39 protein-coding genes and 1 tRNA gene (1 of these 40 only partly in view) are annotated in these 43051 nt (G+C 46.1%); 17 read left to right on the forward strand and 23 right to left on the reverse strand.

The features are described from left to right. Both waaC and O3A65_06135 read left to right on the forward strand, forming a co-directional pair. Window positions 1–508, forward strand: the final stretch of a protein-coding gene (gene waaC, locus O3A65_06130) for a lipopolysaccharide heptosyltransferase I (protein MDA1332048.1). The gene continues 512 nt to the left of window position 1, outside the view; 508 of the gene's 1020 nt are visible here — the last part of the coding sequence; the start codon falls outside the window, past its left edge; its stop codon occupies window positions 506–508. Window positions 509–582: 74 nt separating this feature from the next. Continuing rightward, window positions 583–1773 (forward strand): 3-deoxy-D-manno-octulosonic acid transferase, encoded by a 1191-nt coding sequence (locus O3A65_06135; protein ID MDA1332049.1) that lies wholly within the window; start codon window positions 583–585, stop codon window positions 1771–1773. Between the two features lie 10 nt (window positions 1774–1783). Here the strand turns inward: O3A65_06135 and O3A65_06140 are convergent, their stop codons facing one another. Beyond that, entirely contained in the window at window positions 1784–2380 is a 597-nt protein-coding gene (locus tag O3A65_06140; protein MDA1332050.1) for a 5-formyltetrahydrofolate cyclo-ligase, read from the reverse strand. Window positions 2381–2557: 177 nt separating this feature from the next. Here O3A65_06140 and thiC point away from each other — a divergent pair, with 177 nt between their 5' ends. Together thiC and O3A65_06150 are read left to right on the forward strand one after the other, a co-directional pair. After that, window positions 2558–4432 carry a phosphomethylpyrimidine synthase ThiC gene (gene thiC / locus O3A65_06145; protein MDA1332051.1) on the forward strand — a complete coding sequence of 625 codons (1875 nt, stop codon included), beginning with the start codon at window positions 2558–2560 and terminating at the stop codon, window positions 4430–4432. Between the two features lie 86 nt (window positions 4433–4518). After that, window positions 4519–5334, forward strand: a complete 816-nt coding sequence (locus O3A65_06150; GenBank protein MDA1332052.1) for an undecaprenyl-diphosphate phosphatase — start codon at window positions 4519–4521, stop codon at window positions 5332–5334. Window positions 5335–5360: 26 nt separating this feature from the next. Here O3A65_06150 and O3A65_06155 read toward each other — a convergent pair whose 3' ends face one another. Beyond that, window positions 5361–5810 (reverse strand): rhodanese-like domain-containing protein, encoded by a 450-nt coding sequence (locus tag O3A65_06155; protein ID MDA1332053.1) that lies wholly within the window; start codon window positions 5808–5810, stop codon window positions 5361–5363. A 232-nt stretch (window positions 5811–6042) separates the two neighbouring features. On the opposite strand from O3A65_06155, the gene glnA reads away from it, so the two are divergent. From glnA to ntrC, 3 genes are all read left to right on the forward strand, one after another. Next, complete coding sequence (glnA, locus tag O3A65_06160) at window positions 6043–7455, forward strand: type I glutamate--ammonia ligase (protein MDA1332054.1); 1413 nt, start codon at window positions 6043–6045, stop codon at window positions 7453–7455. A 112-nt stretch (window positions 7456–7567) separates the two neighbouring features. Further along, window positions 7568–8656, forward strand: coding sequence for a nitrogen regulation protein NR(II) (glnL, locus tag O3A65_06165; protein ID MDA1332055.1), 1089 nt, complete (start codon window positions 7568–7570; stop codon window positions 8654–8656). Beyond that, entirely contained in the window at window positions 8649–10049 is a 1401-nt protein-coding gene (gene ntrC / locus O3A65_06170) for a nitrogen regulation protein NR(I) (protein ID MDA1332056.1), read from the forward strand. The genes glnL and ntrC overlap by 8 nt, the downstream gene beginning before the upstream one ends. A gap of 45 nt (window positions 10050–10094) precedes the next feature. On the opposite strand, the gene xth is transcribed toward ntrC, so the two are convergent. From xth to O3A65_06200, 6 genes are all read right to left on the reverse strand, one after another. Beyond that, entirely contained in the window at window positions 10095–10862 is a 768-nt protein-coding gene (gene xth, locus O3A65_06175; protein MDA1332057.1) for an exodeoxyribonuclease III, read from the reverse strand. Between the two features lie 45 nt (window positions 10863–10907). Continuing rightward, window positions 10908–12965 carry a M3 family metallopeptidase gene (locus O3A65_06180; GenBank protein ID MDA1332058.1) on the reverse strand — a complete coding sequence of 686 codons (2058 nt, stop codon included), beginning with the start codon at window positions 12963–12965 and terminating at the stop codon, window positions 10908–10910. A 246-nt stretch (window positions 12966–13211) separates the two neighbouring features. Further along, window positions 13212–14141 (reverse strand): aspartate carbamoyltransferase catalytic subunit, encoded by a 930-nt coding sequence (locus tag O3A65_06185; protein MDA1332059.1) that lies wholly within the window; start codon window positions 14139–14141, stop codon window positions 13212–13214. Window positions 14142–14265: 124 nt separating this feature from the next. Beyond that, window positions 14266–14559, reverse strand: coding sequence for a hypothetical protein (locus O3A65_06190; GenBank protein ID MDA1332060.1), 294 nt, complete (start codon window positions 14557–14559; stop codon window positions 14266–14268). Between the two features lie 95 nt (window positions 14560–14654). Further along, window positions 14655–15083: a Holliday junction resolvase RuvX gene (gene ruvX / locus O3A65_06195; GenBank protein ID MDA1332061.1), complete on the reverse strand. Its 429-nt coding sequence runs from the start codon at window positions 15081–15083 to the stop codon at window positions 14655–14657. Window positions 15084–15136: 53 nt separating this feature from the next. Continuing rightward, entirely contained in the window at window positions 15137–15703 is a 567-nt protein-coding gene (locus O3A65_06200) for a YqgE/AlgH family protein (protein MDA1332062.1), read from the reverse strand. 106 nt (window positions 15704–15809) lie between these two features. On the opposite strand from O3A65_06200, the gene O3A65_06205 reads away from it, so the two are divergent. Beyond that, the gene (locus O3A65_06205) at window positions 15810–16268 is read left to right on the forward strand and encodes an RDD family protein (protein ID MDA1332063.1); all 459 of its coding nucleotides are present in this window, start codon (window positions 15810–15812) and stop codon (window positions 16266–16268) included. 6 nt (window positions 16269–16274) lie between these two features. Here O3A65_06205 and lptG read toward each other — a convergent pair whose 3' ends face one another. Both lptG and lptF read right to left on the reverse strand, forming a co-directional pair. Continuing rightward, window positions 16275–17387: an LPS export ABC transporter permease LptG gene (gene lptG / locus O3A65_06210; protein MDA1332064.1), complete on the reverse strand. Its 1113-nt coding sequence runs from the start codon at window positions 17385–17387 to the stop codon at window positions 16275–16277. Then, window positions 17351–18442: an LPS export ABC transporter permease LptF gene (gene lptF, locus O3A65_06215; GenBank protein ID MDA1332065.1), complete on the reverse strand. Its 1092-nt coding sequence runs from the start codon at window positions 18440–18442 to the stop codon at window positions 17351–17353. The genes lptG and lptF overlap by 37 nt, the downstream gene beginning before the upstream one ends. A gap of 79 nt (window positions 18443–18521) precedes the next feature. Here lptF and O3A65_06220 point away from each other — a divergent pair, with 79 nt between their 5' ends. The 3 genes from O3A65_06220 to O3A65_06230 all read left to right on the forward strand — a co-directional run bounded on the left by O3A65_06220 (window position 18522) and on the right by O3A65_06230 (window position 23468). Beyond that, on the forward strand, window positions 18522–20006 hold the full coding sequence (locus O3A65_06220) for a leucyl aminopeptidase (protein MDA1332066.1): 1485 nt from the start codon (window positions 18522–18524) through the stop codon (window positions 20004–20006). Window positions 20007–20028: 22 nt separating this feature from the next. Beyond that, window positions 20029–20442, forward strand: coding sequence for a DNA polymerase III subunit chi (locus tag O3A65_06225; GenBank protein MDA1332067.1), 414 nt, complete (start codon window positions 20029–20031; stop codon window positions 20440–20442). A gap of 185 nt (window positions 20443–20627) precedes the next feature. Next, window positions 20628–23468, forward strand: a complete 2841-nt coding sequence (locus O3A65_06230; GenBank protein MDA1332068.1) for a valine--tRNA ligase — start codon at window positions 20628–20630, stop codon at window positions 23466–23468. A 114-nt stretch (window positions 23469–23582) separates the two neighbouring features. On the opposite strand, the gene O3A65_06235 is transcribed toward O3A65_06230, so the two are convergent. The 5 genes from O3A65_06235 to O3A65_06255 all read right to left on the reverse strand — a co-directional run bounded on the left by O3A65_06235 (window position 23583) and on the right by O3A65_06255 (window position 28030). Next, window positions 23583–24752, reverse strand: a complete 1170-nt coding sequence (locus tag O3A65_06235) for a porin (protein MDA1332069.1) — start codon at window positions 24750–24752, stop codon at window positions 23583–23585. Between the two features lie 343 nt (window positions 24753–25095). Continuing rightward, window positions 25096–25896, reverse strand: coding sequence for an indole-3-glycerol phosphate synthase TrpC (gene trpC / locus O3A65_06240; GenBank protein MDA1332070.1), 801 nt, complete (start codon window positions 25894–25896; stop codon window positions 25096–25098). A gap of 32 nt (window positions 25897–25928) precedes the next feature. Further along, entirely contained in the window at window positions 25929–26948 is a 1020-nt protein-coding gene (gene trpD / locus O3A65_06245) for an anthranilate phosphoribosyltransferase (protein ID MDA1332071.1), read from the reverse strand. Next, window positions 26945–27517 carry an aminodeoxychorismate/anthranilate synthase component II gene (locus tag O3A65_06250; protein MDA1332072.1) on the reverse strand — a complete coding sequence of 191 codons (573 nt, stop codon included), beginning with the start codon at window positions 27515–27517 and terminating at the stop codon, window positions 26945–26947. Before O3A65_06250 ends, trpD begins: the two co-directional genes overlap by 4 nt. A gap of 273 nt (window positions 27518–27790) precedes the next feature. Continuing rightward, on the reverse strand, window positions 27791–28030 hold the full coding sequence (locus O3A65_06255; GenBank protein ID MDA1332073.1) for a hypothetical protein: 240 nt from the start codon (window positions 28028–28030) through the stop codon (window positions 27791–27793). Window positions 28031–28759: 729 nt separating this feature from the next. Here O3A65_06255 and O3A65_06260 point away from each other — a divergent pair. From O3A65_06260 to metH, 3 genes are read left to right on the forward strand one after another with little or no spacing between them, the layout of a single operon-like run. Further along, on the forward strand, window positions 28760–29092 hold the full coding sequence (locus tag O3A65_06260; GenBank protein ID MDA1332074.1) for a PLP-dependent transferase: 333 nt from the start codon (window positions 28760–28762) through the stop codon (window positions 29090–29092). Then, entirely contained in the window at window positions 29085–29963 is an 879-nt protein-coding gene (gene metF, locus O3A65_06265) for a methylenetetrahydrofolate reductase [NAD(P)H] (GenBank protein ID MDA1332075.1), read from the forward strand. The genes O3A65_06260 and metF overlap by 8 nt, the downstream gene beginning before the upstream one ends. After that, window positions 29960–33631 carry a methionine synthase gene (metH, locus tag O3A65_06270; protein MDA1332076.1) on the forward strand — a complete coding sequence of 1224 codons (3672 nt, stop codon included), beginning with the start codon at window positions 29960–29962 and terminating at the stop codon, window positions 33629–33631. Before metF ends, metH begins: the two co-directional genes overlap by 4 nt. A gap of 127 nt (window positions 33632–33758) precedes the next feature. On the opposite strand, the gene O3A65_06275 is transcribed toward metH, so the two are convergent. From O3A65_06275 to rpe, 5 genes are all read right to left on the reverse strand, one after another. Further along, on the reverse strand, window positions 33759–34373 hold the full coding sequence (locus O3A65_06275; protein ID MDA1332077.1) for a glutathione S-transferase N-terminal domain-containing protein: 615 nt from the start codon (window positions 34371–34373) through the stop codon (window positions 33759–33761). A gap of 168 nt (window positions 34374–34541) precedes the next feature. Next, a complete protein-coding gene (locus tag O3A65_06280; GenBank protein MDA1332078.1) occupies window positions 34542–34937 on the reverse strand; it encodes a PAS domain-containing protein in 396 nt (131 codons plus the stop codon). Window positions 34938–35088: 151 nt separating this feature from the next. Further along, window positions 35089–36558 (reverse strand): anthranilate synthase component I, encoded by a 1470-nt coding sequence (trpE, locus tag O3A65_06285; GenBank protein ID MDA1332079.1) that lies wholly within the window; start codon window positions 36556–36558, stop codon window positions 35089–35091. Window positions 36559–36648: 90 nt separating this feature from the next. Continuing rightward, the gene (locus tag O3A65_06290) at window positions 36649–37347 is read right to left on the reverse strand and encodes a phosphoglycolate phosphatase (protein ID MDA1332080.1); all 699 of its coding nucleotides are present in this window, start codon (window positions 37345–37347) and stop codon (window positions 36649–36651) included. A 47-nt stretch (window positions 37348–37394) separates the two neighbouring features. Beyond that, window positions 37395–38054 (reverse strand): ribulose-phosphate 3-epimerase, encoded by a 660-nt coding sequence (gene rpe / locus O3A65_06295; protein MDA1332081.1) that lies wholly within the window; start codon window positions 38052–38054, stop codon window positions 37395–37397. A gap of 120 nt (window positions 38055–38174) precedes the next feature. On the opposite strand from rpe, the gene apaG reads away from it, so the two are divergent. Together apaG and O3A65_06305 are read left to right on the forward strand one after the other, a co-directional pair. Beyond that, window positions 38175–38558, forward strand: a complete 384-nt coding sequence (gene apaG / locus O3A65_06300; GenBank protein MDA1332082.1) for a Co2+/Mg2+ efflux protein ApaG — start codon at window positions 38175–38177, stop codon at window positions 38556–38558. Window positions 38559–38700: 142 nt separating this feature from the next. Beyond that, window positions 38701–39990, forward strand: a complete 1290-nt coding sequence (locus tag O3A65_06305) for an MltA domain-containing protein (GenBank protein MDA1332083.1) — start codon at window positions 38701–38703, stop codon at window positions 39988–39990. Between the two features lie 27 nt (window positions 39991–40017). Here O3A65_06305 and O3A65_06310 read toward each other — a convergent pair whose 3' ends face one another. The 3 genes from O3A65_06310 to O3A65_06320 form a co-directional block, all read right to left on the reverse strand. Then, entirely contained in the window at window positions 40018–40737 is a 720-nt protein-coding gene (locus tag O3A65_06310) for a DsbC family protein (protein ID MDA1332084.1), read from the reverse strand. A gap of 25 nt (window positions 40738–40762) precedes the next feature. After that, window positions 40763–41923 carry an FAD-dependent monooxygenase gene (locus O3A65_06315; GenBank protein ID MDA1332085.1) on the reverse strand — a complete coding sequence of 387 codons (1161 nt, stop codon included), beginning with the start codon at window positions 41921–41923 and terminating at the stop codon, window positions 40763–40765. Between the two features lie 260 nt (window positions 41924–42183). Then, window positions 42184–42708, reverse strand: coding sequence for a DUF2939 domain-containing protein (locus tag O3A65_06320; GenBank protein ID MDA1332086.1), 525 nt, complete (start codon window positions 42706–42708; stop codon window positions 42184–42186). Window positions 42709–42893: 185 nt separating this feature from the next. On the opposite strand from O3A65_06320, the gene O3A65_06325 reads away from it, so the two are divergent. Further along, window positions 42894–42970: transfer RNA gene (locus O3A65_06325), tRNA-Met, on the forward strand. Window positions 42971–43051 lie beyond the last annotated feature (81 nt).

Genomic DNA, 43051 nt, shown 5'->3' on the forward strand with positions numbered 1-43051 from the left:
TCAAGTCCCAGACAAACTGAACTATGGCTTGATCAAAAGCAATACACCATCTATGCAAAGCAATAAGGTCCTCATCCTATGCTCATCAGCTCAAACCAAGAAACTATGGCCTACGAATCGGTGGGTCGAAATCTGTCGCTACCTGAGTGCTATTGGATTTGAATGTCAATATACATGGGGGGATCAGACAGGCCGCGCTATTTGTGAGCAGATTGCATCATCGGCTGGTGGTGAAATAATGCCTAAAATGCACTTGGGTGACGTTGCCACCCTACTGAATCAATCTCGCTTAGTCGTTGGGCTCGATACCGGGTTATTGCATCTCGCCGCAGCACTTGAAGTTCCTTTGGTTTCTATCCATGGCGCATCTGACCCGTTAAAAACAGGACCTAAAGGAAACGGGATCATGGAAAGATGTGGCTCAAAGAACTGCTTCCCCGATGCGGACGAAGTCAAATCAGCACTAACAGCCATAACGACGATTATCCGTGATGGCGCTCTGAATTGATGTATTTTCTCTACCAAATATTAGGTTGGGCAAGTCTACCAATCGCTATTCTACGAGTCTTTCTTCGGAGTCGTATGGAGGCCAGTTACCGTAAAAATTTATCTGAACGTTTTGGCCTGCTAAAATTAAAACAAGATAAACCCGTGATTTGGCTACACGCAGTATCAGTCGGCGAAGTACTCTCATGCCAGCAACTCGTCGAACACCTTGAGAGCAAATATAACGAATATAACGTACTCATCACATGCACTACACCAAGCGGACGCGAAACGGCTAAGAAATTTAGCTCTACTAGAGTAAGCGTTTCTTACTTACCCTTTGATATCAATCCTTTTATTTCGACCTTTATTCGACGCATCAAACCGATATTTCTTTTGGTCATGGAAACTGAGATATGGCCAACGCTCTACAAAGAATGTTCGAAACACGGCATACCCATTTTTATGTTGAATGCACGATTATCCGAAAAATCCATGCGGGGTTATCTAAAATTCAAGACCCTCAGCCGACAGACGATTGAGTGCGTGACGGGTATTTTGGCGCAAACGGAAAGTGATGCATCACGACTAAGCCGCATTGGCGGAAAAGAGATACTCGTCACAGGTAACCTCAAATTCGACAGGAGAGCCACTTCTGAACAAATCAAACTGGGTCAGCGTTTTCGCGAGTTATTCGGAGAGAAAAGACACATCGTGGTTGCAGCGAGCACCCGAGACGCAGAAGAGACACTGATCATCGATAGTTTTATAGCTCAATGCCCGGCAGACTGCTTATTGGTTTTAGTTCCTAGACACGCCCGACGATTCCCCTTAGTGATGGAGCTCATTCAGAGTCGAGGTCTCAAGGCAGTCAAACGTAGCCTGGAAGAGCCTGTCCCGGCGGATTGCCGCATCGTTCTGGGTGATTCAATGGGAGAAATGTACAGTTATTATGCTTGCTCTGATGTAGTCATTATGGGAGGTAGCTTCGTTTCATTAGGTGGACAAAACCCTCTCGAAGCCTTGTCGATTGGAAAATATGTCATTATGGGACCCCATACCTTCAACTTCAGCGATATCGTAGCAAAAGGAATAACGGCAGGCGTCATTTGCGCTACGCAAAACATCAACGCGGCCATGTCGTCAGTCAACGACATACTCTCAGATTCGGATAGTACCCGCATAAGAAGAGAAGTAGCCATACAGTTTGTCGACGAAAATGTCGGAGCACTGCAAAAAACGATAAATTATTTAGAATCGCAAAGAAAAACCTGGCGCACTAAATAATTAAACCCCCTCACCCTGATATCACTGACTGCACACTTGCATCGTGCTCTTCAATGGGAATTTCAGGGACAATTTGAAGCGAAAAAGCTGCAGCTACTAACGTTGAGGACTCCGGTAACTTAGACATTACCGAGTCGTAATACCCTCCGCCATATCCTAGCCTTTGCCCTTTTTGGGAAAAGGCAACACCCGGAACAAGTAAAAAATCAATGTGCTGCATATCCAAACACTCGCTTCGCGCCGGGTCAGGTTCACGAATACCCCAACGGCCTACCAGAAGCTCCTCCGCTTTTCCACTCCAACTGTAGAATGAAATAACATGACTTGTCGATTCAATTTTAGGAAGAACAATAGTTTTCCCCAAACGCAGCCCCTCAGCAAGAATAATGCCTGTTTCAAACTCACTCCCAAATGACATGTAAACCGCCACAACCTCGGACTGCTTAAAAGAACTCAACTCTAGAATGATTTCAGAGATATTCCTAGAGGATTCCGTACGATGAGCTTCCGGCAAGAGATTACGCTCAGACAGAATTTTTTTTCTTAGTTGAGCTTTTTGTTTTTTGATGTCCATGGCTCGGTCAAAGTTTATAAAAATGTCAAACAAACGCATGCCAAAGGTAAAATACGACTCTCGATAAATAATTGGACTTTTGAGTAATATCTCACCTCTTAATAATCGGTCAAATTACAAGTCCAACTCATACTCACAAGTCTGCACTATACTGTCCTATCAGCATACGTTATTTTTTTGCAATTGCCTTTCCGGCTTAAGGAGTTTTGAATGAACGCTAACCCTAATTTTCTCAACTCAGAGGCCCAAATTGACCAAGCCTCGACGTCTTCCTTTCCTAATTCTAGGAAAGTGTATGTGGCCGGATCGACCGACGACATTCACGTGCCAATGCGAGAAGTGAGACAGTCATCCACGGCCGGAGTCAAGGGTAATGAAGAAAACCCCCCTATCTTTATTTACGATACGTCGGGCCCTTATACCGACCCTGAAGTAAAAATTAACATTCAGGAAGGCTTGCCCGAGTTACGCAAGCGCTGGATCGAATCAAGAGAGGATACCGAAACACTCAATGGCCCCACTTCCGAATACGGCATACTAAGACTCAATGACCCGAAACTAGCCGCACTTCGATTTAAATTACATAGACAACCACGCCGAGCTCAGGCAGGCAAAAATGTTACCCAAATGCACTATGCTCGCCGAGGCATCATCACGCCTGAAATGGAGTTCGTGGCTATACGAGAGAACCTGCAAAAAGAAAAATATTTATCCCGACTGTCGGAGTCACACCGCGCGCTCATTGAAAAGCAACATCCCGGGGAATCCTTCGGAGCCAACATTCAATCGAGCATAACGCCAGAATTCGTCAGGCAAGAGGTCGCTGTCGGGAGGGCCATCATTCCTGCCAACATCAACCACCCCGAGACAGAACCAATGATCATCGGTCGCAATTTCCTTGTAAAAATAAATGCCAATATTGGTAATTCTGCAGTTTCCTCCGGGATACAAGAAGAGGTTGAAAAAATGACTTGGTCTACCCGTTGGGGTGGCGACACAGTTATGGATCTTTCAACAGGAAAACATATTCATGAAACACGAGAGTGGATAGTACGAAATTCACCCGTACCCATCGGTACAGTGCCTATTTATCAAGCCCTAGAAAAAGTTGATGGTAAAGCAGAGGAACTTTCCTGGGAGATTTTTAAAGACACTTTAATCGAACAAGCCGAACAAGGTGTTGATTACTTCACCATCCATGCAGGGGTACGCCTTCCATTTATTCCAATGACGGCAAACAGGATGACGGGCATCGTATCGCGCGGTGGCTCAATTATGGCTAAATGGTGCTTAGCACATCATCAAGAGAGCTTCTTGTATGAACATTTTGAAGACATCTGCGGGATCATGAAAGCTTACGATGTGGCATTTAGTCTTGGGGATGGGTTACGTCCGGGATCAATTTATGACGCGAATGATGAGGCTCAGTTCGCTGAACTCAAAACTTTAGGCGAACTCACGCAAATCGCTTGGAAGCATGACTGCCAAGTTATGATCGAGGGTCCTGGGCACGTTCCGATGCACATGATTAAAGAGAATATGGATCTTCAACTCAAACATTGTGGCGAAGCACCATTTTATACACTAGGACCGTTGACGACAGACATTGCACCGGGTCATGACCACATCACATCAGCGATAGGCGCTGCCATGATAGGCTGGTATGGAACTGCCATGCTTTGTTATGTTACGCCAAAGGAACACCTTGGTCTTCCTGATAAAAACGATGTCAAAGAAGGCATCATGGCTTATAAACTTGCGGCTCATGCCGCAGACCTCGCGAAAGGACATCCAGGAGCCCAGATGCGAGACAACGCCTTGTCAAAAGCGCGATTCGAGTTTCGATGGGAGGACCAATTCAATCTAGGACTGGATCCCGAGAAAGCTAAAGACTTCCACGATCAGACGCTTCCCCAGGAAGGGGCGAAGCTAGCCCACTTCTGCTCGATGTGCGGTCCTCATTTTTGCTCGATGAAAATCTCTCAGGATGTAAGGGACTATGCCAATCAACAAGTAGCTGAGGGGATGAAGCAAAAATCAAAGGAATTTATCGAGTCAGGAAGTGAGCTTTATAAAAAAGCTTAATCTGAGGAGAAATACCGCCTCAAAAACTGCCTACTGGATAATTACATTGGCGCCACTCGATTCAAATACTTTGAACCAAGCTGTACATGGAAAATACACTCAACATTATCTTGATCGGAATACTGGAGGGGTTAACTGAGTTCCTACCCATATCCAGCACGGGACATTTAATCATTGCATCGAGTCTTCTTTCTTTCAACGGCGCTGAAGTAAAAGCCTTTCTTGTAGTCATACAATTAGGCGCCATTCTCGCCGTTTGTTGGCATCAACGATTAACAATCGGCAATGCCGCGAGAGAGTTGCCCCACAAAAAATGGGATAGTTTCGTCGCCAAAATCGCTGCAGCATTTATGCCCACAGCTTGCATTGGACTGATGTTTCACGATCTAATTAAAACCTATTTGTTCTCGCCAATCTCTGTGTCCTGTGCACTAATTTTGGGTGGTGTTATTATCATTTGGGTAGAACATAAAAATAAAACACCTATTGAAGTTGCGGTAGACGATATAACTGTCACCCAGGCAATAAAAATTGGCTTTTTTCAGGCACTGGCGATCTTTCCTGGAGTCTCTCGATCGGGAGCGACGATTATTGGTGGACTGACCATCGGGTTGTCCAGAAAAACCGCTACATTATTTTCTTTCCTGCTGGCGATTCCAACGATGTTCGCAGCTACAATTTTTGATCTAACGCAACACCCAGAACTGTTAACAGCCTCCGCGCTACCAGCACTCTCCATGGGATTTTGCGTAGCCTTCATCACAGCACTACTGACAATCAAAATCCTCATTAACTTCGTGTCAAAACACAGTTTCGCGCCCTTTGGGTACTACAGAATAATTTTTGGCGTAATCATTCTTCTCACCTGGAAGTCGGGGCTCATAACATGGCCATCAGTCTAAAGTAGACGCCTTTCCTTAGGGATGCATTAACCTTGAAGCCAGGGTAGGCCGCAAAACTTCCAACCAGCAACGGTTCCACGGTGTCCAGAAGAGTCTTTATCCCCCTCAAATCCGTCAAGAATATTTATGGCCTTTGTGTAGCCCACACTAGCCGCCAAAGATGCTGCGGCATGCGATCTAGCACCACTGCGACACAGAAACATAACATAGGCATCGGTCGGAACAGTTTTCTGGAGTTGGGTTAAAAAGGCTTCATTTATTTCGCCAGCTGGAAAAGACTGCCACTCAATCTGAATCGAATCAGGAACAACACCGACGTACGCCCATTCCGCTCTGGTTCGAACATCCACAACGTATGCGGACGATTCATTTTCAAGAATAAATTGAGTTTCCAGTGGTGTTGATGCACCAAAATAGCCCAAACTCGAGCTCATTCCCCGCATTTTGATAGCATCGATCACTGCATTAAGGTCCATTTTCATACAATTCCATACCCGCACCACGCTAAGTAGCGCTATTTAAGTGCGTGAAACGTTTTTTCGCACTAAAATAGTGCGAAAATATCGTCCTTGAAAGATCCGACAGGATATATTGCCCTAGAAACTATGGTTAGTATAGCCTGGCATAGTTTATGCATCAAATAGGGGTGAAGTAATACACTCAGTCTTGCTCAAATATTTCAATAATTTTAAGCTTTAGGAGAATAAAATGGCATCACCCTCTGATGTACTGAAGATAATCGCTGACAATGATGTCAAATTCGTTGATCTTCGTTTTACGGATACTCACGGCAAAGAACAACACGTGTCAGTACCCACTAGCCAGTTCGGCAAGGGTCAATTTGTAGATGGACACGCCTTTGATGGCTCATCCATTTCAGGCTGGAAAGGCATTCAAGCTTCCGATATGTTGCTGCTGCCGGATCCGGATTCGGCACGCATTGATCCCTTTACAGATGAGCCTGTTTTAAACATCAGTTGTGATGTTATCGAGCCGTCAGATAGAAAGGGATACGATCGCGACCCCAGGTCAATTGCAAAAAGAGCGGAAGCCTATCTTCAGTCCAGCGGCATTGGTGACACCGCCTATTTCGGACCTGAGCCAGAGTTTTTTATATTTGACAGTATCACCTGGGATATCAGTGCGGGCGGAAGCTTTGTAAAAATTAATTCTGAAGAGGCACCGTGGTCCTCTGGGCTGGAAATGGAAGGTGGAAACCTCGGGCATCGATCTAAAACAAAAGGGGGTTACTTTCCTGTAGCGCCAGTCGATTCATTACAGGACTTGAGGAATGCCATATGTCTCGCGCTTGAAGCCCAAGGCGTGGAAGTCGAAGTGCACCACCACGAAGTCGCCGCTGCTGGTCAATGCGAAATTGGAACCAAATTCAATACGCTTGTGAAACGAGCCGACTGGACCCAAATCCTAAAATACACCATCTGGAACACAGCTCACTCTTATGGAAAGACAGCAACCTTTATGCCGAAACCTGTAGTGGGTGACAACGGCAGTGGAATGCATGTACACCAATCCGTGTGGAAAGACGGAAAAAATTTGTTTGCAGGTGGTAAATATGCGGGGCTTTCAGAAACCGCCCTATATTACATCGGCGGCATCATCAAACACGCTCAGGCCTTGAATGCTATTACAAATCCGAGTACGAACTCTTACAAGCGATTAGTGCCTGGTTTTGAGGCGCCAGTGAATCTAGCCTACTCGGCGCGCAACCGATCCGCCGCCATCCGCATCCCTCATGTCGCCAATGACAAAGGACGCAGGATTGAAGTACGCTTTCCAGATGCTATGGCAAACCCATACTTAGCGTTTACCGCGTTACTGATGGCGGGCCTAGATGGTATCGAAAATAAAATACACCCAGGTGACCCAGTGGATCAAGATCTCTACACCATGACCCGAGAAGAGCTATCCAAAATCCCAACAGTTTGCGGCTCACTTGAGCAAGCGCTCAAAGCGCTGAGTGATGATCGAGCGTTCCTTACCAAGGGTAGCGTAATGTCTAACGACATGATTGATGCCTACATTGAGCTCAAGATGGGAGAGGTCAATCGATTAAATATGACACCACATCCTGTTGAATTCGACATGTATTACAGCTCCTAAGCTTAATAATTAAAATGCTGCGACTTAAGACTGTCGCAGTGTTTTTTCTCCTGCGCGTAAAACATGAAATATAAAAGAGAAATGTCATCACCCTATAGTATTCGCGCTCAAGATGAACGCGGTTAACGAATTTTCTCCTTTTCCTGGGCTGGAACTCCTCTCTGCGGCAGTGGTACTCATAGACAAACACAATTCCATCAGCTATATAAATCCTGCGGCGGAGCATCTCCTCGACGTGAGCAGGAAGAGCGCTGAGCGATCGCCACTAAAAAAGATTTTTTTAAATCCAAGCGCATTACTGATTGGCATTGAACATACACGAAAATTTCGCTGCAGTTACATTCAACATGAGATTACATTTCAAATTCACGACGAAAAAAAGATTGAGCTATCTTTTACTGTAACTCCTTTAGAAGATTTCAACGAACATGACTTTCTAATCGAATTTTTCTGTCCATCGCGGCAGATCAAAATTGCTCGCGAACAACGCATCATTTTAGAAACAAACCGCAGCAGAGAGTTAATAAGAAACTTAGCTCACGAAATCAAAAACCCGCTCGGTGCCATTCGGGGGGCAGCGCAACTTCTCGATCGCGAATTAGATCGAGAAGACCTTCACGAATATACTTCTGTGATCATAAAAGAGGCTGATCGGCTAAAAAACTTACTCGACCGATTACTAACGCCACACAAAATGCCTCAAATGACGGAGTTTAATGTTCATGAGGTACTCGAACGAGTGCGCTCCGTAATCCTTGCCGAATACTCTTCGGGACTCCGGATAGAGCGGGACTATGACCTGAGCCTACCCAGTCTATTTGGCGATTACCAACAGATCACACAATCGCTTTTAAACATTGCGCGCAATGCGGCGCAAGCGCTGCGTGGTCAAGGTCTCATTAAGATTAAAACAAGGGTTTCCCGGCGCGTAACGTTAGCGAATCAATTTTTTAAATTAGGACTGTTGATAGAAATTTCTGACAATGGTCCTGGAATACCTCAATCGTTAATAGACAAAATATTTTTCCCACTTATTTCCGGAAGAAACGACGGTAGCGGCTTAGGTTTGTCATTGTCACAAACTTTTATCAGTCACCATAGTGGGACCATTGATGTGAAATCACAACCCGGGGATACATGCTTCACGGTTCATATCCCGATAAAACCCAACAAAAATGTAGGAGAACATACGAATGGCTAAGGTTTGGATTGTAGACGACGACGAATCTATTCGATGGGTCTTCGAAAAAACATTAGTTAGAGAAGATATTGATTTTCGCTTATTTTCATCGGCTGAAGAAGCGAGTACCGCGCTAAGTGTAGAAAAACCTTCGGTAGTCGTCAGCGATATTCGGATGGGTGGCAATAGCGGCTTAGATCTTTTGAATGACATTAATAAAAAATTACCGAATGTACCAACCATCATTATGACCGCACACTCAGACCTAGATAGTGCGGTTGCAGCCTTTCAAAGAGGGGCATTCGAATACCTTGCTAAACCGTTTGATATTGATGCGGCAGTGGAACTCATCAGACGAGCTCTCAAGAGGAGCAATGAACAGACGTCCGCTCCGGAAAATGTGGCGAACCCCAATGGCCTACTGGGCCAAGCAAAATCTATGCAAGACGTCTATCGGACAATCGGGCGATTGTCGCAGACAGACGCAACGGTTCTCATTACTGGAGAATCAGGCACTGGGAAAGAGTTAATTGCTCAAGCCCTGCATCAACACAGCAAAAGAAGCAACAAACCTTTTGTCGCCATTAACACGGCATCCATACCGAAAGAGCTACTGGAATCTGAATTGTTTGGACACGAACGCGGCTCATTCACCGGGGCACAAACAACCCGAAAAGGACGTTTTGAACAAGCAGCGGCAGGCACGCTGTTTCTCGATGAAATAGGCGATATGCCTGCAGAACTACAAACCAGGCTACTTAGGGTTCTGTCGGATGGACACTACTACCGCGTCGGAGGTCATGAACCTCTAAAAGCTAATGTCCGAGTTCTCGCAGCGACACACCAAAACTTGGAACAAAGAGTGGCAGAAGGCCTTTTTCGAGAAGATCTTTATCACCGACTTAATGTCATTAGGGTAAAAGTACCTCCGCTAAGAGATAGATATGAAGATATCCCCTTACTTGCAGATTTTTTCTTGGAAAGAAATGCCTTAAAACTGAATGTAGCAAGAAAGGTATTTACCGGAGAGGCATTGGCTTATTTGCAGACTAAATCTTGGAATGGGAATGTACGTCAGCTTGAGAATCTCTGCCACTGGGTAAGCATTATGGCACCAGGCACATCAGTAGATGTAATTGATCTTCCCAAAGACTTCACACAAGAAATTGACAAAACAGAGGATATCAAAGAGGGATGGCATCAATTATTGGGAAGAGAAGTCGATAATCTCTTGCGTAACGGTTCAATCGGAGTCTATGAGGCGCTTTCACAAACCTTTGAAAAAACACTGATCTCAAGATCGCTCAAATTTACTTCTGGCCGCAAGATAGAGGCAGCTAATTTACTGGGTATTGGACGAAACACAATCACCCGTAAAATATCAGAGCTTGATCTTTCATACGACAAAAAATAGTCCTAACTCATCGGGTACAACATCTATCGTTATACACTTGAACCATTAGTTGAAATTGGCGATAACCGGCGCATGGTCAGATGGTCGCTCTAATTTTCTGAATGACTTAAGTACCTCAACTGAAACACATTTCTGCCGCGTATTTTCCGACATTAATATGTGATCAATCCTCAAGCCAAGCTTCCGCTTAAACGCATTCATTCGATAATCCCACCACGTGAATCTCTCTTTCCCGTCCAAAAACCCATCGAGGCCATCGTTAAAACCTAGACTTAAAAGCTCTTGGAATAAATCTCGCTCCTGCGTCGTGCACAACACCCTCTCACGAAAAGCCTCTGCGTCATAAACATCATTCTCTTTAGGCGCAATATTAAAATCTCCTAAAATTGCAATTGAGGAATATAACTCTACCTCTCGTCGCACTTGGTCAACGAATGCACGCAGCCAATTGAGTTTATATTGAAACTTTGCGGATTCGATGGATTCTCCGTTAGGTACGTAAACATTAATCACTCGGACTCCATCAGCACTTGTTGCCGCTATGACCCGAGCTTGATCATCGTGAAAGCCAGGGATGCCAATACGCATATCAGACATTTTTTTAAGGGAGAGTATCGCCACTCCGTTATAGGTCTTCTGCCCATGATAAATAACTGAATAACCAAGTTGTTCAATATCCTCTTTGGGAAACTTTTGATCCTCCGTCTTCGTTTCCTGCAGGCACACAACACTAGGAGCATGTTTTTGCAATAAGGTTTGAAGATGAGGCAGTCTTACTTTTAAAGAATTCACATTCCACGTTACTAAACCCATAACTCAAACCTTCTATTCATCAACATGGATAATTTAGAATCACACCTAATATACGGGGGCGTGTCCACCCTCCGACAAACCAGTGTGCTGAAGTAGCGCGTCAATCGTTGGCTCTCTACCTCGAAACTTTATAAAGTTTTCTAAAGAAGATCTAAGCCCACCCTGAGAAATCACTTCGTTCAAGAATCTCGCGCCAATATCAGAGAAAGACATCGATTTCTCCTGAAACAGACTAAACGCATCCGCAGAGAGAACCTCAGCCCACTTATAACTGTAATAACCAGCAGCGTAGCCTCCGGCGAATATATGAGAGAAGCTATGTGGAAATCGGTTGTATGCAGGAACGGGGATCACTGAAAGATCTTTACGAATATCCTCAAGCAGGCCCATCACTGCTTCCGGACTTTCTGGTGGCGCACCCAGATGAATCCGCAGGTCAAACACCGCAAACTCAACCTGACGCAGCGTTTGTATTCCACTCATAAAATTTTTCGCTTCAACCATCTTCTTAAAAAGACTCTCTGGCATATGCCCTTGCCCTGAAGCATCAATCGAGATCTTTTTAATAATGCTCCAGTGCCAACAAAAATTTTCCATAAATTGGCTGGGTAACTCGACCGCATCCCACTCCACTCCATTAATACCCGAAATGCCTACTTCATCAACTTTAGTCAGCAGGTGGTGCATGACATGTCCACACTCATGGAATAAAGTTTCAACTTCCCCATGACTTAAATAAACATCCAATGCCGCAGGACCGGGTGATGGGAAATTACACACGAGATAGGCTACTGGCAGTTGCGTATGGCGTTCCGTCTTCCATCGTCCGATTGCGTCGTCCATCCACGCACCTGGTCGCTTGCCATCTCTGGCAAATAGATCCATGTAGAAATATCCAATTAAATTTCCAGCTTGATCGTTAACAGCAAACAATTGAACGTTTGGGTCCCATGCTTTTTTTTTCTCAACCAACACAGAAATACCGTATAGGCTACCTAATAAGTCAAACAAGCCCAACATGACCTTTCTCAAAGGGAAGTACTGCCTTAAATCTTCATCTTTAAATGAATACCGCTCTTCTTTTATTTTTTGTGCAACAAAACTTATATCCCATGGCATTAAGTCACGCATACCTAAGCGGGACAACGCATAATCACTGAGCATTTCGAATTCGGACACAGCACGATCACGGGCCATATCAGACAATTCCGCCATTAAATCTAATGCGCGTTGTGGCTCAGCCGCCATTTTGGTCGCAAATGATAAGTGAGCAAAACTATCAAGCCCTAGCAGCTTGGCTTTTTCGTGACGGGCACTCAGAATGTCGACGATTATTCTTGAATTATCAAACGCTTTCTTACCATATTCTGACGCTCTGGTCACGTATGCATGGTACATCTGCTCCCGAAGATTGCGGTCAGTACAGCTCTCCATGAACGGGATCCAGCAAGGCGCCTTTAGCGTAAATGACCACCCCGGTTGATCTAAAGAAGTGGCTCTCGCCTTAGCCTCAAAAAGTATTGCGTCTGGCAGCCCTTCTAATCTTTTATATTCTTCAACATTGAGAACATAGTCATCGGTAGCATCCAGAACATTATCGCTGAATTTCGCTGATAACAATGCAAGTTTTTTCGATAACTCTTGATATCGATTTTGTTCATGCTCAAGCAGATCGACACCACTCAATCGATAATCTCTGAGCTCATTCTGCAGGTACCTTTTCCGCTCCTGGCTCAGGAATTGATTCTGCCCAGCAGCATAAACATCCTTAAAACATTGGTATATTTTTTTATTTTGAGACAATCGAGAATAAAACTCAGTAACTTTAGGTAACAGTTCATTAAACACAGACCTCAATGGAGCAGAACTAACAACCGAATTCAGATGTCCAACCTGACCCCAAGCTCTTCTAAGCCGGTCCATGTTCATCATGACAGGATCTACTGCATTTTCCCAAGTGCTCTCCTGCCGCATAGAAACCTCTTCAATAACTTTTTCTGCCTGATTCAGTAGATAATCGATAGCGGGCTTAATGTTCTCCACCTGAAATTCTGAGAATCTGGGTAAGCCTCTAAAATCGCAGAGCGGATTGTTTTGAATCATAGCGATCCCACCTATTTAATAATTTAGATAAGTCTAAAAAGAAGTGTGTTAGTTACCTAAAACGTAAATTAGTTTCCCGCCACGATACGTGTAAGCGTAACCAACACTCGATTATTTTGACGCCACTAAACTACGCCGAATTGTGAATAGTTATGATGTTGTCATCAGTAATAGACACATTACCACTTTCGCCGATTGCCACAATAGATCGAAATACCGACCACTTTTAATAAAGCCTTTTAATCGCTAATCAACCAACAAAGACATCACAGCCATCCGAACTGCGATGCCGAAGGTGACCTGATGAAGAATGACGGACTGCACCCCATCAGCAACTTCTGATGCGATCTCCACGCCACGATTAATGGGGCCCGGGTGCATCACAATAGCTTCTGGATCAGCCAGAGCCAAACGCCTTTTAGTCAAACCGTAATTTTGGTAAAAATCTTGAGTACTAGGAACCATTGAAGTCACCATACGCTCGTTTTGAAGCCGCAATACCGTGACCACATCTACTCCATCTAGAGCCAACTCGACGTCGTTATAAACCGTTACCCCCATTGTTGCCATAGTCTCCGGCACTAACGTCTTGGGACCAGCAACCCGAACCTCTCGGACACCAAGTGCTTTAAGCACATGAATTTGCGACCGAGCGACACGAGAGTGAAGAACATCTCCAATAATCACAACCTTTAAATTGCTAAAATTATTTTTAAAATGTCTAATCGTAAATGCATCGAGCAGTCCTTGTGTGGGGTGTGAATGGCTCCCAGCCCCTGCATTGATGACGTGCACTCCCTCAGGCACACGCTCCGCAATCATATGTACCGCGTCACTTTGAGAATGACGGACCACAAACATATCAGCCTGCATGGCGACCAAGTTATCAATTAAATCACGCAGACTCTCGCCCTTACTTTGCGACGATGTTGCGATATCTAAATTAACAACGTCTGCCGAAAGTCTTTTGGCCGCTATTTCAAAAGTAGTACGAGTCCGCGTACTATTTTCAAAAAATAGATTGAATACGGACCTTCCAAGCAATATAGGTACTTTCTTTGCCTTACGATTCCCAACGGAGAGAAAAGATTCTGCGCGGTCAAGAACCTCAGTGATGACTTCTCGAGGTAAATTTTCCAGCGACAGTAGATGCCGAAGCGTTCCGTTAGCATTCATTTGTATACTATCGTTCACGAAGCAGATCCAATACGGTTAATCAACATCAATTATAAGCCTCCCCCACTTTCATCCAATCGGACTTCAATTTGTTGTTCTTTCGGAATCTCCACAACCTCCCTAATTAATTGGAGCTCGATGGCCAATTCGCACCTTCCTTAATCAACCAAAACAGCCAATCGCACCGTCTGCAGCCAGCCAAAATCAAGAGCTCATTGAAGGCGGTCCGAGCGGTCCTGCCTGAATGCACAACATCATCCACCATAATTAAGCGCCGTCCATTTATATCCACATCAATCGATGTGCTTTGTTTGCTTTTTGCTAAACCTCTAATCTCAAAATTATCCCGATAGAAAATAATACCCACGGAAGCGGCTACCACATCAATATCTAACCACTTGATAAGATAATCAAGCACCACCAAACCTCTAGCATATATTCTGATTAAAAATCTTATGCTCGTCGAGCGCCGACCTTACTTGCCGAAAAAGCGAGTCAGAGAGGGTTTTTGCATCAAGCAAGAATCTTAGCCTCGTTTAAGAAAGTATAGAAAAAATCCTCGAGAATCAATTGGGCCGCGACCATATCAATCACCTTCTTTCTTTTCTCCCAACCAAACTTGTTGGTGACAAGGAACTGATCCGCCTCAAAGGAAGTGTAACTTTCGTCAATCACATGCACCACAAGCTTGAATCGAGATTCGAGTGTCTTACAAAAGCGATTGACTCTCTTCTCTAAAGGATGAGGTTTATCCTGTTCATGCCGAGGCATCCCCACAACCAGCGCTGCTGGCTCCCATTCATTCACAATACATTCGATTTCGCTCATCAATATTCGCGACGTTTTATAAGTAATGGTCTTAACCGGATGAGCAATACCAATAGAAGCATCTCCCACCGCAACACCAACGCGTCGTTGGCCATAATCAAACGCTAAAAACATATTACTCATATTCAGACAAGGGGTTGAGTGATGGAACGTTAAAATACGGCACCTTAAACATTCCCAGAAATCATGCAAATCTGATCAGCGCTAACCCCAAGCAGCAAGAGCGCACGCTCATACCTTTTCTCAACGGGCACTTGAAACATTAAGGTCGGATCAGCGGGAACCATCAACCAGTCATTCATCTTTATCTCACCCTCCAATTGCCCTGGGGACCAGCCGCAGCAACCCAGAGATATGAGCACATCACTATCACGCCCCCACTCTCCCGCACCTAGATCTTCTAAAATATCCACCGAGGTCGTCACGGCAAGATGCTCAGTCACCCTTAAGGTCGAGCGCCAATCACGAGAATAATGATGAACTACGAAGCCACGATCCGAATCGACGGGGCCACCAAAAAGCACACCTTGGTTTCCAAGGGTATGATATTTCATGCTGATACCAAGCTTCGCAAACAAACCACCGACATCCGTATCTATAGGCTTATTTACAATTAACCCGAACGCCCCATGATCATCATGCTGACATATATAAACAATTGAAGAGGAGAAATAAGGGTCTACCATGCTTGGCATGGCGATAAGGAAATGATTGGTGAAATCAGTTTGAATCATTCAAGAACTTATTCTACCCGATTATTTATTTTTACGTCGCGCGCTGGCGCGATACAATCAGTGAAATAGAATAGAACGTCATATAAGCGCCCTAATACTCAAACAAATGTTCAGATCACCAAAAACTCAAGACAATCGAATTCAAACTCCCTCTAGGGGAAGGCAACTGGGATCACTGGGGTATGAGTGCATCACCTCCGTAGCCCTAACATTCACAATCGGATTTATCACAACTGCGATCCTTGGATCAATACACTTAATCCTGCTAAGAGCCATCATAGGGACAGCCATACTTTTGGGCGTCTCGGCATATTACATGCTGTGCTGGACCACATCAGGGCAAAGCCTTGCCCAAAAATCCTGGGGACTCAAACTCATGAGCGGAACAGGGGCAACAATTACTGTAGCAAGCGCTGCCAAAAGAATGGTTTTATCCATTATATTTAATGTATCCCTCATCGGCCCAGCTCTGCTGTTGGTCGCCAAAGACGCTCAATTACCCCAAGACAAAATACTTGGCACCCTAATTGTAGTGACAGACAAAGAAAAGTACTGTCTCAGTTAAGGAAGGTTATTGTCTCTCGCGATTTGCGACGAGCCAGTAAGCTATAATCAATATCACGACAATGGGGACAAAGGTGTACGTTGCCGGATGCCAACGCCCAATTGTACCCATTGATTTCAGTAATTGATTCATAAAATAAAGGCCAATACCAGAGGCTGTCCCTATAAAAATCCAAAACCCTGAGTTTCTCCCGCGGCCCTCAAAACCGATAAACGTTGGAACAATCAAAACTAACAAAAAAACGGTAACTAAATGGCTAATCTTAGACCACTGAACGGATTTATAGCGATAGACCTCCTCACCATTTTTCTCTAAATACCTAATGTAACTCACTAACTCAAGGTACGTCAGGTTGCTCTCTCCAGCCAACAGAGAATTAAGAGTTTGAGAGTTAATGAGTGTGTTTAAATTCATGGCTGAGTGCTCTGACCGAACCAGTCGATCCCTATAGACATCCGTCACACGAACATCGCGAAGATCCCACGTTTCTTCGTTTATCGCCCCACTCGAGGCTTCTATGATACGCTTAACTGCGCGGTCCGAAGCATTCAATTCAAAAATCAAAATGCCGTACAACTCAAAATCTTTAGTCAACCTCGCAATATTAATAATGCGGTCTCGATCTTTAATCCAATGTCCGGAACGAAAGGTCTGTGCGATCACGCGATGGTCTGATCCAGACTGCACATTAACCGTCTGGAGCATTTTTTTTGCCGAGGGGACCATAAACTCACCAACCATAAGCGTTATAAAGGACGCGATCAATGCAACAACCGAAAGGATTAACGCCAAACTTTTCAGCGACATCCCCGAGCTACGCATCACTACATATTCCGAGTTGGCAGAAAATCGAGCCAGCACAATAAGCGACCCCGTGAGCGCGGAAAGTGGCGCTAACTCATAAACCCAGGATGGAATTTCTAATACCGATTGAAATGCCATCATTCCAAGCCCTACAGATAATTGATCCCTATCGGAAATAGCCTGAAGGAGATCGAATATGAAAAATAGCGCTACAAACAAGCCCAAAACTGACGCAATACCAATAAGCGTCTCCGCAATGACGTATTTTCGAAGCGTCCTCACGCAGCCCTCATCGGTACAAAGAACGTTCTCCATGCGCGAGTGCGAATGGCAAGCAGCAGGATAAAAACGGTCAAGACAACCAAGTGTGGCAGGATGACTCCCATCCACACAGACCAGCTTGATTGATACACCTGAGTTTGCACAATACCCAGTACGTTTTTATAAAAAAGGAATAATAAAACACCAACAGCCACACTGTATGAACGACCGCCTCGATTATTCACGAACGAAATGGGGATACTAATGAGTGCCAACAATATCGCGCTAAAGGGCAAGCTGATGCGCGCTGTCAGCTCGGAGTAACTATGCGGTGAAGCCTCTTCGATTAAGGACATCGTTGATCTTCCACTCAATTGAACATAGGTTTCTTTCGAAGGCACCTTATCCATTCTCAAGCCATACTTTGCAAATTGAGTAACTTGAAATTCCTGAGATTTATTGAACTCGGTATATTGGTAGCCATCCTGAACCAATAAGTAATTGCCACCTTTTTTAGATTCCTCTTGCCAGCCACGACTTGCAGTGGTCACTGACACCTCATCACTATTCCGATCAAAAATAAAAATATCACTCAACGTCTGACCGCTCGAATCAAGGCCATCAGCGAAAAAGACGGTCGAACCCCTGTTCAACTCATGAAACACGCCTGACGAAAGCGTCGATATATCGTCGTTCACTTCGAGCGCTCTCCTCTCTGCATCCAAGCGTTGTTTGGCCCATGGCGCGATGTATAAACTTAATGCCGCAATGAGAATGGCAATAGGCGTGACAAATACCAAAGTCGGCAGTACCCAAGATGCGATGGATTTGCCGGATGACACCCAGATCACCATCTCTGAATCACGGTACCATCTACTCAAACTTAACGTGACCGACAAAACAATACTCAACGAGCACAAAATGGGTAGATTTTTAATACTGCCAAGAGATAGTAACAACAACACCGACCTAGAGGGGATAGAACCGTCCGCCGCGTATCCAAGGTATCGGACCAATTGGGTAGCAAATACAATCAACAATAGCCCAACGAAAATGACGGCCCATGTGACCAAATATTCTTTTACAATACTCCTATAAAAAATTGACATATCAAGGTTAGATCACCCTAGCAGAGCACTCATGCGGCGAGACTGGTAGCTCTTATCTTACAAAAGAAGGAATTAATCGATGAACTTTAGCATAACCTCTAAATCTCCGGAAACAATCGGCTCCTATATCGTCATTGGGGTGTTCGAGAACCAATCACTTACGCGAGCAGCGAAAACCATCAACACAGCGAGCCGTGGGACGTTACTGCAAAACCTTAAAGCCAGGAGGTTCTCAGGAAAGGTAGGTGAAAGCTTAGAGCTCACCAATCTGCCAGGGACTAAATCCAAAACAATATTAGTCATTGGACTCGGAAGTAACGAATGCAAAGTAGAGTTCATACGAACCATTCAAAATATGTTTGTGAAAATACGGTCAACAGGAGAAAGGGAGATCACCCTGTATCTGCCTGAACTCAAAGCGCGTGGCGTGAGTAGGGCATGGATGATTCGTCAAACAGCTTCCATTGGAACAAGCGTTGACTACAAATATCAACTCAGAAAAACAGTTCTCGATGGTACATTACCGGCAGGCTCGCCTGCTCAAGTCTCTATATCCGTTGAAGGCAGTCACTCGGCTGACCGGATGTACCTCGCGCAAGGTAGCGCCATAGGAAGAGGGATGAACTTAGCAAAGGACCTTGGCAATCTACCAGCCAATGTATGCACCCCTACATTTCTTGCTGAAACCACTATCAAATTGGGTAAACTAAATAAATTTTCGGTCAAATGCTTGTCTGAAACTGACATGAAAAAGCTCGGCATGGGCGCTCTCTTATCCGTATCTCAAGGCAGCAAAGAGCCGGCAAAGCTGATCCATGCCGCCTACTCGGGTGGCAAGAAAAAAGACGCTCCCATCGTGCTGGTAGGTAAGGGCATCACCTTCGATACCGGAGGCATATCGCTCAAACCATCAAGTGAGATGGATGAAATGAAATACGACATGTGTGGCGCTGCGAGTGTCATCGGAACGCTTCTTGCTGTTTCAGAAATGAAATTACCCATTAACGTTGTTGGGCTCATCGCTGCGGCAGAGAATATGCCAAGTGGCACCGCTACACGCCCTGGAGATGTGGTCACTACCATGTCTGGAAAAACAATAGAGATACTCAACACTGATGCTGAAGGTCGGCTTGTGTTGTGTGATGCGTTAACCTATGCAGAAAAACTGCGCCCAGCGGCTGCCATTGACGTGGCGACCTTAACGGGAGCGTGCATCATCTCGCTCGGTAAAGTCGCGTCGGGGCTCTTCAGCAACAACGATGAGCTGGCCAACGAAATCAGTCAGGCAGGCACTACCTCTTGGGATCGCGTATGGCGCATGCCAATATGGGATGACTACACCAAGTTGCTGAGTAGTAATTTTGCAGATTTAGCGAATATTGGTGGCAGAGAGGCGGGGAGCATTACGGCAGCATGTTTCCTGGCGCAATTTGCAACCAGCTACCCATGGGCTCACCTTGACATTGCCGGAACCGCCTGGGTATCGGGCAAAGAGAAAGGCGCAACGGGTAGGCCTGTGCCGCTACTGTGTGAGTTTCTTTTGAACCGTGCGTCATCACAATGAGTCGATTCAAACGTGCACGCCTATGACTGAGATCATCTTTTATACAGAAGTGACTGAGGAATTATCATTTGTCACACGGCTCGCCGAAAGGACACTGAAGGTGCAACGAAAAGCGTGTATTGCTACCCGAGATGCAGCCCACTCTAAAATGGTCTCTGAGTATCTTTGGTCGAATCAGCCCACTCAATTTATTCCGCATACGCAAGGTGATGATGCCGTGACCAACGAGTTCACATCACTCGAGTTACGACATGACAACGCCAGCTCGCACTTGGATATTTTGATCAATCTGACTGCGAACACACCCAGTCAGTTCAGCTCCTTTAAGCGCTTAGTGGAAATTGTCACCAAACAGACACCCTCTATCGAGAGTGCACGGGGTCGCTTCAAATGGTACCGAGATCGCGGATACGATATAAAAGTACATAAAATGTAGTTTGATATCAAAAAAATCTAACTTTCAGGCCACCAAAAACAAAATACTGGAATCAAACAAGAAGGCTTTTCAATCTGCTTTTTTAGTACGCGCGACGCCTCTTTAGAGCGAATGGATCATCCTAAAATTAGTGTTACGATGGATCCTTAAATTTAGCAACTTAAAACGTAAAAAAAGCTTTAACCATGTCGACCAAATCTAATTCCGCAGTGACCCCGACCGAGCTCGCGAAAACTTTTGATCCAAAGTCGATCGAAGACTATTGGTACAAAACGTGGGAACAACATGGATTCTTCAAAGATGATTCGTTCTTGGGTAGTAACACTGACGCACCCGCCTACTGCATACAACTTCCTCCTCCGAACGTCACAGGAACCCTGCACATGGGTCATGCGTTTCAACAAACACTGATGGATAGTCTTATTCGTTACCACCGTATGCACGGTAAAAAAACAAACTGGGTCGTCGGCACAGATCATGCGGGGATCGCCACCCAACTCGTTGTTGAGCGACAACTCGCACTCACGGGTCAAAAGCGTGCCGAACTCGGACGAGAAGCATTTCTGGAAGAAGTCTGGCGATGGAAACAACAATCTGGCTCGACCATCACCAATCAAATGCGTCGACTGGGCTCATCGGCAAACTGGGAATATGCCGACTCAGATGGACTGAAGTCAGGCTACTTCACCATGGACACACACATGTCCGAAGCGGTCATTGAGGTATTCGTTCGATTGTACGAAGAAGGACTTATATATAAGGGGAATCGCCTCGTCAATTGGGACCCTAAACTCCAAACAGCTGTCTCAGATCTGGAAGTCGACAATATTGAGACAAACGGCAAAATATGGGAGATCGAGTATCCCAGTCAAGATGGGACATTTAGCATTGTCGTAGCGACAACTCGACCAGAAACTATGCTCGGGGACGTAGCCATTGCAGTAAACCCATCGGACGATCGGTATACCGCGTTGATTGGACAAGAAGTCATTGTTCCACTTTGCGGTCGACACATTCCGATCATTGCTGATGACTATGTCGATGCCGACTTTGGAACGGGCTGCGTGAAGATCACCCCGGCTCACGACTTTAATGACTTCAGTGTTGGCGAGCGGCATGACTTCACACCAATCAATATCCTTAATCTAGACGGAACACTGAACGAACACGTGCCACCAAGGTTCCAAAATCTAGATCGACTAGAGGCGCGACAATTAATTCTTCAAGAACTCAGAGGCACTGGGCAACTCATTGGCGAAAAAAACCACACACTGAATGTGCCGAAGTCGGGCCGCACGGGAGAAATCGTCGAGCCGATGCTCACCGACCAATGGTTCGTCAAAACTAAAGGTTTAGCCGATCAAGCACTCAAAGCCGTTCATGATGGAGACATTCGATTCCACCCTGACCACTGGACGTCTACCTACAATCATTGGTTAGAGAATATTCAGGATTGGTGTATCTCGCGACAACTGTGGTGGGGACATCAAATACCGGCATGGTACGACTCAGATGGTAACGCTTATGTCGCACGCAATGAGGCGGAAGCGCTCACTCAAGCTAAAAACAAGGGCTACCGTGGCGAACTGCGTCGTGATGAAGACGTGCTCGACACGTGGTTTTCCTCAGCGCTCGTGCCATTTAGCGCTCTGGGGTGGCCACAACAAACAGAAGATTTAGCTCGTTACCTACCCTCAAATGTGTTGGTGACTGGCTTCGATATCATTTTCTTTTGGGTCGCCCGAATGATCATGATGACGTTGCACTTCACCGGGCATGTTCCATTCAAAGACGTATACATCAACGCCTTAGTGCGCGATGCCGACGGACAAAAAATGTCCAAGTCCAAGGGCAACACCATCGACCCGTTAGACCTATTAGATGGCATCGACATAGAGTCACTTGTTCACAAATCAACACAGAGCCTCCTGCTCGCAGAGCACCAAGAAAAAATTGAAAGGTACCTACGCAAGAACTTTCCAAAAGGAATCCCATCGTTTGGAGCCGATTCGCTACGATTCACATTTGCATCGCTGGCAACGTTCGCAAGAACCCTAAATTTTGATCTGAATCGTTGCGAAGGCTATCGTAATTTTTGTAATAAACTTTGGAATGCGTCCCGATTCGTACTCATGAATATGGAGGGGGAAGACTGCGGATTAGACCCACACGGGCCTGAGGCGTGTGAGTCGGGGGAGTACCTCAATTTCTCAGCGGCAGACCGCTGGATATCAAACGAATTTGAACGAACACTCATTAAAGTCAATAAAGGCTTTGAAGACTATCGCTTCGATATGGCGGCCAGTGCTATTTATCAATTCGTATGGGACGAATTCTGCGACTGGTATCTGGAAATCGCGAAAATACAAATGAAAATGGGGGACGCGGCACAACAAAGGGCAACACGCAGAACGCTCATCCGAACCCTTGAAAAATCACTCCGGATGGCGCACCCCATTATTCCGTTCATCACCGAGGAGCTGTGGCAAAAAGTCGCCCCTGTGGCAGGACTGCCTGGGAAGAGCGTGATGGTGAGCGCTTACCCGAAAGCACACAAATCGATTGATACCCAAGCTGATCAAGAACTTGAGACACTCAAAAACATCGTCACCTCCTGTCGCGCACTCAAAGCCGAACTGGGCATCGGTCCGTCGGAACGTTTGCCGCTCTCGATTGCAGGTGAGGGCGAGTTCCTTCACAAGTGGCAAGCCGTCATTCAAGTGCTCACAAAGTCTCGTGAGGTACGGTTAACTGGAGATCATCTGCCCGAGCAAGACAGCCCCATGGCCAATATCGACGGCTACGCCTTAATGGTGCATTTGGAGATTGACCCAGAGCAAGAACGCAAAAAAATACTGGGTGAGATAGAACGACTGACCGGCGAACTCGAACGAGATCAACAAAAACTCGAGAACGAGACGTTTGTGCAAAAAGCACCCGCCAAGGTGGTGCAGCAAGTGCGGGACCAAGTCGAACGAAACCAAATGAAGCTCAAACAATTCGAACGACAACTTGAAAAATTTTAAGACCCTACTCAAAACTCTCAGAGTAATCGCAACACGATAAATCGGGCACAAAAAAAAAGAGGGGACGAAACGTCCCCTCTTTCACAACACTTCAGTACTAATGCATCTTACTGATTAGTAACTAAGCTGAAGTCCAATCATCATATCAGTGGTTTTTGCTGAACTATCAGTAGCATCTGTGTCGCTATCTGCGCCAACAACACGAGCAGTGCGGTCGTCGTTGTAGAGGACTCCTGTCTCACTCATGCCATAACGCACGAAGAAGTTAACATTCGAGTTCAACGCATGGTGATAGCCAATATCCCAGCCGTCTTTCCCGGAATCACTTCTCGCACTTTTTGCTCCAGCAACGGTTACGTCTTGATCAGCGAGACTAGAAGATTGTGCCCACAAAGTACCACCACCGACTGGCATGCCGACGAAGATCGAGCGGCCACTAGCCCCAATAGCTGTCGCGGTACCGCCAGAACTACCTAGAACCACCGATACACCACTTTGCTCTATTGACCAAGTTGCCAGTTTAATGTTCACCACACCCAGGTCATAAGACGCGAGTAAGGCTGTCATCGAGGCTTCTGATCCCGATACTCCAGCTGCACCACCACCATCATTCTCGTAGTCACTGTATACCGCATTATTGATGCCCAATTTTAAAGGACCTGATGCATAACTCAAGCCTATTTGTGTGCCTGTTGGGTTAGCGGTAGTCGTATTGGCACTACCCTCTGGCCCGAAGGTATAGGCTGCACGAACTTTAAAGCCATTCATGTCTTTACCATCGTACCAGATTGAATCTCCATCACGACGGGTGAACCAAAATCCACTTGAACCCAACGCGGTGTAATAAAGCGCATCACCGGAATTGCCATAGTCAGCATAAGACGGATCAAAAATCAGATCGGTTTCGGTGAAATGCTCGTTACTACCATATTGAATCATACCGAAGTCACCGGACAAACCGATGTTGGCATTACGAACACTGACGGTATTAATGGCAAAGTCTGGAAGAGAGCCTGCGGTGTTTAAGTTACCGAATGAAAGATGGGCGACCAAACCAAGACCGTTATCTAATGTGTCTGTCCATTGGAGCATGAGGCGGTTACCACCACCATCTAAAATATCACCCCTATCTATTTCAGTGACTGCGCCAGCAGCAGTCGTCTTCGTGATTGTACCCGTTGAAATCGCGGTGGACCAATATATGTTTGTGCTTAACTCTGCTGCCATTGCTGCTGGGGTCGCGAGGGCGCCAGCAACTGCTACAGCGACTAGTGTTTTTTTCATTCCATCTCCTCAAAAACTGAGTAATTATATAATGTGTAGGCAGAGCAAATCGCTCGTACGATCTACGATGCACTCTGACAACGCTTGATTGACTTTATCCCGATGGCCTTAAGTCTCAGTTAACTCAAGATCGATTAACCTCATAATGCACAATCGAATCCATCAAGACCAGAGGTGTGGGCTAAAAATGCTTAGAGTTGTCGCCCAAAAACAACAAGCGCCGAGAAGTGGGCGGATGGAATGGGGCACAAAGATAGCTTAAACTATTGATTTATATTAATAAATTATTTTTTTCAGTCAAACTCAGCTTAATGCGTCGCACAATTTAAGCGCCCCAAATCACTCAACGAAATAGCGACTCTAGGGCCTCCCCAGGGTCCTCCTGTCGCATAAAAGTTTCACCTACCAAGAACGCAAGAACGCCACGCTCACGCATCAAAACCACGTCCTCACGCGCATGAATCCCACTCTCAGTGATCAAGATTCGATCCTGCGGTAACTGACTGATCAGATCCAACGTGGTTTGTAACGACGTCTCAAACGTCCTGAGGTCACGGTTGTTTACTCCGATAAGCGGTGTTTGCAAACGAGTCGCCCGTTCAAATTCCTCTTGAGAATGCGCTTCAACCAATACCGACATCCCCAATTGCATCGCCACACACTCCAACTCTTCCAGCTGGGCCTGACTCACGGCCGCCACAATCAGTAAAATACAGTCCGCTCCCATACACCGCGCCTCAAATATCTGATACGGATCCACGATGAAATCCTTACGCAATACAGGCAGTCGTGTAGCAGCGCGCGCAGCCACTAGATACTCAGCCGCACCCATGAAATAATCCCGATCGGTTAGGACCGACAAACACGCCGCGCCGTGTTGCTCATACGACTGAGCAATCGTTATGGGGTCAAAATGCTCCCTAATAACTCCCTTACTGGGGCTTGCCTTTTTAATTTCCGCAATGACTGCAGAGCTACCGGCGGCTATCTTAGCTCGAATCGCCGACTCAAAGCCGCGCACTGTCGGCGCCGACTCGGACTCACGCTCTAACTCTGTGAGCGGACGAAACGATGAGGTCAAACGAATTTCCTCTCGCTTGGTCTCAAGAATTTTATCGAGAATATTGGATGTTTCAGAGCCCATGATCAGACCTCTTTAACCAAAACTGCGGCCCACTAATCACGATGAGTGAATGTAATAAATTCATTCAGCTTCGCTTGCGCACCGCCAGACTCAATTGTTGTAGCGGCAAGAGCCACCCCCTCACCGAGGGTCGTAACCATATCTAACGTATAAAACGAGGCGGCGGCGTTAAGCACAACAGCCGCCTTAGCTGGTTCATGATCGCCAGACAACGCGCCCTTAAAAACGCGCACCGCCGCCGCCAAGTCAGCCACTTTAATATCATCTAAATCAACAGGCGCAACGCCCAGAGCCTCCAATGACACCTGGTACTCGCGCACCGCACCGTCTCGAAGCTCAGCAACGTGAGTCAAACCGCTTGGAGACATCTCATCTAAGCCGTTCTCGCCATAAACAATCATTGCGCACGTGCTACCTAAGCGCTTCAAAACATGGGCTTGCTGCACCAGCAAACGTCGATCAAAAACACCCATGACCTGCCGCTTGGCTCCTGCGGGGTTCGTCAAGGGGCCCAATACATTAAACAGTGTCCTAACACCCATCTCACCCCTCACCGGTGCCGCGAATTTCATTGCAGCGTGGTGCGCGGGAGCAAACATAAAACCAATACCCACGTCTTCAATACAAGAGGCGACTGACTCGGGCGATAAATCAAGACGCGCCCCAAGCGCTTCGAGCACATCAGCACTACCCGAGGAACTCGACACCGATCGCCCGCCATGTTTCGCCACAAAACCACCCGCGGCCGCAACTACAAAGGCCGATGCAGTCGAGATATTAAATGTTTTGTTGCCGTCCCCCCCCGTGCCGCAGGTGTCAATCAGCCGCTCCGGGCGATCCACAGGCACAGTAGTCGAAAATTCCCGCATCACGGCCGCCGCGGCCGCCACTTCCTCAACGGTAGGGCCTTTAACCTGAATACCTACCAAGAACGCTGCTATTAATACGGGCGAGACCTCACCGGACATGATCGCGCGCATGAGTTGCGTCATGTCATCGTGAGACAAATCGACCCGCTGATAAAAACATTCAATAGCGTCTTTAATAATCATGCGCTGACTTGATCCAGAAAATTTTTCAATAACCGGTGCCCATGCTCACTCAGGATGGATTCAGGATGGAATTGCACCCCCTCGATGGGCATCGAGCGATGACGCAATCCCATGATTTCCCCGTCCTCAGTCTCGGCAGTAACCTCAAGACAATCCGGCAGCGTCTCCCTCTGAACCGCCAATGAATGATATCGAGTCGCCGTGAAAGGCGTCGGCAGTGTGCGAAAAATGCCCTGTGATTCATGCCAAATGGGAGACGTCTTTCCGTGCATGAGATGCTTCGCGTACGTCACCACGCCGCCAAAAGCGTACCCAATACATTGATGCCCGAGACACACACCAAAAAGTGGCACCTTACCGGCAAACGCTTGAATGACGTCCACTGATACCCCTGCCTGCTTCGGCGAACATGGCCCCGGGGATATCACGATCCACTCAGGAGACAGCGATTCGATCTCGGCAATATGGGTCTGGTCATTACGCAGTACCTTCACCGCGACACCCAACTCACCAAAATACTGGACAAGATTGAATGTAAACGAATCATAGTTATCGATCATCAAGAGCATATAAATTCCAACTTACTGTTATATAACAGTAATTATTCAGCCTATACCGTTTGATACCCCCACCAATACCCCTAATTTTAGCGGCTGCTTCACATCTGGTAAGGGAAAAATATTGGGGTAATTATTATTCTTTTCATTATTTCTTACCGCACACTAACTTCCACATTGTAAACTAAGTGCAGGGCTTAAGCTGCTATGTGAGAAGGCCCCAATTCTGAACGTCGTGCTGGTGTATTTTGCATATTCAACTCCTAAAAACTAATTTAAACACCGCTATTGCGGGCTTGGGTCGCCAACAACGCAGGCTTCAGCCTTAAATTTACGTTTTCCGTACATGGTTTCTTTCACACAAACACACTGAGCCTCAGCCTCGGCCGCAAGATCGACCGCGCAAGAGGTCTTATCATCCTTGATATGGCAGCCACAGGTAACTTTATCGTCAGCTTGTAATACGGGCGCGCACAGCACAGCAAACATCACAATCAATAAGCATTTAAATGTGTTGATACCCATACTTGATCTCCATAAAAAAACAATTTAATAAAGCCAATTCCGTGTCCTTATCCTCTTTCCGCTTAATCAGGTCTTCTCCTTTGATGACCTGACTCTCCTTTAAAAGGCTTTCAAGGGTAGGTTTAGGTTAAGGTATTTAGCCAGAAATTGCTCTAGCACCTCACCTATTGTGGTTCGCTAATCTGCTGCATGAATCTTTAGTTTTCTGAACTCTGAAATCCAGTATTTCTTCACCTTAGGAGATAACTGGATTTCATATCCAGCGAGATTGAGAGCCTGCAAACTATACTTTACCTTCAATTCTATAGTCTTATATGCATCGGAGCGATGCAGCTAAATTTTTTAGATAGGTTTTTGGATAGGCTGGGGCGCCAATAACAAATAAAGTATATCTGTGTTTAAAAAGCATATATACATATTAGAAAATTATTTGACAAGTGCAGTTACCTTATCTTTCAATGCACTTGGATGAGTGGGCAAACCTTGATGACCTGATGGCTATTCTCGCATCAAAGACATTTAATGATGTCCGTTCAAACCTAAAAGGAGTCGCTCGATGTGTCGCGTTACTGAACTTGCAACCTGGTTGGAGGATCATGCCGAAGTGGCGCGAGCACACTACGCTGGTTTACTGAGTCACCCGCAATCGAACTAATTTTGAAACAAATACGTGCCGGTGGAGGAGTATTAAGTTTCGAGCTTTAACGTCTAGGCCGGGGATCCGTATTTATGTTTTTGAATCGAATCTGTATGACGCCTCTCACGGCAAATTTGGGCGACGTCAACACAACCGTCTGCCATCCGGAAACCACCACTACGCATGGCCGGCTGAATCAAGTCGATCGTGACTTGATAGAGATTGGTAAGAATTTAATCCGCATATCGGTAAAATTAGAATCGATCAAGGATATTAAAGCTGATTGCGAGCGAGGATTTCAGGCGTCTAAAGCTACTGTCACGAGTCACCGACATCGATTGAAAGTTAGTGCAGTTGATGGACGTTCAAATGAATTGCTTCGACTTGATGCGGATTTAACTGTTAAACAGATAATAAATGAATAATAGACAAGAAATAAGAAACCATGCACCAAAAGTTTCTTTTGAATTTTTCCCACCTAAGTCTCCTGAGACAGAAGCTAGCCTTTGGAAAACGGTCAAGCGTCTTGCGCCCTTGAATCCCTCTTTTGTTTCTGTAACGTACGGGGCAGATGGTTCTACACGTGAACGGACGCATCGGGTGATTGAGCGAATTTTTACCGAAACATCTCTGGATCCAGTCCCGCATTTGACATGCGTCGGGGCGACTCGTGAGGAGGTAAATAATCTCGCCGACAGTTATTGGCAAATGGGGATTCGTAAACTTGTAGCCCTTAGAGGAGATCCTGATGGTGGGGTTGGGGCCAGTTATGTTCCGCATCGCGATGGGTATGCGTTTGGTTCTGACTTAGTCGAAGGGTTACTTGAACAACATCCTTTCGAGTTAATCGTGGGCGCTTACCCAGAGTGCCATCCACAAGCGCTCTCAGAGGAGGCAGATCTAGAGAGTTTGAGACGTAAGGTTGATGCGGGCGCTAAAACTGCGATTACTCAATTTTTCTTTGATGATGCTGTGTTTCTTAAGTTTCGGGATAGGGTAGCAGCTGCCGGTATTGAAGTAGAGTTGATACCAGGAATATTACCGGTGACCAACTATAAAACCTTGGTTCGTTTTGCTGGGTCGTGTGGAGTGTCATTGCCCAATAGGTTGCGAGATCTTTTCACTGGATTAGATAATGATGCGACTACAAGACAGCACATCGCTGCACATGTAGTAGTGTCTCAAGTCGAAGCATTATGTCGCGAAGGTGTTCGTGACTTCCATTTTTACACATTAAATCGAGCTGAACTTAGCTACTCAGTCTGTCACGCGATTGGTGTCCGAGAGATAACATGAATCGAATAGAACGCATTGAATGGCTGCTCGACACCCTGCCGAATGAAATCCTAATTCTAGATGGCGGAATGGGTACTATGATTCAGGGGGCTGCCTTAAATGAAAGCGATTATCGAGGAACTCGTTTTGCTGACTATGCGCGAGATCTCAAAGGTAACAATGACTTGTTGACTCTAACTCAGCCTGATTTAATTGCATCAATTCATAAAGCTTATGTGGATGCTGGCGCAAGTATTATCGAAACAAATACCTTCAACGCCAATGCTCCCTCTATGTCGGATTACGGCATGGAAGACCTTGTCTACGAACTGAATTTAGAGGCAGCACGACTTGCGCGAAAAGTTGCTGACCAGGAAAATGAGCGGCCTGTTCTCGTAGCAGGTGTTTTGGGACCCACAAATAGAACCTGTTCGATTAGTTCGAATGTTGAGGACCCCGGTGCGCGTAACATTACTTACGCACAGTTAGTTGAGACGTATACTGAAGCTACGCGAGCTCTGATTGAAGGCGGCGCGGATCTCATTCTTGTAGAAACCATATTCGATACTTTAAATGCAAAAGCTGCGCTTTACGCAATTGATGTGGTTGCGCAGGAGTCTACTATTCCGATTCGCATTATGATTTCGGGCACGATTACAGACGCGTCAGGCCGTACTCTATCAGGACAAACTACAGAAGCTTTTTGGTTTGCTGTTCGTCATGCTAAACCATTAACAATTGGTTTGAATTGTGCGCTAGGGCCAAAAGAATTACGTCAATTTTTAGCGGACTTAGCTCACGTTGCAGATACCTATGTGTCTGCATATCCGAACGCTGGTTTCCCGAATCAGTTTGGCGAATATGATTTAGAACCAAGGGAGATGGCTGGCATCGTCGCTGAGTACGCGCGAAGCGGATTAGTGAATATTGTCGGAGGCTGCTGTGGCACGACACCTGAACATATTCGGTTGATCGCGGAACAAGTAAAGGGATTATCTCCTCGCTCAATACCAGAGTTTGAACCAGTGATGAGGTTAAGTGGTCTTGAACCTTTCATTGCTGATGAAACGACTGGTTTTGTCAATGTTGGTGAACGTACGAACGTGACTGGTTCTGCGGCGTTTAAACGTTTAATTCTCAATAATCAGTTCAATGATGCATTAACAATTGCTCGGCAACAAGTTGAAAATGGCGCACAGATTATTGATATCAACATGGACGAGGGAATGCTTGATTCCCAAGCGGCGATGGTGACTTTTCTCAATTTGATTGCTTCAGAACCTGATATTTCTCGTGTGCCGGTGATGATTGATTCGTCGAAGTGGGGGGTGCTAGAGGCGGGAATGCAATGTGTGCAAGGTAAAGGCATTATCAACTCAATTTCATTAAAAGAAGGGGAAAAACAGTTTTTGGAGCAGGCGCAGAAGATTCGTCGTTATGGCTTCGCGGTTATCGTCATGGCTTTTGATGAGAAAGGCCAAGCTGATACGCAAGCGAGAAAACGGGAAATTTGTGACAGATCATATAAGTTGTTGACAGAATTACTAAATTTCCCTCCTGAAGATATAATTTTTGATCCTAATGTGTTCGCCGTTGCAACTGGAATGGAGGAGCATGACGGCTACGCTATGGACTTTATTGCTGCTTGTCGGGATATCCGTAGTCGTTGCCGACACAGTTATATATCCGGAGGTATCTCGAACGTATCTTTTTCGTTTCGAGGTAACAACACTGTTCGCGAAGCAATGCACACTGTTTTTCTTTACCACGCCATTCGCGAAGGTCTTTGCATGGGGATTGTTAATGCTAGTCAGCTAGCGATCTATGCGGATATTGATTTAGAGTTGCGGGATTTAGTGGAAGACGTCATTCTGAATCGTCGCCAAGATGCAACTGAACGATTGGTTGATGCGGCACCCCGTTTTAATCTCGGAAAAGCAATTCAAGATGATAAGGTAGGAGAGTGGCGCAGCACCTCCTGTGAGGAGCGTTTGTCTTACGCGCTCGTTAAAGGAATTGACACCCATGTAGTGCAGGATACGGAAGAGGCGCGATTGAAGGCCATGCGGCCATTAGACGTAATCGAAGGTCCTCTAATGGATGGGATGAATACTGTCGGTGATTTATTTGGTGCTGGTAAGATGTTCTTACCACAAGTTGTCAAGTCTGCTCGGGTCATGAAGAAAGCGGTTGCACATTTGATTCCCTTTATCGATGCAGAGAAGGAGGCGACTGGCGATAAGAGCCGGGAGCATGGAATCATCATTATGGCTACGGTAAAGGGCGATGTGCACGATATCGGTAAAAATATTGTTGGCGTTGTCCTGCAGTGTAATAATTTCAAGGTAATAGATCTTGGTGTTATGGTTCCTGCGCAGAAAATCTTAGATGCAGCTCGTGAACATAATGCCGATATTATTGGCTTGTCTGGCCTTATCACACCATCACTCGATGAGATGGTGTATGTTGCCTCTGAAATGGAGCGCCAGAATTTTAATGTGCCTTTGTTAATTGGTGGCGCAACCACAAGTCCTGCGCATACTTCGGTAAAAATCGATCCAGCATATTCGCATTCTGTACTTTATGTAAAAGATGCAAGTCGAGCGGTTGGGGTAGCGTCGAAACTGTTGGGTACTCATCGAGAAGATTTCTGCGCAGAGATTAAAGCGGATCATGATCGCAAGCGGCGGGTTCACTCTGGTCGTACGGCAAAAAAATTATTGTCGATAGCTGATGCAAATTCAATGGGAGCAAGACTTGTCTTTGATGAAAATACCATAACCGTACCTAAAGTTTTGGGTAGACAGGTCTTAAGTGATTATCCGCTTCACAATTTAGTAGAAACAATTGATTGGATGCCGTTCTTTAATGCGTGGGAGTTTAGTGGAAAATTTCCGGAGATTTTGAATGATCCGAGGAAAGGGCCGGAGGCCCGTAAATTATTTAACGACGCACAAGAGATGCTGAAGCAAATTATCGATGAAAAGTGGCTCAGAGCGGATGCCGTGTTTGGATGTTTTCCAGCGTATTCGGAGGGTAACAGCATCGTGATACTTGACCCTCATGATCATGATCGGGAAATTGCACGGACTCATTGGTTAAGGCAGCAGAGACCTCTACCCGATGGTAAACCGCAGTTGTGTTTGTCTGATTTTATTGCTCCAAAAAATGCCGGGATTCTTGATTATATTGGTGGATTTGCGGTTACAACTGGTCATGGAATCGAGCCGCATGTTACGCGTTATGAGGTCGGGCACGATGATTATCGAGCTATCCTGCTGAAAGTTTTGGCCGACCGTTTAGCCGAAAGTTTTGTTGAACACTTACATCGAAGAGTGCGCACTGAATTTTGGGGTTACGTCACTGACGAAAATTTAGATAATGAAGGACTTATTCGTGAACGGTATCGCGGCATACGTCCTGCACCGGGTTATCCATCGTGTCCTGATCATAGAGAGAAACGCACGCTTTGGGATTTCTTGGATGTCGAGGCTGGGACCGGAATTTCATTAACGGATAGTCTTGCTATGTGGCCGACATCATCCGTCAGTGGGTTTTATTTTGCTCATCCTGATGCACGTTACTTTATGCTTGGGACTATAGGTAAGGACCAAGTCGCTACATACAGTCAAATACGTCAAGAGGAAGAAGGAGAAAGCTTGAAGTGGCTCTCTCCGGTACTGGGGTAAGTGTTAACCGCCATGCTCATGATCGATCATCAGTAGCATATCGACGCTAACCTTTTGTTGTTCTGTCTGGCTACTATTCCAGATAATCCGCCTTGATACCCGCGCAGATCCCGGACGAGCAGAACCGTTAAGCTGGAACGTACTTTGTCTTGATGAACGCCTCGCGTGCCGCCAGCCGTTCGGCTAGCTGACCCAGCCCGGGGTGTGTTTTCCGCCAATCGAACTTCGGCATCGCCTGGTCGAGGTACCCGAGGGCAACACCGCAAGCAATATCAGCGAGCGTGAAACGCGTACCATGGCAGAATTGCCTAGAACCCAAGTCTTTTTCCATCGTTGCCAGCCCCGCATCAATCTTTTTCTTTTGCTTCGTATACAGCGTCTCGCCCCGCTGCTCGGCGGCAGGTAAGCGCTGGTCAACGACAATCGAAATAGTCGCTTCGGCAATACCATCGCCGAGGGCTTCCCAGCGCTTCACTTGGATGCGGTCGGCAAAAGTCTCTGGGATAAGTTTGGTACCCGCACCCAAGCCATCGAGATATTCGACGATAACGACCGAGTCATAAATGGCGCTCCCATCGTCGCAGATTAGCACCGGGATCTTGCCCAAGGGATTAGCTGCCTGGACCCCGGAGGCCGGATCTGACGGACTGGCTGCGACAATTTCGTAATGGCTCCGCTTCTCCTCGGCTACGATGCAGGCCTTACGAACATAAGGACTGCCAGTATATCCCAGTAATTTCATTAACTTCTCCCCTGATAGCGGTACTTTTATAAGGCAATCCCTGCATGAATGTCAGTGGCCTGATCACTTGCAGAATACTGGACTCGAACGTGGGTCAGCACAGGACAAAAATATTACAGGATCCATTGGATTACATTTTTTTACAGCCTGGCTCATCTAAGATGGTGCTTATATGACTGAACCTTCTCGTTGAATAGCTACCCACGCGACAATTATTCTTTTTACCTTGATCGGCAGAACACGCCAATACATGATGAAAGGGGTACCATCTTTTTTGTAATTTATTGCTTTACCTTCGAAACGTTTACCCGATTTCAATGCTGTAGCGAGCCGTTTTATGACTTTGCCGTCCGTTCCTGAGCCTTGAAGAATTCGCGGAGTCTTTCCGATTACTGATGCGGGATCATGGCCGGTCAACTTTTTGAACGCCTTATTTGCGTAAATAATGCCTCCTCGAGAACTGGCATCGGTGATCAAAACAGAATCAAAGCTGTTATCCGCCAAAACTTTCAAAAGTTCAATACTTCCTTCTTGGCCATTCATAATTGATTCAAAAGATGACATTTTCTTCCTTATAATTTTTCAAAAAAAAATTGTAACAAATAGGTTGTTAAATTTAACCTCAACTTAATCCATAATACCATATGGTCTTTATCTCACCGTCTCAATGGCACATTGTAGCTAAACGCGGTTGGCGCTAGGTATGGACGTGACGCTAACGATTCAGCCCTGCTTCGGCAATTTCTGCCGCCCTAAGAATCGCTTTGGCTTTATTTTTGGTCTCAATCCACTCGTTTTTAGGCAGGGAGTCCGCCACGATTCCTGCGCCAGCCTGCACGTACAGCATATTGTCTTTAATCACCGCCGTTCGAATAGCAATCGCCAAATCCATATCACCATTAAATCCCAAATAACCGACAGCACCGGCATAGATACCTCGCTTGCTCGGCTCCAACTCATCAATGATTTCCATCGCGCGAACTTTAGGCGCGCCGGACACCGTTCCCGCAGGGAAGCTAGCCCGCAAGACGTCAATCGCAGATAACCCCTCCAACAGGGTGCCCTCGACATTCGAAACAATGTGCATGACGTGCGAGTAGCGCTCAATGATCATTTGATCGGTGACCTTAACCGTCCCAACTGCGGCCACCCGACCTAAATCATTACGGCCAAGGTCCATGAGCATCACATGCTCTGCAATCTCTTTAGAGTCCGCCAAAAGATCCTGCTCATGTGCCAAATCCTCTTCTCTCGTAGCCCCCCGAGGTCGCGTACCTGCAATCGGTCTTAACGTCACCATATCTTTTTCCAACCGCACCAAAATTTCCGGGGAGGCGCCAACGATATGAAAATCTCTCAAATTGAAATAAAACATATATGGCGATGGGTTCAGCGCACGTAAGGCGCGATAGAGCGACAACGGTGGAGACTGAAAGGGCACCGACATGCGTTGCGACAACACAACCTGCATGATGTCCCCTTCATAGATGTACTGTTTCGCGCGCAAGACACTCTCAGCAAAAACCTCCTCCGGAGTTTCCTCGTGAGGCGTCTCTAAATCACGCCTCACCTCGGCCGTCTCGGGCACAGACCCACGCAACGCGCTAAATAACTCGGTCAGACGCTTTTGGCCGCGCTCGTAAGAGTCCGACTCCTGCGGGTTAGCGAACACAACAAAGTAGAGCTTCGCAGCTAAATTATCATAAACGATCACCTCGTCCGAATGAAGCAGAAGAATATCTGGGCAATCAATCGGATCAAATTTGTGGTCACGTCCGCCAACACGCTTCTCGATCAAATGAATCGTCTCGTACCCAAAATAACCCACCAAGCCACCCAGAAATCGAGGCAAATCGTCTCGGTAATATGCTTTGGTCCTTTTTTGCAACTCCGAAATCCAATCAATAGGATCGGCACTTTCAATCTCTGAAACAACGACATCATCGTGAATTTCACAGCACGTGTGGCCACGCACCTCGTAACGAATCCTGGAGTGTAATCCGATAAATGAATAGCGCCCAAAGCGCTCGCCGCCCTGTACCGACTCCAATAAATAGGAAAACGGCTTATTTGCGAACTTCAAATAAATAGATAGCGGCGTATCGAGATCAGCAAACGATTCCACCATCAGTGGCACATGGTTAAAACCTTGGTCCGCCAAACTCTCAAAATCTTCTTTATTCACAATAAGCTCAACAATCTGGGTGTCAGCACCATCAACTTAACGCGTGCCTTTAGGATGCGTATGATTATCCATTATAGACGCTGTTTATATTCACACTTTCCTGACAAGCTTGATTAGATCCATAGGGTCATTAAGGACTCTGTCACAGTCAAGCTCAGTCAGCGCCATTCCTGATCGATACCCGTAAGGGACACACACCACTGGAGCGCCAGCATTGCGCGCACATACTGTATCCGTCTTCGAATCTCCCACCATCAAAACACGATCCGGTTTCATACCAAAACGGGCCGCAAGCTCACGCAGCGGCAAAGGGTCCGGTTTTCGTTTGGCGAACGTATCGCCACACACTACTTCTTGAAAATAATCCCAGATCTCTAGTTTTTTCAAGATTGGGACTGTAAATAGTTCGCTTTTATTGGTAAGGCAGGCTAGGCCAATGCCCAAACGCTTGAGACCTTCCAGCGTGTTTGCAATCCCGGGAAACAACATCGATTGATCACACACGTGTTGCGCATAATGAGCTCTGAACTGTTGGGCAGCCTCTTCAAAATTAATCGTCGCCTGACTGATGTTTAATTCATTAAAGAGCTCTTGTAAAAGATACTCAATCCCTTGGCCAATATACTGACGCACAGTATCACTGCTAACCCCCTCATACCCGAGGTCATACAACATCAGGTTGGTTGCCGTGTGCAGGTCAGGGAGCGTGTCGACTAAGGTGCCGTCTAAGTCAAACGCCACGACACTGACCTCAAAAACAGCTGGAGGCACTACCGATTGAGTTGACACGCGAATGGCTTCGATGTGGCGCTGAACACGTTCACTATCTGCTAAGGTTAAGAGATCTGCTTTTTCATCTGACCGATGATGTCTTTATAGTCGACCCCACCAAAAATAGCAGAACCTGCCACAAAGGTGTCCGCACCCGCCTCAGCAACTGACGCGATGTTATCGACTTTGATCCCCCCATCGACCTCAAGCCATACATCGCAACCAGACAGATCTATCAAATCACGGACCTCAGCGATTTTTTCCAGAGAATGCTCAAGAAAACTTTGGCCTCCAAAGCCCGGGTTTACAGACATGATCAGGACCAAATCGATCTTATCGAGCGTCCAATCCAACACATGAAGTGGGCTCGCGGGATTGAATGCCAATCCGACCTTACATCCAGAATCCCTGATCAGATTAATCGTCCTATCCACGTGTTGTGTCGCCTCCGGATGGAAACTGATCAAGTCAGCACCCGCTTTGGCAAACTCCGTAGCCAAAGCATCTACTGGCTCGACCATTAAATGCACATCAATAAGCAATTTTGTGTGCGGTCTAATCGATGCACACACAATAGGGCCAAAGGTCAAATTAGGTACATAGTGATTATCCATCACGTCAAAGTGAATGAGGTCAGCGCCTGCGGCCTCAACCGCACGCACTTCTTCTCCGAGTCGTGAGAAGTCGGCAGACAAAATACTCGGCGCTATGCGGATGTCTCTCATAATTTTGCGGGTTCCTTTACGTTTATTCTAAACCGAAACACCGAGCCACCCAATAAATACTCGCCTCGAGAGCACTAAACCATTACTAAATTTGATCTATTTACCGATACAATACGCATCATGTCTGAAAAACCAAAATATGAAGTCACCGTAACTACGGAATCTTTTTTTATTCCCGAGCAATCTAACCCCGAACAGTCACGATACTTTTTTGCCTATCGCATTCGCATTCAAAATACGGGTACCATCCGAGCGCAATTACTTAGCCGCCACTGGGTGATCACTGATGCCAACGAGAAAGTAGAACAGGTTCGGGGCGAAGGGGTGGTGGGAGAATTTCCAAACCTAAGTCCAGGGGAATACTTCGAATACACGAGTGCCGCCTCGATTGATACGCCAGTTGGGCTGATGGAGGGTTCTTATAAAATGCGCGCCTCTGACGGCATTGAATTTGATGCCGAAATCCCACAATTTACGCTTAGCGTGCCAAGGGTATTACACTGACCTCAATGTCAAAATACGCGTTGCCTACTTATTTTTATTTTTAGGTAGGGTCCACCAAACGATAAAAATGAATAAACCGAGGCCCAATAAAATCTCAAAAATAGCCCAATACATGGCTCGAATACCAAATTAATTGAAACACATGAATTCTACCCCAGCCACAAACCTAAATATTTGGACTCAGGTGGTCCTAATCAATATCCTAATCGCCTGCTCCTCGCCACCAGTTAAGAAAGATCCCGCGCCTCCCGAACAGATTTCCACGCCTCCCGAACAGATTTCCACGCCCACCAGCAAAGAATCAAGGACCTCCGTCCCGCGAGATGCTTCAATCGCGATCAAACCGACCTTATTCAGCTCATTTGGACTCAAATCTAAAACTCACTTGACCCTTGCCGGCTGGAAAGATTTGCCAGGATGGCTCACGGACGAGATTTCTGACGGTACATCGGCGCTTTTACAATCCTGCACTGTACTCGATAAATATGCTGAATGGACGCTCCCGTGCCAACAAGCGCAATCTTTGAAACACATGTCCAAAGTAAATCAACGACAATTCTACGAGACTCATTTTGTACCATTCAAAGTGAATAATCAGGATGGTGCTTCATCAGGACTCGTAACGGGGTACTACGAACCGCTCCTACAGGGGAGCGTAAAGCGCTCACGCGACTATCCCTATCCTGCTTACGGAGTACCCGATGACTTAGTCTCGGTTGATGTCAGGCAATACCCTTTATTCAAAGAATTTAGAGGTGTTGGCCGGAGATCTGGGACGGATTTAATACCTTACTTCACACGCGAAGAAATCGACAAAGGGTTAGCAAACCTTCACGGCAAAGAAATTCTGTGGGTCAAAGATAAAGTCGAATTATTTTTCTTGCAAATTCAAGGCTCTGGTCGCATTCAGCTGGACGATGGCAGCATCATTCGTCTCGGATTTGCGAAGTCTAATGGCCACCCATATCGATCTATCGGCAAATCATTGGTCTCCAAAGGCGAGCTCAAACTGAGTCAAGCATCGATGCAAGGCATCAAACTTTGGGGAGAACGCAATCCGGACAAGATAGACACGCTACTGCAGGAAAATCCGTCGTATGTGTTTTTCAGAAAGCTGCCAGCAAACCTTGGCGGGCCGATCGGATCGCTAGGCGTTCCACTCACGGCTAACCGCAGCATCGCGGTCGATGACACTTATATCCCAGCTGGCTTTCCCGTGTACTTAGCCACATCATGGCCAAATTCATCCGATCCCTTGAATCAGCTTATGTTCGCTCAGGACAGGGGTGGCGCTATCAAAGGTGCTGTTCGCGCGGACTACTTTTGGGGCTTTGGCGAATCGGCCGCGATCAATGCAGGAAAAATGAAGCAGGAGGGTTTGATGTGGGTACTCATACCCAAAACTTTCCTCGCGCCCGAGAACCAAGAATAAGCATCACCAAAAACCCTCTCATACTGCCTATTTAGCAGGTGTCAGGCGTGCCTCTAATTGTTCCAAACTCAGCGCACCACTTGCTCGTGAGCCATCACTGAAAAAAAGTGTTGGCGTCGCTCTCACCGACATCTTTTTACCAAATTCCACGATCTGATCGATAGGGTTGTTACAGTCACCTTGACCCCCAGGAACAATGCCATCAAATATGAACGCATCCCAAGCCCCAGAGGCATTAGCAGAGCACCAAATTGATTTGGAAATTGGGATCGACTGTGCAGTGATCACGGGATAAAGAAAAAGATAGAGTGTCGCATCCGTTATGTTCCCCAAAGTTTCTTTATCAAACTTACGACAGTACCCACAGTTGGGATCTGCAAAATAAGCGAACTCTCTCTCGCCTGTGCCATAAACACGTTTAATCGCCATCTCGAAAGGTAATTCATGGAAAGGGACGGCAACTTTTTTTAGCTCCGCCCTCTCAATTTCAGAGGCCCTCTCAGAAGTCACGTTACGCATCGAACTCAGTTCAGTTAACTCGCCGTCAAACAAATACGTAAAATCCTCATCGACGTAGTATATGGAGCCACTGATAACAATCTCATACAGTCCCAAAATTTTCGTCTCTGAAATTGAATCAATGGATGCTGTTGGAAATCGGTCTCGAAGTTTATCCTCCAAAGTCGCCTCATTCGCATTAGCGCTACCCATCACAACAATCAAAAATAACAGTAAACACTTATACATTCTCTTGCCCCTCACTCCACTTGAATTAACCCATCGCCTTATCAATAAAAAACCGTCTTAAAATATTTGAATGTCGAACCGAAGCAAACCCGAGATCTTGAAAAGAATGGCACAGTTCAGATCCATCAACTGCTATATCGTGTATAGCTTCTGTGAACCACGTCAAACTTTCAATCTCTTCTTTTCTCGCTCGGCGATACCGATTAACCACCGACAAACTTCCAGGATCGGTCGTCCCGTACTGTTTAATTAAGAAACACAGCTTCGCTGTATCACTCAAACCTACATTTAACCCTTGACCTGCTAGAGGTAAAAATTGATGCGCGGCATCGCCGACCAATACCACCCTTCCTAACGCTACACTTTGAGGTAATACCCGACGAAGCGGGAAACGTCCAATGGCGCTCTCAAGACCGCTGATCTTCAGTGGGTCATAGCGCTTAGCCAATAAATCGCACAATACGTGCTCATCGATGTCGTGTGCAAGCTCATCTGTCACAGACCAGACCATCGACACTAAGTTTCCCGGCAGCGGTAAGTAAGCAATCACCCCATCTTTACCCATCCACTGGTAGGCCACATTTTGATGCGCCCGCGCAACCGTAAAGTTTGCCACCAAGCCCGTGCACTCATAGTCACGCGTTGCCACGCTCAATCCAGAAAACTTCCGGACCAACGACTCACTCCCATCGGCTGCCACTAACAACTTACAGGTCATTTCGCCCAAAGACGTGAGCACCCTGACAAAGCCCGGCATCTGCTCGATGGAGAGAATTTCGCCACAGAGTAGTTCTAATGACTGATCACGGCGAAGATGCACGCCGACAGCCCGTTTGAGGTTATCGTTCTCAACAATACACGCCAACTCAAGAACGCCCGCATCATGAGCATCCAAGGTGAGACTTGGACGGGAGGCCCCGTCAACTTGCATGCGCCTAACGAGCTGGACTCTTTCTTTTGAAATGTCATCCCAAAAATGCGAATCCATCAAGAATCGTTTAGTTGATGGTCGTATCGCAAATACCCGGTTAGAATAGGGCCTCCCCATGAGCGAATCGGACAAAACATCCAAGATAGGAGTTTTCGGCGCAATTATAGCTACTCGAAGATCTAGCCTTGACAAGGTGACAGCTGTCGCACAACCAACTGTGCCAGCACCTGCAACTAAAACATCATAATTGTTCATACCTTCAGTTTACCGGCCATCCAGCCTTCATGCTCAGAATGCCTTTCTTGACAATTCACGGGCTTGACTGTGATCTACCGGCCCTACTCTGCGTAAGACATGTGGCGATTTAGCTCAGCCGGGTCTTACAGTGGCACAGTCGAGGTATCCGCGTAAATATAGATTTGTGTGGAATTAAATGTGGGCAATTGTCGGTGCTCTTTGTATCTGCAGGCGGTTGTCGGAAAAACCAATAATCTAAAAGGGTATATCTACCATGGTTAGCTTCCAAGATCGACCGCGGTTAGCTTCCAAGAAAAAATGCCATCACGGCTGAAGATTAAACGTAAAGGTTTTCCAGCTTCGTCCTTTTTCTTTACAGCCACAATAAATCGATTAATGTCGTCATATGACATAGATATATCTGTACCAGATTGAGTTTTGTGGTTTGTGGATTCTTCATTAAGATTTGGCTTTTCCCCTTTCATCATCATTGCCAAACCTTCAGGACTTACTAATTCATCAATCAGTGGGTCCACAAAGGCCATGACCATGGCCGCGCCTAAGGTTGCAAATGGAACGCCCTCTTGCTCCTTCTTATCTACTTCTGCAGAGACCGTAGCGTTAATCGACATCTTAAGACTTTCTTTAAATGCAGGAAAATCAACATAACTGGCTAATTTACTTACATCCCTTGCCTCTGCTGCTGACTTCATGGAATTAACAGCTAAATGCGGAGTAAAGAAAAGCCAAGTGCTTAAAATGGCAATAGTCAGCAGAAAATAAATCTTAATCTTATTGTTCATTTATAAATTTCTCATAAAAGTATCAGTAGAGGACATAGATACGATAATTCATTGGTTTGATTGAATCACTTTTTATCAATCAAAACTTTGTCGTTTTATACGACATTGAAATTTCTTAGGGCAAAGTCAGCACAGTCCTGCACATTAAGTCAGCGCCGCCATCAATTTGCTACAATTCACAGTTCGGCGAATTAGCTCAGCTGGTTAGAGCGACGGAATCATAATCCGCAGGTCCGGGGTTCAAATCCCTGATTCGCCACCATATTTGGTTTTAGGGATGCCCAGCATCTACCAAAAAGCCCTTGAAGAATAAAGCCTTCAGGGGTTTTTTGCTGTCTGTAGC

Source organism: Pseudomonadota bacterium, from assembly GCA_027624715.1.
In the GTDB taxonomy this organism is placed as follows: domain Bacteria; phylum Pseudomonadota; class Gammaproteobacteria; order Burkholderiales; family Eutrophovitaceae; genus Eutrophovita.

What these genes read in the sequence shown, in the direction of transcription:
- O3A65_06305 (MDA1332083.1), top strand. Translation starts at nt 38,701, where the DNA reads ATGAATTCTACCCCAGCCACAAACCTAAATATTTGGACTCAGGTGGTC.
- apaG (MDA1332082.1), top strand. Translation starts at nt 38,175, where the DNA reads ATGTCTGAAAAACCAAAATATGAAGTCACCGTAACTACGGAATCTTTT.
- O3A65_06315 (MDA1332085.1), bottom strand. Translation starts at nt 41,923, where the DNA reads ATGAACAATTATGATGTTTTAGTTGCAGGTGCTGGCACAGTTGGTTGT.
- lptG (MDA1332064.1), bottom strand. Translation starts at nt 17,387, where the DNA reads ATGGAGAACGTTCTTTGTACCGATGAGGGCTGCGTGAGGACGCTTCGA.
- rpe (MDA1332081.1), bottom strand. Translation starts at nt 38,054, where the DNA reads ATGAGAGACATCCGCATAGCGCCGAGTATTTTGTCTGCCGACTTCTCA.
- metF (MDA1332075.1), top strand. Translation starts at nt 29,085, where the DNA reads ATGAATAATAGACAAGAAATAAGAAACCATGCACCAAAAGTTTCTTTT.
- trpD (MDA1332071.1), bottom strand. Translation starts at nt 26,948, where the DNA reads ATGATTATTAAAGACGCTATTGAATGTTTTTATCAGCGGGTCGATTTG.
- O3A65_06280 (MDA1332078.1), bottom strand. Translation starts at nt 34,937, where the DNA reads ATGTCATCTTTTGAATCAATTATGAATGGCCAAGAAGGAAGTATTGAA.
- lptF (MDA1332065.1), bottom strand. Translation starts at nt 18,442, where the DNA reads ATGTCAATTTTTTATAGGAGTATTGTAAAAGAATATTTGGTCACATGG.
- O3A65_06230 (MDA1332068.1), top strand. Translation starts at nt 20,628, where the DNA reads ATGTCGACCAAATCTAATTCCGCAGTGACCCCGACCGAGCTCGCGAAA.
- trpC (MDA1332070.1), bottom strand. Translation starts at nt 25,896, where the DNA reads ATGGGCTCTGAAACATCCAATATTCTCGATAAAATTCTTGAGACCAAG.
- O3A65_06200 (MDA1332062.1), bottom strand. Translation starts at nt 15,703, where the DNA reads ATGATTCAAACTGATTTCACCAATCATTTCCTTATCGCCATGCCAAGC.
- ntrC (MDA1332056.1), top strand. Translation starts at nt 8,649, where the DNA reads ATGGCTAAGGTTTGGATTGTAGACGACGACGAATCTATTCGATGGGTC.
- glnA (MDA1332054.1), top strand. Translation starts at nt 6,043, where the DNA reads ATGGCATCACCCTCTGATGTACTGAAGATAATCGCTGACAATGATGTC.
- O3A65_06135 (MDA1332049.1), top strand. Translation starts at nt 583, where the DNA reads ATGGAGGCCAGTTACCGTAAAAATTTATCTGAACGTTTTGGCCTGCTA.
- xth (MDA1332057.1), bottom strand. Translation starts at nt 10,862, where the DNA reads ATGGGTTTAGTAACGTGGAATGTGAATTCTTTAAAAGTAAGACTGCCT.
- O3A65_06225 (MDA1332067.1), top strand. Translation starts at nt 20,029, where the DNA reads ATGACTGAGATCATCTTTTATACAGAAGTGACTGAGGAATTATCATTT.
- O3A65_06205 (MDA1332063.1), top strand. Translation starts at nt 15,810, where the DNA reads ATGTTCAGATCACCAAAAACTCAAGACAATCGAATTCAAACTCCCTCT.
- O3A65_06185 (MDA1332059.1), bottom strand. Translation starts at nt 14,141, where the DNA reads ATGAATGCTAACGGAACGCTTCGGCATCTACTGTCGCTGGAAAATTTA.
- metH (MDA1332076.1), top strand. Translation starts at nt 29,960, where the DNA reads ATGAATCGAATAGAACGCATTGAATGGCTGCTCGACACCCTGCCGAAT.
- O3A65_06150 (MDA1332052.1), top strand. Translation starts at nt 4,519, where the DNA reads ATGGAAAATACACTCAACATTATCTTGATCGGAATACTGGAGGGGTTA.
- O3A65_06180 (MDA1332058.1), bottom strand. Translation starts at nt 12,965, where the DNA reads ATGATTCAAAACAATCCGCTCTGCGATTTTAGAGGCTTACCCAGATTC.
- ruvX (MDA1332061.1), bottom strand. Translation starts at nt 15,083, where the DNA reads ATGTTTTTAGCGTTTGATTATGGCCAACGACGCGTTGGTGTTGCGGTG.
- O3A65_06310 (MDA1332084.1), bottom strand. Translation starts at nt 40,737, where the DNA reads ATGTATAAGTGTTTACTGTTATTTTTGATTGTTGTGATGGGTAGCGCT.
- glnL (MDA1332055.1), top strand. Translation starts at nt 7,568, where the DNA reads ATGAACGCGGTTAACGAATTTTCTCCTTTTCCTGGGCTGGAACTCCTC.
- O3A65_06235 (MDA1332069.1), bottom strand. Translation starts at nt 24,752, where the DNA reads ATGAAAAAAACACTAGTCGCTGTAGCAGTTGCTGGCGCCCTCGCGACC.
- O3A65_06320 (MDA1332086.1), bottom strand. Translation starts at nt 42,708, where the DNA reads ATGAACAATAAGATTAAGATTTATTTTCTGCTGACTATTGCCATTTTA.
- O3A65_06260 (MDA1332074.1), top strand. Translation starts at nt 28,760, where the DNA reads ATGTTTTTGAATCGAATCTGTATGACGCCTCTCACGGCAAATTTGGGC.
- O3A65_06255 (MDA1332073.1), bottom strand. Translation starts at nt 28,030, where the DNA reads ATGGGTATCAACACATTTAAATGCTTATTGATTGTGATGTTTGCTGTG.
- O3A65_06220 (MDA1332066.1), top strand. Translation starts at nt 18,522, where the DNA reads ATGAACTTTAGCATAACCTCTAAATCTCCGGAAACAATCGGCTCCTAT.
- O3A65_06155 (MDA1332053.1), bottom strand. Translation starts at nt 5,810, where the DNA reads ATGGACCTTAATGCAGTGATCGATGCTATCAAAATGCGGGGAATGAGC.
- O3A65_06275 (MDA1332077.1), bottom strand. Translation starts at nt 34,373, where the DNA reads ATGAAATTACTGGGATATACTGGCAGTCCTTATGTTCGTAAGGCCTGC.
- O3A65_06250 (MDA1332072.1), bottom strand. Translation starts at nt 27,517, where the DNA reads ATGCTCTTGATGATCGATAACTATGATTCGTTTACATTCAATCTTGTC.
- thiC (MDA1332051.1), top strand. Translation starts at nt 2,558, where the DNA reads ATGAACGCTAACCCTAATTTTCTCAACTCAGAGGCCCAAATTGACCAA.